This window comes from Lyngbya sp. PCC 8106, assembly GCF_000169095.1.
Taxonomy (GTDB): Bacteria; Cyanobacteriota; Cyanobacteriia; order Cyanobacteriales; family Microcoleaceae; genus Capilliphycus.
On sequence record NZ_AAVU01000044.1, the window covers coordinates 1 to 57671 of the forward strand.

At 42.3% G+C, this 57671-nt stretch carries 44 protein-coding genes and 1 tRNA gene (1 of these 45 running past the window's edge); 31 read left to right on the forward strand and 14 right to left on the reverse strand.

Features of this window, described 5'->3' with window-relative positions; genetic code table 11:
• Positions 1 to 145 precede the first annotated feature (145 nt).
• From L8106_RS23315 to L8106_RS23360, 10 genes are all read left to right on the forward strand, one after another.
• A complete protein-coding gene (locus L8106_RS23315; protein ID WP_009786943.1) occupies positions 146 to 415 on the forward strand; it encodes a hypothetical protein in 270 nt (89 codons plus the stop codon).
• Positions 412 to 1107 (forward strand): energy-coupling factor ABC transporter ATP-binding protein, encoded by a 696-nt coding sequence (locus tag L8106_RS23320; protein ID WP_009786944.1) that lies wholly within the window; start codon positions 412 to 414, stop codon positions 1105 to 1107. Before L8106_RS23315 ends, L8106_RS23320 begins: the two co-directional genes overlap by 4 nt.
• A gap of 317 nt (positions 1108 to 1424) precedes the next feature.
• On the forward strand, positions 1425 to 1976 hold the full coding sequence (locus L8106_RS23325) for an NYN domain-containing protein (protein WP_039897051.1): 552 nt from the start codon (positions 1425 to 1427) through the stop codon (positions 1974 to 1976).
• Between the two features lie 90 nt (positions 1977 to 2066).
• Positions 2067 to 2138 (forward strand) — tRNA-Asn (locus tag L8106_RS23330).
• A gap of 37 nt (positions 2139 to 2175) precedes the next feature.
• The gene (locus L8106_RS23335) at positions 2176 to 3363 is read left to right on the forward strand and encodes an aminotransferase class V-fold PLP-dependent enzyme (RefSeq protein WP_039897053.1); all 1188 of its coding nucleotides are present in this window, start codon (positions 2176 to 2178) and stop codon (positions 3361 to 3363) included.
• Positions 3364 to 3554: 191 nt separating this feature from the next.
• A complete protein-coding gene (cobA, locus tag L8106_RS23340) occupies positions 3555 to 4349 on the forward strand; it encodes a uroporphyrinogen-III C-methyltransferase (protein WP_009786947.1) in 795 nt (264 codons plus the stop codon).
• A 98-nt stretch (positions 4350 to 4447) separates the two neighbouring features.
• Complete coding sequence (locus tag L8106_RS23345) at positions 4448 to 6004, forward strand: efflux RND transporter periplasmic adaptor subunit (RefSeq protein ID WP_009786948.1); 1557 nt, start codon at positions 4448 to 4450, stop codon at positions 6002 to 6004.
• 23 nt (positions 6005 to 6027) lie between these two features.
• Complete coding sequence (locus L8106_RS23350) at positions 6028 to 7206, forward strand: ABC transporter permease (RefSeq protein WP_009786949.1); 1179 nt, start codon at positions 6028 to 6030, stop codon at positions 7204 to 7206.
• Between the two features lie 46 nt (positions 7207 to 7252).
• The gene (locus L8106_RS23355; protein WP_009786950.1) at positions 7253 to 9283 is read left to right on the forward strand and encodes a TolC family protein; all 2031 of its coding nucleotides are present in this window, start codon (positions 7253 to 7255) and stop codon (positions 9281 to 9283) included.
• The gene (locus tag L8106_RS23360) at positions 9276 to 10235 is read left to right on the forward strand and encodes an RluA family pseudouridine synthase (RefSeq protein WP_009786951.1); all 960 of its coding nucleotides are present in this window, start codon (positions 9276 to 9278) and stop codon (positions 10233 to 10235) included. The genes L8106_RS23355 and L8106_RS23360 overlap by 8 nt, the downstream gene beginning before the upstream one ends.
• An 11-nt stretch (positions 10236 to 10246) precedes the next feature.
• Here L8106_RS23360 and L8106_RS29910 read toward each other — a convergent pair whose 3' ends face one another.
• The 4 genes from L8106_RS29910 to L8106_RS23380 all read right to left on the reverse strand — a co-directional run bounded on the left by L8106_RS29910 (position 10247) and on the right by L8106_RS23380 (position 14708).
• Positions 10247 to 10783 (reverse strand): hypothetical protein, encoded by a 537-nt coding sequence (locus tag L8106_RS29910; protein WP_009786952.1) that lies wholly within the window; start codon positions 10781 to 10783, stop codon positions 10247 to 10249.
• 98 nt (positions 10784 to 10881) lie between these two features.
• Positions 10882 to 13125, reverse strand: coding sequence for a DUF3769 domain-containing protein (locus L8106_RS23370; RefSeq protein ID WP_009786953.1), 2244 nt, complete (start codon positions 13123 to 13125; stop codon positions 10882 to 10884).
• A gap of 234 nt (positions 13126 to 13359) precedes the next feature.
• Complete coding sequence (locus tag L8106_RS30965; RefSeq protein ID WP_023069444.1) at positions 13360 to 13476, reverse strand: photosystem II reaction center protein I; 117 nt, start codon at positions 13474 to 13476, stop codon at positions 13360 to 13362.
• 113 nt (positions 13477 to 13589) lie between these two features.
• Entirely contained in the window at positions 13590 to 14708 is a 1119-nt protein-coding gene (locus tag L8106_RS23380) for a hypothetical protein (RefSeq protein ID WP_009786954.1), read from the reverse strand.
• Positions 14709 to 14799: 91 nt separating this feature from the next.
• Here L8106_RS23380 and L8106_RS23385 point away from each other — a divergent pair, with 91 nt between their 5' ends.
• From L8106_RS23385 to chlP, 6 genes are all read left to right on the forward strand, one after another.
• Positions 14800 to 17994: an alpha-mannosidase gene (locus L8106_RS23385; protein ID WP_009786955.1), complete on the forward strand. Its 3195-nt coding sequence runs from the start codon at positions 14800 to 14802 to the stop codon at positions 17992 to 17994.
• 5 nt (positions 17995 to 17999) lie between these two features.
• The gene (locus L8106_RS23390) at positions 18000 to 18398 is read left to right on the forward strand and encodes a hypothetical protein (protein WP_009786956.1); all 399 of its coding nucleotides are present in this window, start codon (positions 18000 to 18002) and stop codon (positions 18396 to 18398) included.
• A gap of 41 nt (positions 18399 to 18439) precedes the next feature.
• The gene (locus L8106_RS23395) at positions 18440 to 18829 is read left to right on the forward strand and encodes a DUF6152 family protein (RefSeq protein ID WP_009786957.1); all 390 of its coding nucleotides are present in this window, start codon (positions 18440 to 18442) and stop codon (positions 18827 to 18829) included.
• The gene (locus L8106_RS23400) at positions 18829 to 19323 is read left to right on the forward strand and encodes a hypothetical protein (RefSeq protein ID WP_009786958.1); all 495 of its coding nucleotides are present in this window, start codon (positions 18829 to 18831) and stop codon (positions 19321 to 19323) included. The genes L8106_RS23395 and L8106_RS23400 overlap by 1 nt, the downstream gene beginning before the upstream one ends.
• 44 nt (positions 19324 to 19367) lie before the next feature.
• On the forward strand, positions 19368 to 20402 hold the full coding sequence (locus tag L8106_RS23405) for an NAD(P)/FAD-dependent oxidoreductase (protein ID WP_009786959.1): 1035 nt from the start codon (positions 19368 to 19370) through the stop codon (positions 20400 to 20402).
• 559 nt (positions 20403 to 20961) lie between these two features.
• On the forward strand, positions 20962 to 22182 hold the full coding sequence (chlP, locus tag L8106_RS23410) for a geranylgeranyl reductase (protein ID WP_009786960.1): 1221 nt from the start codon (positions 20962 to 20964) through the stop codon (positions 22180 to 22182).
• 137 nt (positions 22183 to 22319) lie between these two features.
• Here chlP and L8106_RS23415 read toward each other — a convergent pair whose 3' ends face one another.
• Positions 22320 to 22658, reverse strand: a complete 339-nt coding sequence (locus L8106_RS23415) for a hypothetical protein (protein WP_009786961.1) — start codon at positions 22656 to 22658, stop codon at positions 22320 to 22322.
• A 609-nt stretch (positions 22659 to 23267) separates the two neighbouring features.
• On the opposite strand from L8106_RS23415, the gene L8106_RS23420 reads away from it, so the two are divergent.
• Both L8106_RS23420 and L8106_RS32525 read left to right on the forward strand, forming a co-directional pair.
• A complete protein-coding gene (locus L8106_RS23420) occupies positions 23268 to 24392 on the forward strand; it encodes a hypothetical protein (protein ID WP_009786963.1) in 1125 nt (374 codons plus the stop codon).
• A 74-nt stretch (positions 24393 to 24466) separates the two neighbouring features.
• Positions 24467 to 24625, forward strand: a complete 159-nt coding sequence (locus L8106_RS32525) for a hypothetical protein (RefSeq protein WP_009786964.1) — start codon at positions 24467 to 24469, stop codon at positions 24623 to 24625.
• Positions 24626 to 25120: 495 nt separating this feature from the next.
• On the opposite strand, the gene msrP is transcribed toward L8106_RS32525, so the two are convergent.
• Positions 25121 to 26101, reverse strand: coding sequence for a protein-methionine-sulfoxide reductase catalytic subunit MsrP (msrP, locus tag L8106_RS23425; protein WP_009786965.1), 981 nt, complete (start codon positions 26099 to 26101; stop codon positions 25121 to 25123).
• On the opposite strand from msrP, the gene L8106_RS23430 reads away from it, so the two are divergent.
• The 5 genes from L8106_RS23430 (at position 26085) to L8106_RS23450 (ending at position 33289) form a co-directional block, all read left to right on the forward strand.
• A complete protein-coding gene (locus tag L8106_RS23430; RefSeq protein ID WP_009786966.1) occupies positions 26085 to 26336 on the forward strand; it encodes a hypothetical protein in 252 nt (83 codons plus the stop codon). The two genes, msrP and L8106_RS23430, sit on opposite strands and share 17 nt — an antisense overlap.
• 114 nt (positions 26337 to 26450) lie before the next feature.
• A complete protein-coding gene (locus L8106_RS23435; protein WP_039897056.1) occupies positions 26451 to 28490 on the forward strand; it encodes a serine/threonine-protein kinase in 2040 nt (679 codons plus the stop codon).
• A 419-nt stretch (positions 28491 to 28909) separates the two neighbouring features.
• Complete coding sequence (locus L8106_RS23440; RefSeq protein WP_009786968.1) at positions 28910 to 30370, forward strand: cell wall metabolism sensor histidine kinase WalK; 1461 nt, start codon at positions 28910 to 28912, stop codon at positions 30368 to 30370.
• 22 nt (positions 30371 to 30392) lie between these two features.
• Positions 30393 to 31061, forward strand: coding sequence for a response regulator transcription factor (locus L8106_RS23445; protein WP_009786969.1), 669 nt, complete (start codon positions 30393 to 30395; stop codon positions 31059 to 31061).
• A gap of 284 nt (positions 31062 to 31345) precedes the next feature.
• Positions 31346 to 33289, forward strand: coding sequence for a pentapeptide repeat-containing protein (locus tag L8106_RS23450; RefSeq protein ID WP_009786970.1), 1944 nt, complete (start codon positions 31346 to 31348; stop codon positions 33287 to 33289).
• A 693-nt stretch (positions 33290 to 33982) separates the two neighbouring features.
• Here the strand turns inward: L8106_RS23450 and gnd are convergent.
• On the reverse strand, positions 33983 to 35404 hold the full coding sequence (gene gnd, locus L8106_RS23460) for a decarboxylating NADP(+)-dependent phosphogluconate dehydrogenase (protein ID WP_009786972.1): 1422 nt from the start codon (positions 35402 to 35404) through the stop codon (positions 33983 to 33985).
• Between the two features lie 192 nt (positions 35405 to 35596).
• On the opposite strand from gnd, the gene L8106_RS23465 reads away from it, so the two are divergent.
• Both L8106_RS23465 and L8106_RS23470 read left to right on the forward strand, forming a co-directional pair.
• Complete coding sequence (locus L8106_RS23465; RefSeq protein ID WP_009786973.1) at positions 35597 to 36016, forward strand: hypothetical protein; 420 nt, start codon at positions 35597 to 35599, stop codon at positions 36014 to 36016.
• Between the two features lie 216 nt (positions 36017 to 36232).
• Positions 36233 to 37138, forward strand: coding sequence for a polysaccharide lyase (locus L8106_RS23470; protein WP_009786974.1), 906 nt, complete (start codon positions 36233 to 36235; stop codon positions 37136 to 37138).
• A 54-nt stretch (positions 37139 to 37192) separates the two neighbouring features.
• Here L8106_RS23470 and L8106_RS23475 read toward each other — a convergent pair whose 3' ends face one another.
• The 3 genes from L8106_RS23475 to L8106_RS23485 all read right to left on the reverse strand — a co-directional run bounded on the left by L8106_RS23475 (position 37193) and on the right by L8106_RS23485 (position 43848).
• Complete coding sequence (locus tag L8106_RS23475) at positions 37193 to 38599, reverse strand: GUN4 domain-containing protein (RefSeq protein WP_009786975.1); 1407 nt, start codon at positions 38597 to 38599, stop codon at positions 37193 to 37195.
• A gap of 147 nt (positions 38600 to 38746) precedes the next feature.
• Positions 38747 to 40897, reverse strand: coding sequence for a glycosyltransferase (locus L8106_RS23480; RefSeq protein WP_009786976.1), 2151 nt, complete (start codon positions 40895 to 40897; stop codon positions 38747 to 38749).
• Positions 40898 to 41025: 128 nt separating this feature from the next.
• Entirely contained in the window at positions 41026 to 43848 is a 2823-nt protein-coding gene (locus L8106_RS23485) for an EAL domain-containing protein (protein ID WP_009786977.1), read from the reverse strand.
• 622 nt (positions 43849 to 44470) lie between these two features.
• On the opposite strand from L8106_RS23485, the gene L8106_RS23490 reads away from it, so the two are divergent.
• From L8106_RS23490 to feoB, 3 genes are all read left to right on the forward strand, one after another.
• Entirely contained in the window at positions 44471 to 46192 is a 1722-nt protein-coding gene (locus L8106_RS23490; protein ID WP_009786979.1) for an NAD-binding protein, read from the forward strand.
• A 136-nt stretch (positions 46193 to 46328) separates the two neighbouring features.
• Positions 46329 to 46565, forward strand: a complete 237-nt coding sequence (locus L8106_RS23495) for a FeoA family protein (RefSeq protein ID WP_009786980.1) — start codon at positions 46329 to 46331, stop codon at positions 46563 to 46565.
• A gap of 87 nt (positions 46566 to 46652) precedes the next feature.
• Positions 46653 to 48491, forward strand: coding sequence for a ferrous iron transport protein B (feoB, locus tag L8106_RS23500; protein ID WP_009786981.1), 1839 nt, complete (start codon positions 46653 to 46655; stop codon positions 48489 to 48491).
• Positions 48492 to 48501: 10 nt separating this feature from the next.
• Here the strand turns inward: feoB and L8106_RS29915 are convergent, their stop codons facing one another.
• Positions 48502 to 51216 (reverse strand): ABC transporter substrate-binding protein, encoded by a 2715-nt coding sequence (locus tag L8106_RS29915; RefSeq protein ID WP_009786982.1) that lies wholly within the window; start codon positions 51214 to 51216, stop codon positions 48502 to 48504.
• Positions 51217 to 52127: 911 nt separating this feature from the next.
• Between L8106_RS29915 and L8106_RS23510 the strand changes: the two genes are divergently transcribed.
• The 3 genes from L8106_RS23510 to L8106_RS23520 are packed head-to-tail and all read left to right on the forward strand — an operon-like array spanning position 52128 to position 55305.
• On the forward strand, positions 52128 to 52733 hold the full coding sequence (locus tag L8106_RS23510) for an HMA2 domain-containing protein (RefSeq protein ID WP_009786984.1): 606 nt from the start codon (positions 52128 to 52130) through the stop codon (positions 52731 to 52733).
• Complete coding sequence (locus tag L8106_RS23515) at positions 52714 to 54969, forward strand: heavy metal translocating P-type ATPase (RefSeq protein ID WP_009786985.1); 2256 nt, start codon at positions 52714 to 52716, stop codon at positions 54967 to 54969. Before L8106_RS23510 ends, L8106_RS23515 begins: the two co-directional genes overlap by 20 nt.
• 51 nt (positions 54970 to 55020) lie before the next feature.
• Positions 55021 to 55305: a hypothetical protein gene (locus L8106_RS23520; RefSeq protein ID WP_009786986.1), complete on the forward strand. Its 285-nt coding sequence runs from the start codon at positions 55021 to 55023 to the stop codon at positions 55303 to 55305.
• On the opposite strand, the gene L8106_RS23525 is transcribed toward L8106_RS23520, so the two are convergent.
• The 3 genes from L8106_RS23525 to L8106_RS23535 all read right to left on the reverse strand — a co-directional run.
• Complete coding sequence (locus L8106_RS23525) at positions 55302 to 55613, reverse strand: DUF5132 domain-containing protein (protein ID WP_009786987.1); 312 nt, start codon at positions 55611 to 55613, stop codon at positions 55302 to 55304. The genes L8106_RS23520 and L8106_RS23525 overlap by 4 nt on opposite strands.
• 363 nt (positions 55614 to 55976) lie before the next feature.
• A complete protein-coding gene (locus tag L8106_RS29920) occupies positions 55977 to 57404 on the reverse strand; it encodes a phosphopantetheine-binding protein (RefSeq protein ID WP_009786988.1) in 1428 nt (475 codons plus the stop codon).
• A gap of 186 nt (positions 57405 to 57590) precedes the next feature.
• Positions 57591 to 57671 carry the 3' end of a hypothetical protein gene (locus tag L8106_RS23535; RefSeq protein WP_009786989.1) on the reverse strand. Its footprint extends 294 nt past the window's final position, so the window shows 81 of its 375 coding nt (coding positions 295-375); the start codon falls outside the window, past its right edge — the gene reads right to left on this strand; its stop codon occupies positions 57591 to 57593.

Here is a 57671-nt window from a genome sequence, read left to right on the forward strand (position 1 = left end):
AGGCGGTCTAGTCCTGGAAACCAACGCTGAGTAGCGAGATCTAGCAGAATCGTTCTCTGAGAGTCTACCGTGAAGATCACAGCTCAAAATCTGCCATACTATACTGATTGATGAAGTTCTAACTTTTAAGTTTTCTTAAAGATTTATGTTCTCGATTGATCTGATTGTTAAGTACACACCCATTCCGCTGTCGGTCGAACAAAAGTCACTCGAAGACGCTCAAGGGGTCTATCAAAAAGTGATCGATGCCATGCAAGCCAGTCAGCCTCAAGTGCTAGAACTAACTTGTGATAAGATTCCTGACAAAAAAATTTCAATTCTCAGTAGCGAAATTGCGGCGGTGCAAATTTCTCAGAAGTCCGGAGCATCAACTACAGGAAGAACACCTGGCTTTATGAATCTAGTTGGAGAATGAACCCCTCAGACTCCCTAAATGTTCCCACCTCAGCCATTACGGTTCGTAACCTTTGCTATAGTTGGCCGACAGGCGCACAGGTCTTGAAGTCTTGCTCTCTAGCGGTTCCTCAAGGGGAATTTTGGATGCTATTGGGGACAAATGGTAGCGGGAAGTCCACCTTGTTGCGTTTGTTGGCGGGGTTACTCGCCTCCCAGTCTGGGGATATTGCCCTTCAAGGTCGAGTGGGGTTTGTGTTTCAAAACCCTGACCATCAACTGGTTATGCCAAGTGTGGGGGCTGATGTGGCGTTTGGATTGGTTGAAGATCAACTGTCTTTAACAGAAGTTCGTCAACGGGTCGTTGATGCACTGTCGGCGGTGAAGTTACAGGAGTTGCAGCGACGCCCGATCTATGCCCTCAGTGGGGGTCAAAAACAACGGATTGCGATCGCTGGGGCTTTGGCGAGACAATGCCAGGTTTTGTTGTTTGATGAACCCACTGCTTTGCTTGACCCCGACAGCCAACTCGATCTCGTTAGTCAAGTTCGTTCTTTGGTTAAAAGTCGAGGGATTACGGCGTTGTGGGTAACCCATCGCCTCAACGAACTTGATTACAGTGATGGCGCTTTTCTGCTTTCGGGAGGGCGGGTCGTTGCTCAAGGTGATCCTGAACCCTTGAAACAGCGTTTGATGCAACAGATCGACACCTAAGCTGTATTTTGGTTTCTCGATGGCTATCGGTTCTCTGACTTGAGGTTTTGAACTTCAGGTCAAAGTACCGACCTGATCGGAAATACTTAAATATTTGCGATCGCTTGGGGTAGGGGAGACGGGAAAACAGAGCAAGCAAGGGCAGTTCAGAAAATGAGTAAATATCAGCAGGCCTAACTCCGAGGTTGAGCATCCTTTGATTTTTGTTGTGATTCTGATTCATCCGTATGTAATAATGTGTTAAGAAAAAAATGTCACCGCTAGGTGGTGTAACTGCACGCTATGTAAATTTATGAAGAGTATCAGAGTCCTAAGCCATGCCACGTCATTCATCAAAAGCCATCCTCCTAGTTGATGGTTATAACATGATCGGAGTCTGGCCCCTATTGCGAACGAAGCAAGAAGGGGAAGGAATGGAAGAAGCTCGTCGCACACTTGTAGAGACATTGGTCAACTACAGTGCTTTTGAAGGACTTGATGCTCGGGTCGTCTTTGATGCTCATTATCAAAATACCCCTAGCGTTGTGGAAACGGTCACTCGCAATGTATCTGTTCATTACACAGATTATGGTCAGACCGCAGATACTTATATTGAAAAGATCTGTGCAACTCTGGCTCATCAATTACGGTTGTCTCGGCGGAGGTTAATTGTTGCCACCTCAGACCGAGCGCATCAACTCACGGTGATCGGTTACGGGGCTGAATGGATGTCAGCTTTGCAATTGGCTCACGATGTCGAATCAACGGCTCGTCGTCGCCAACGCCGTCACAAATCCAATAAGCAGTCTTCTAGTCGTTTTCTGGCTAATTCTCTAGATGCAGAGTCTCAGAAACGCCTAGCCATGTTACGCATGGGACTCAAGCAATAAACCTAAAAAAAATATCTCTGGGGGGTTGACTTTTTTTAGGGCTTGCGGTTACTATAGATAACTGTGACTAAACTAAAATTTTGAGAGCAATCCTCGGTAGCTCAGTGGTAGAGCGGTCGGCTGTTAACCGATTGGTCGTAGGTTCGAATCCTACCCGGGGAGTTTAAATATATAAAAAGGATTGAGAATGGGGAATGGAATGCTGGATGTAGAATTTCAGACCTCAGACTACCGTTCGTATTGGTTACTTGACTCCGAAGTGACCTTTCTCAATCATGGTTCTTTTGGCGCTTGTCCAATTCCCGTTTTGCAGCGACAAACTCAACTGCGAGAACAACTAGAACGTCAACCTGTTCATTTTTTCGTGCGGGAGTGGGAGTCACTGTTGGATGAAGCACGTCGTCAGTTAGCTGAATTTTTGGGTGTAATAGCAGACGAACTCGTTTTTGTTCCCAACGCCACAACGGGTATTAATAGTGTACTGCGATCGCTGTGTTTTTCGCCCACAGATGAATTGCTGACGACTAACCATGAGTATAACGCTTGTCGCAACGCTTTAAACTTTGTCGCCGAACGTTGGGGTGCAAAAGTTACAATTGCGAACATTCCCTTTCCCCTCAACTCACCCGATGAGATTATTTCCAGTATTTTAGACCAAATTACACCCCGCACAAAATTAGTTTTAATTGATCACATTAGTAGCCAAACGGGTTTAATTTTTCCTCTCCAACCTTTAATTAAAGAACTTAATTCACGGGGGATAGAGAGCTTAGTCGATGGCGCTCATGCACCGGGAATGTTACCTTTAAACTTACCGGAAATCGGCGCAACTTATTATAGTGGAAACTGTCATAAATGGCTTTCAGCACCTAAAGGAGCCGCATTTTTGTATGTTCACCCGGATAAACAAAGCAAAATTCATCCGGTAACCATTAGTCATGGTGCAAACTCTCCTCGCACAGATCGCTCCCGCTTTAAACTCGAATTTGACTGGATGGGAACCCATGATCCGACCGCTTATTTTTGCATTCCTGAAGCCATCAAATTTATGGGATCATTGCAACCGGGTGGATGGTCAGAATTAATCCAGAATAATCATAACAAAGTAATAGATGCTCGGAAAATGTTAGGGGAAAAATTAGCCGTTGTTTTACCTTGTCCTGATGAAATGATTGGTGCAATGGCAACGATTATTCTTCCCGATAAATTGCAGTTTATCCCGAGCTTACAAACCCAACTCTGGGAACAATTTAAAATAGAAGTTCCGATCATTCCGTGGGAAAATAAACCGCAACAACTCATGCGAATATCCGCTCAAATTTATAATACTTCTTCAGATTATCAAAAATTAGCTGAAGCTTTAATTGAGTTAGTTTCTTCGGTATAAAACCTAAAAAAAGACTGGGGTGCATCAAATGATTTATATTTACTAGGTTGGGTTAATAAACATGACGGTTTGATGCACCCTACTGTTTGATGCACCGTACACAAAAGAATTGAGTATAATAAGCTAATCGAGAGTTAAAATCAACGACAGTCAACAAAATTGAGTCAGTTGGGAGTAAAAGCGAGAGAAGCATGAGTGAGAGTATTGTAGACAATAAAGCTAAAAATTACGGTAAAGTATATTTAGTTGGTGCAGGCCCCGGAGATCCTGGATTATTTACTCTTAAAGGAAAAGGACTTCTTCAATGTGCAGATGTTGTTGTGTATGATGCTTTAGTGAGTTCGCCAATTCTAAATATGATTAACCCCGAAGCCGAAAAGATTCACGCGGGAAAACGACGGGGACGCCACTCAAAAAAGCAAGATGAGATTACTCAAATTTTAATCGAAAAAGCAAAAACTCACGCAATAATTGTCCGACTCAAAGGCGGTGATCCGTTTGTTTTTGGACGAGGGGGCGAAGAAATGGAAGACTTAGTGAAAATGGGAATATCGGTCGAAGTTGTACCGGGTGTAACCTCTGGAATTGCAGCACCCGCTTATGCCGGAATTCCACTCACCCACCGCAATTATAGCTCATCGGTGACATTTGTGACGGGTCACGAAGCCGCCGGAAAATATCGACCCGAAGTGAATTGGAAAGCGATCGCTCAAGGTTCAGAAACGCTGGTAATTTATATGGGTGTTCATAATTTAGCTTATATTACTTCAGAATTGATCGCCGCAGGTCGATCGCCTGAAACTCCCATCGCCTTGATTCGTTGGGGAACCAGACCCGAACAAGAAGAATTAATCGGACAGTTAGATACAATTGTACAACAAGTAGAAGATACAGGCTTTGAAGCGCCAGCGATCGCCATTATTGGAGGTGTGGTTCATCTACAAGAAATTTTACCCCATTGTCTGCCCTCGGTTGAAGGAAGATAAATTCTCGTAAAGCAGGTTAAACTGAAAGGAGCCAATTGAGTCAGATGGTCAAGGATGTTTGGTATTTTTATCGTTAAATTTCAAGCTTAAAGTTTACTGTGTCTAGCCTAGATTATCAAGCTAAAAAAGCCTATCAAGTGGGAATGCGCTGGCTAACGGGAGCGTTTATTTTAGCCAGCCTCAGTTTAGGTGGAATCTGGGGTTATGATTGGATAAAAAATCGACCTTTGACTCCCACAAGTGCTGAATTTGTTGAAGTTAAATTGGGTAATGTTGACAATAAAATTAATTCAGGGGGAACCGTTGAACTCGGTGGACAACGAACGATTAAATCACCCGAAGAAGGTGCTGTTGAGCGCCTGTTAGTTCAATCAGGAGACAAAATTTCCCCAGGTCAAGAATTAATCATTTTGCGAAATCCCCAACGAGAAACAATTTTAAATAAAAGTCAATTAGAGATTCAAAAGCAAGAGTTAATCATTGAACGCAATCGAGAAAAAATAGAAGAAGCTCAAGAAAAGTTAAGAATTGCTCAAGCAAACTATGAAGATGATTTAGAAGATTATCAGCAAGAAGTGGTATCTAAACGAGCGATTAAAGATTTAGAAATTAAGAAAATAAAAGCACAAATTAATCGTGATCGCCAAAAAGTTGAAGAAGCAAAATATAGTTTGGAAGCCGCAGAAGCGGAACTTGAAAATTTAGAAAAACTGTTAGAACGGGGGTTTGTTGCTCAACAAGAAATTGATCGTCAAAGACAAACTGTTCGAGAACGTCAAACTGGATTACGAGATGCTGAACTTGATTTTAAAAATTCTCAAATAGAGTTAGAAACAGAACAAGTTAAAGAACTTGAAATTCAAAATAGTGTGAGTAGTAGTCCAGTTTTTGAAGCAGAAATAGAACTTCAGCAAGCTCAGTCTGAATGGAAACAAAGCCAAAGCGAACTTGAACGTCTTAAAGTCGAATATCAAGAAGCAGCTCTAACTTTAGAAAACAATATTGTTACTGCTCCTATTGATGGAGTTATACTTAATATTAATGTTAAACCGGGAGATGGAGTCAATCGTAGTGATGAATTAATGAGTTTGGGAGATCCCGATCAAGAACTCATTCAACTACAACTTTCTACCCTCGATGCTGCTAAAGTTCAACCGAACCAACTGGCTCGAATTAGTATTATTGGTCCGAATTCAGAAACCTTTACCGGACGAGTTCAAAGTATCGGTTTACAAGCAAGAAGTTCAGGAAATAATAATGATTCTGAATCAGGTCAAGCCACTGTTCCCGCAACTATTCAACTCGATCAACCCACCCGAACATTAATACCCGGAAGTGCCGTGAGTGTAGAAATTATCTTAGAAGAACGTAATAATGTAGTCGTATTAAATACTGAATTAATTCAACGGGAAGGACAATCTAACTATGTTTGGGCTTTAGATTCTGAAAATACCGCTCAAAAACAACCCGTTACACTTGGCTTAGAAGGGTTAATTCAGGTGGAAATAACATCGGGTTTAAAAGCAGGTGATACCATAATTTCCCCTCTACCCGAAACCAAATTAGAACCCGGAATACCGATCACAGAAGCTTCTTCTACTCCGAGTGAAAGCAATACTCAAAGTAGCCCTCGACGTAACCGCAGACGTAACTAATTATCCCACAAAATCTGTAAAAAATGAGTCTATCTCCTTTTAATTTAATTGGTTTAAGTTGTCAGTCTCTCCTCGGAAATCCTCTGCGTTCCAGCCTAACAATAGTTGGCGTATTTATGGGCGTTGCGGCGGTGAGTGCGACGCTACAAGTTCGGAGTATTAGTCAAGCCGTTATCGCCCAACAACTCGCAGAAAGAAACGCACCGCAAGTCGGTTTAGTTCCCCAGAGGAACCGAATAACTCGCCAAAGAATAGCCTTCACCTTAGAAGATATAGAATTCTTAAAAAGACGTTTAAAGCAAGCAAAAGCCATTAGTGGAATTAATTGGATGCGTTCATCTCTAGTAGTATTTCAAGACAAAGAAGCAACTCCAAATATGATCGCCGTCGCTCCGAACCATCTTGAAACCTCGGGTCAACAACTTGTAGCGGGACGAGCTTTTAATTCTACAGATTACCAAAGCTTTCGACCTGTTGTTATGATCGATGAATATCTAGCAAAGCAATTGTTTCAGCAGCAAAACCCTTTAGGTCAAAACCTTTATATTGACTTAAAACCTTACAGTGTTGTGGGGATATTACCGACAAGTGCGGAAAACGAAGAACCCGAAGGTGAAGTGTGGATGACGACTGCATTTCAAAGTACAATTAGTGGAAATTATACGATAAGATCTATCTTAATACGTCCTCAAAAACTTGAAGATTTACAATCTTTAGAGGAACAGGCTATACAACTTTTAGAACAGCGTTATAAAGGCTCTCAATTTTGGTCGTGGAACACGGTAGAAGAGATTTTAGAACAGAAAAACACCCTAGAATCTGTCTCAACTGCATTGTTAGTTGTCGGTGCTATTTCGCTTTTAGTTGGAGGCGTAGGAATTGCCAATGTAACGATCGCCTCAGTAATCGAACGAACCCCTGAAATCGGCTTGCGACGGGCGATAGGAGCCACCCAAAAAGATGTCATGTTGCAGTTTATCCTAGAAGCAGCTATCTTAAGCTTGGTTGGGGGAAGCCTCGCGATCGCCACCGTTCATGGGTTAACGGTGATTGTAGCCCAGCGCTTTGAGTTCCCCTATGCCTTTGAGAGTCGCAGTGCTGCGATCGCCTTATCATCTGCTGTGTTCGTCGGTGTCGGAGCCGGATTTTTTCCCTCGTTACGCGCGAGTCAACTCGATCCTGTTAAAGCTTTAAAGGGATAATCACTTAAGCTGATTAATTTTTTGATGAAATTAGCCGTAATTTTTTATGTCTTTATCTCCTGATTATTCATCCGAAAATTCTGCTTCTCAGTCTCCACCCTCTGGGAAAATTCGACTCGGTTTAATCCTGAGTGGAACGCTGAGTTTAATAGTCGCTTTAGCTGTCGGATGGCGATTTTCTAACGCCGATGCTATGCGTTCACCCTCAGAAGTTCAAAGCGAAACTCAACCCCAATTGTTAACCGAAACTCCCTCAATTATTAACCCTCAACCTTCCCCCAACCCAACGTTTAAAGTTCCTCAATCTATTGAAAGTCAGGCGATTATGGGGACTATTCATCGTCAGCCGAAAAGTTCGATACCAACCCCTGATCAATTAACAACAATTCCTGACTATCAAATTCCTACAAATTTGTCTCTTGTTCCTTCTAAAAAAGAGCCTGAAAATACGGTTAATAATCTCAATTCACAAATAAATAAATTACCGAATTCATCATCAGATCAGAACAATAAAAATCTAAATTATACTCGTTCAAATCAAAACCTTTATCCTGATAATCTACGGGCTAAAATAGAAACAGAAAAGTTTACAACCGCTCCAACTCAGCCTGAGAGTCAGGGAGAATCTAAACCTGAAGCCGAGAATAATTCATCGGAACTTTCAGGTGTGACACTGAGGTTAGAAGATACAATTTTCCTGGCTTTAGAAAACAATCGTAATATTAAAAATCAGTATTTAGAACGGATTGTACAACAACAAGATTTAATTGTTGCTGAAGATAAATTTGTTCCGAATTTTACCCCCAATATTGCTTTAGATTGGCGAAATATAGAACAAGGTGGAACAAGGAATACAACCAGTGGTGCGGTGTTATCAGCAGGACTTGAAATGACCATTCCAACCGGGGGAGAATTAAATGTGGGTTGGGAAGGTCGAAGAGAAAACCGCAGTGGAAACAATTTGAATGATCAAAATAATAATATCTTTAGACAAAACCTAGAACTCTCTTTTAGACAGCCTTTACTCAGAGGAGGAGGAATTGATCTCAATCAAGCTTCGATTAAAATTGCTCGAATTGAGGAGACAATTAACTTATTGGATTTAAAATCAATATTAATCGATCAAATTACAGAGGCAATTTTAGCTTATCGCCGCTTAGTTCAAGCTCAAGAACAACTCAAAATCGAACAAAACTCTTTAGAAATTGCTCAACAACAAGTCGAAACGACTCAGATTTTAATTGATGCAGGTCGTCGAGCTAGAGTAGATTTAGTTCAGGTGCAAACTCGGGTTGCAGATCAAGAAATTAATGTTTTAGATGCAGAAAATAATCTTCAGCAACAACGGTTAGCACTTCTCGACATTCTTGATATTGATCAGGACTTAAATATTGTTGCGCTTCAAGAAGAAACCCCGATAGACTCTATCTCTCTAAATATTGATATTATGCAACAACTTGCTTTAGAAAATAGACCGGATTATTTAAAAGCTAAACTGGATGTAGAACGCTCTAACTTTGAACTACAAGTTGCTGAAAATAACCGACGTTGGAATATTGATTTAACTACAGATGCAAGTCGCGAATTAGCTCCAGATATTGTTGAAGATAGAACCGAGGTGAGGGCTGGAATTGAACTCAGCAAAACATTAGGCGATCGGAATATAGAACGAGAGTTTAAACGTCGCCAAGTTGATTTAGTTCAAGCTAAAAATGAGTTAGATGAGGAATTTCAGCAAATTACTATCGAAGTTCAAAATCGGATTCGAGAGGTTGATAATAACTTGAGACAAGTTCAACTCGCTCAACGAGCAACCCAACTCGCTGAAGAACAGTTTAGCAATGAACAAGAAAAGATTCAACTGGGAGCAGGAGATGTTTCTATTGTCGATTTAGTTCGGTTTCAAGAAGATTTGGGACGGGCGAGAAATCGTGAATTAAATGCTAGAATAAGTTATATCAACTCAATTACTGAACTCCATCAAGTGGTAGGAACGACATTGGAAAACTGGAATATCACCATTCAGCAAAATATAGAGATTGATCCCGATTCTCTTTCTAATTATCCCAATGAATAGTGAACAAACAATTACATTAACTGTATCCGAGCAAAATCAAACCACTTTAGAACCACAAAATTACCGTTTAGATCGGTGGTTATCGGAAAGCCTAGAGACTCTATCTCGATCACGGATTCAAACCCTCATTTCTCAAGGTCATGTTACCGTTAATCAAAAAGTTTGTGTTTCTAAAAAGTTAACGCTAAAAAGGGGAGATCATATCGAAGTTAAAATTCCACCGAACGAACCTTTAGAACTGGAAGCCGTTGACATTCCTCTCGATATTTTATATGAAGATGAACACCTGATTATTATTAACAAACAGGCGGGTTTAGTGGTTCATCCCTCTGCGGGACACGTTAATGATACCCTCGTCAATGCGTTACTCGCCCATTGTGATACACTCGCCGGAATTGGAGGGGTTGAACGTCCGGGAATTGTGCATCGTTTAGATAAGGATACCACCGGGGCAATTGTCGTTGCAAAAACTGATTTTTCCCTGCAAAGTTTACAACAACAAATTAAAAATAAAACCGCCCAACGTCAATATTTAGGAGTCGTTTATGGTTCACATAAAGCAGATTTTGGGACAATAGAACAACCCATCGGGCGACATCTGGCTGATCGCAAAAAAATGGCCGTTGTGACCATTGAAAGAGGGGGAAGAAATGCAATTACTCATTGGCAAATTCAAGAACGTTTAGGAAACTATAGCTTGATTTTATTTACCCTAGAAACAGGAAGAACGCATCAAATTCGAGTTCATAGTAACTTTATCGGACATCCAATTGTCGGGGATTTAGACTATAGTAGTGGGCGATCTGTTGGGGTTAATTTATCAGGTCAAGCCCTTCATGCGTGGAAGTTAAAATTACAACATCCCGTTACAGAAGAGTGGATCGAAGCAATTGCACCATTACCCGAAGAAATGAACACTTTATTACAAGTCTTACGGCGTCGTTTAGGATAGATCGCTAAAATTCAAAGTTCACCTTCGGGAAAGGAACTCGCGGGTGGAAGTGTTTTTTGACTGTTTTCTAAAATCATCTTTAATTTAACCATAAAATCCGTATGAATTGAAGTAGAAGTTCGGGGAGGTTTTGTTAAGGACAAAGGAGGTCGAGTTGAGAATTCTCTGGGTTTTGAAGGTTCGACAGATGAGGAATTTTCTAGAGTTGTATCTGGAGCCATTTCTCCGATATTAGATGGTTCTCCAACTTCCTCTCCCTCCGTTAAAGCTTTGGGTAAATTTTTACAAATTAACTGCTCAAACTCCCAATTAAAATGATAAATAGGCTTACCTCGACGCAACCAAATCGATAAAATCTGTGCTACAGAAATTGATTTATACCGACCTTGATAAAGGGCTTCGATCACCGCAAAATAAATCCAATAATATTCATAGTTATCCCCCCATTCCTCGACCCTTTCTTCGCTAGAATAATCTCCCAAATCAAAACTATAGTGCGTCAGCAAAGCCGCTGCAATCGCCCCATGATCCGGTGAAACTTCAAACACAATAAAAATTCATTAAAAATTAACTTAATCTCGAAATTTTTAACAAATCAAAGCAATACTAGCACAAGCAAGACAAAAGATGAGAAAGTCAAACTCCCTTATTCTTTAATCCCTGAGAACGGTTCAGAACCTCCTGTCCAGTTAAAATCACTAATCCGCAGATTCAAACTACCAATCCGTCGAACGGGACTAATTCGCAAAATCACACCATAAGTCCGACGACTATATTCTAAAGTAAACTCATTATCGACTGCCAAACCATTTTCTAAATTAATTGAATATTCAAAACCTGCCCGTAAACCGCCATAAATTTGCTGAACCAGTCCAAAAGTGAGAATACTTTCATCCACCCGTCGATCAAACAAAAACGGAGATTCTCCATCGAGAGCAACTTGAGTATAAAGAAGATTAAATCCGGTATAGTCAAAAAAATCTCGGGAAAAGTGACCAAATTGTCCTTGAAATCCGACTGTACCACTCAGATAGGATTGGGAATCATCTTCAGTGTAGATATTCGTTACTCCCTGGGCTTGCAAAATCAACCGAATAAACGGAACAACAGGTCTAGAAGTGTATTTTAACCCTTCTGTGGGTGTTAGGGGTAAAGCTTTCCCTTGCCAAATAATCGGCGGATAAACTAAAGTTGCCAGTCCTTGAAAACGGGTGCGAGTCGTGCGATCATTATCCCGACCCGGTTGAGTCAGGATATCTAAGCGATCCGTTCTGGCTTCAATTTGTTGTAATCCCCCTTGGAATTTAAACACCGCCCCGGAGTTTCCCAGTAAAATTTCTGGAGAGGTTAACACCGCCCCCGCACTGCGTTGAATAGTTCGGAAGCCTAGTGTTCCATTGAAAATCCGATCGCGATAGCTGTACTCTCCGGTGAGGGTATAACCGTGAATTAACTGTCGTACCCGAATACTGGCGCGATATTCATCTTCATCGAGATCGGGAAAATCTTCAAAGTTGGTAATCGATAAGCGGCTATCGACAAAGGTTTGGGGAGAAAGTGGCCCCGAGAGTTGAGCTTGTAAGCCATAAAATCCACCATCACCGGGATCGAGATCTTCCTCAAATGCTCTTTGAAATAACAATTGGGGAGAAATATCTAAACCAATCGGCCCAAATCTGAGGGGATTAACATTCCACTCGACATAGTAACCGCCGAGATCATCGAGGTCATAGCCAATCGAAATGGGGGTCGGTTCCCGTTGACGGCGATCAATCACGGTGCGATCGCGAAATAAAGGTAAAGCAAAGTTTTGATCAAAGACGAGGCGAGAACCCGTTGTCAGGAGTTCATCTTGAAAGCGAGAAATGCGTCGTAGGCGAGCGGTATCAGCCCGGAGTTCCAATTCGGGGGGTGAAAAGGGATCGTTGGTAATTCGCACATCTTGGGCTTCCCATTCTCCATTCGGTAAGATGTCAATTCGGTCAGCTTCAAACCGCAGGCGGTTCACATTTCCTTGTAAGTCTGGAAAGGATAAGCCACTGACTTCCACATCCGCCCCCTCTGTCGGGACAACATTTTCGACGGGTTGGGATGAAGTAATGCGATCGCTAATTGGGGAACGAACCACTGGCCCTACTCCTTGTTCTTGTAAGGGTTCAGAAACCTGAGTCGCAGTCAGCTCATCGGTTGAAATCACCCCACTAGCATTGGTAATTACACCTGTGCTTTTTACCAAGTTGTAGTCCATGCGTTCCCCCCGGATGACTTGGTTTTCTCGGGTGAGGGCGACATTTCCGCTGGCGACAACCTGACGAGTGTTTAAATTGACTTGGGCTTTATCGGCATCAATTAAAACGTTTTGAAAGCGGATCATTACATTTCCTTCGGTGGTAACGATTTGACGTCGTTGGTCAAATTCCTGACGATCTGCTGTCACCTCTAAGAGATCTGTCGGTAAAATAACGGGTATCGGGATTTCTGCTTCTGGGTTGGGTTCTGAAGGGGTTTGAGAGAGTAATGGAGTCTCAGGGGTTGAAAAGGTTTTGGGAGCAAAGTTTAAGGAGGAGGCGAAGTCATAACTCACTTTTCCTCGCAGTTGAGAGTCGGGAGAATTTGCTAAATTTAAAGACAAAGGAGGCCCCAGTGAGTCCGCCGATACTGAGGATGAGGATGAAGATGATGCCAACTCTTGTTTTAGGGCTTTGAGTTTTGGGAGTTGATAGGCGATCGTTTTATTTCGGTGTATTTGTTGATCCGGTTGGTCGGATATCACACCGGAAGACAACTCCGTTGAGGTTGGAATCGTCTGAGGTTGAAGTGTCTTGGGGGTTGGATAGGGGAGGGTTTGAACAAGGGGAGGCGGTTCAGGTGGCGGTACCGGGTAGGGCATAGTTTGGTAACAAAAATCACACGAGCAGCCCGATTTTATCAGTTCAACCGCGTGAAGGACTGCACTCGAACAATGCCATTAGCCATTGAGCCGACTGACTGATGACTAATGACAATTCAAGCTCGTTATCTTAACACAGTTAATGAGCTACTTATGTCGAGTATTTGCAAAAGTTGTTTGAACTCAACTTGTATTGATAGGATCGAAGACAAAGACCCGGCTGATTTTTGGGAATTATTCCATGTCTTTACGCTTGGGGTTGCGAGCGGGGTCGTTGGACAAAAATCCAAAGATGAACAGTAAGACAAAGAAGGACACGACTATATAAACAGCGATTTTTAGAGTCTCCATGATGATCTCTCCTAAAGTGCGATTTTCAAATGAAAGCAGCTATACACAACGTACAGTTTTTTCATCTTATCTTAAAATTTGACGGATTTTGACGCGAGGTGGATTGGGCTGATCTATCTTTGTTTGATCCATTCCCAGGCTCTGATCACCCCTTCTTCAATCCAAAACAGCACTCGATCTAGCCATTCGAGTACCTGTTCTAAGGGATGCTTGACATAACCCACTGCTGTTGCTTCTGCTGACAAATACTCTCGGGAGGCGCTATCGTTGCGATCGCCTAGCTCAGAATATTTTATGGCATCACTCATTATTAAACCACAGTCTGGGGAGGTTGTCAAGCTCTTGGCGGAATATTTTTCAGATTTCGTCGTGGAAGTTGCAGCCAAGGGACGCCGGGAATTGGCAAGAATTGGGGCTTGACTTTTTTGGGGTTGGGGGGTTAATTGTTGATTTTGAGGGTTTCCACTCAGCACATTTTCCGGTTGAGACTCGGAGTGTAATTGAGAGTTATAATCTTTAAAAAAGAAGTAATCTATCGCCGCCCAAATTACCGCTTGAACTTGATGAAAATTGGCGGAGGAGGGTTGAATGGAGTGATTTTCTGGGGTATGAATCGTTAATTGTTTGGCACTCGAAAGCCATGCTTGACGCAGGGTGATTCCCAATTCTTCAGTTGTGCGAGTGATTGCCTGGGTATAGTTTTGGGCGAGGGTGATGGCAGAAAATACGGGAGATTCGGGAGAAGATTGAGGAGAGTATTTTGTTCGAGAAATATAGAGGCGAAGTTTTACCCGTTGTCTCCAAGAAAGCACATCTAAAATTTGATCATCTGCCCCCACTAAGACTAATTTTTTTGTTTGCCGTTGAGAGGCGATCGCTTGCACTGAATCGGGATGCACTTTTAACCGTCGAGAACGTTTGACTTCTTCACGGGCAATGATCAGAAGATCAAGAATGGGCTGGTCACAGCAGTCTCCTTGTTGCTTCGGACTGGTTTGCGCCGCGTTGAGTTGGGGTGACTCGGGAGGTTGAGTAGACTGAAGGCGTTTTTTTCCTTTGACCAGACTCTGAAACAGGGAGTAAACTGAGTACATCACGGCTTGTACCGTTGTACTGGTCGAAAACTGAACTTGTCGCCAAGTCAAACCACAGTGATCGAGAAACTGCTGATAATTCTCGACAATTAAGTTCAACAGACGGCTTTTAAAAGGGCCAGAAGCAGGAGAGGACATCTCTAAAAAGGGGTTTAATTTTGAAATTGGGGTTGATTCGGGATTGGAGTCAGTTTGTCTAACAAAAATCGTGCTTTTATTTTAACGAATAATGACCGCATCTGGAGTATCTTTATCTCAAATTTCACTCACCCTCGAGCGCCTGCGTCAGTTAACGCGGGTGGATGTACAACCCTGTTGGAATAATTTTCTATCTGAGGGGATAGTTTCTCGGGTGGAGTTAAATGCTCGCCGACACGTTGCTTGGCCGCGTCAACAGAATGTTGAGTTAATCCAAAATATTATTGTTCCGACAACTTTAAACAATTTTCCGTTAACGGATTTAAGTTTGCGGTTAGTTTTAAGATGGTGGGCTGAAGATGTACAGATTTATGTTAATGATCAATTCAGACAAGCGGGAGACTTATTTGATTGTTCAACCCGAGTTTTGTTATCGGAGTCTGTTCAACCCGGAGATCAATTTACGGTTCGTTTACGATTAGTTAGTCCGAAACATGATGACGGAGGATTAGTTCAGTCTATTTGTGTTTATGAAACCTTAGCAGCAGATCGAGTTGACCCCGGTTTTCTCGCGGATGAATTAGAAGTATTTTTAATTGCTATCACCCAAACCCCATCTTATAGAAATCAACGACAAGAACATCTCAACTTTTTAACCACCCTCCTCAACAAAATAGACTGGTTAGCCTTACCTGAATTTCCCCAAAAATTCGACAACTCTCTCATTGCCCTCCGACAAACCCTAATTGATTATATTTCTACAAACCTTCCCAACTTTGATTCAAAAATTGCCTTACTCGGACACGCACATTTAGATCTCGCTTGGTTGTGGCCTGTTGCTGAAACCTGGAAAGCCGCCGAAAATACCTTTAAATCTGTTTTATCCCTGCAACAAGATTTCCCTAACTTAATCTTCACCCATTCTTCTCCCGCCTTATACGCTTGGATAGAAACCCATCATCCCGATTTGTTTTCTCAAATTCAACACCAAGTTCAAACCCAACAGTGGGAAATTGCTGCGGGGTTATGGGTTGAACCTGAACTTAATATCATCAGTGGAGAATCTATTGTTCGCCAACTCCTCTACGGTCAACTCTATACCCAAGAAAAATTCGGTCAACTCTCTCCTATTGCTTGGCTTCCTGATAGTTTTGGGTTTTGTTGGCAACTTCCCCAATTGTTGAAACAAGCGGGAATTAACTATTTTGTGACGCAAAAACTGCGATGGAATGATACGACTCAATTTCCCTATAGTTTATTTAACTGGCAATCTCCCGATGGCACCGAAATCATTAGTTATATGTCTGCCCCCATTGGAGAAGGAATTGACCCGGTAAAAATGGCGACTTATACAGCCGAATGGGAAACTCAAACCGGATTGAAAACTGCTCTTTGGTTGCCTGGAGTGGGTGATCATGGGGGAGGGCCGACTCGGGATATGTTAGAAGTGGCTGGGCGATGCCAGAGTTCACCCTTTTTTCCTGAATTGGGGTTTTCTCGGGCAGTGGATTATTTATCGGAGATTTCTCAACAGTGTGGGGAACTTCCTGTTTGGTCTGATGAGTTGTATTTGGAGTTTCATCGGGGCTGTTACACGACTCACGCTGATCAAAAGCGCTGGAACCGTCGCTGTGAACATTTGCTCTATCAAGCGGAGTTGTGGTCTGCGATCGCTACTTTACTGACCACTGCGGTTTATCCAAAAGCTGAATTAGAAGCGGCTTGGAAGCAAGTCTTATTTAACCAATTTCACGATATCCTTCCCGGTTCGGCTATTCCTGAAGTTTACGAAGATGCCAATCAAGCTTGGCAAGACGCTGACAACACTGCCACACAGCTTCGGGAAATGGCATTGACGGCGATCGCTGCTTTTATCCCTCTCTCTCCTCCTCCGCAACCGGATTTTCAACCGGTTTTGGTTTGGAATAGTCTCAATTGGTCTTGTTCTCAGGGGGTAGAACTTCCTCTATCTTCTCCCGAGGCTTGGCGGCTGTATGATGCTTCTGGAAAGGCTTTACAGGTTCAAGTCTGTCGGGGAAAATTGCGGTTTTTAGCGACTGATGTGCCGTCGGTGGGTTTTCGGTTGTTTTGGTTGGGGCGAAAAATGGCTGAAACTATTGAAACTTCGTTCTCTGAAGCGGAAAATACCCCTATACAGACAGACGCTTTCGCTAACTTTAACACAAGTATACCACTGATACAAAATTCTGTCAATCTTAATGTTAATTCTCCTCAAACTTGGGTATTAGAAAACGAATTTCTAAAGGTGGAAATCGCCTCTGAGACGGGAAATATTAGCCAAATTTGGGATAAAAAAAACCAGCGAGAAGTTCTCTCAGAAATAGGCGGGAACCACTTACATTTTTTTGAAGATTCGGGTCAGTATTGGGACGGGTGGAATATTGATCCAAACTACAATCAACATCTGTTAGGACCCCCTCAATTACAATCAATATCTTGGCAAGAATGTGGGGATATTCAATGGCGCTTACAAGTCGTAAGAGTTTGGCGAACATCAGAATTTATTCAAGATTATGTTTTAGAAGCTAATTCTCCCGTCTTAAAAATTGAGACTCGGGTAAATTGGCAGGAACGTCATGTATTAGTAAAAGCGGCATTTCCGTTAACTGTTCCCGTTGATTTTGCTTATTGTGAAATCCCCTGTGGAGTGATCAAACGTCCGACCCAACCCCAGACTGAAAGCGAGAAAGCTAAATGGGAAATTCCGGCACTCCATTGGGTAGATTTAGGGGATGAGAATTATGGCGTGAGTCTATTAAATGACTGTAAGTATGGCTATGATATTCAACCCAATCAAATTCGATTAACTTTATTACGCGGTTCGACCTGGCCTGACCCGAAAGCAGATTTAGGAATCCATCACTTTACTTATGCGATTTATCCTCATGTGGGAGATTGGAAAGCGGCGAAAGTTACCCATCGGGGTTATGAGTTGAACCAACCGTTACAGGTCAGAGTTCCTTCTCGAGAAAGTTGTCAATTTTCAGAACAAGCTTTAGATTCAAATAGTTTTCTGAACGTCCCCAGCGACTCCTTAATCTTGATGGCATTCAAACAAGCCGAACATAATTCCCAAGCATGGATTTTAAGATTTTATGAGAGTATGGGTGAGAAAACTGAGTTAAAATTAGACAATCAATTCGGACTGGATATTGCTCATTCGGTTAACCTCTTGGAACAACCGATAGAATCTCCCAGCTTTCCTCAAATTTCTCCCTGGAAAATTGTCACGGTGCAATTATCGAACAATTCTGAGTTATCGTAAAGATTATGTCTTTATCCCGAACTGTTAATCTATTTATTCCCCGTTCTCGATTGTGGCAAATTTTGCTAACTGTTTTAGTTTGGAGTTGGGGATTACCTGGACTTGCTCAAAGTCGAGTGTTAATCACTCCGAACTTTAGAATTGAGATTGAAAAATTATGTCCCGAAGGTGTGGTTATTTGTGATCATATTCGCTATATTGGGACGGATAGAAAAACGGGAAGTTCTCTGGAGTTGATGGGGAGAACTTATCATACAACAGGTGCGGATGGGGTAACACCTTCTCGGTTTGTAGGGTATATTTTTGAGAATGGAGAATACAAGTATATTCTCTCTCCAGAAGGACACCTGAGAATTTTACAAGGGGAAACTGTTTTACTCGAAGAAAAGGGAAAATGGCAATAAACTTAGTTCAAAATTCTCGTTTTTGAGAGGAGATTAATTCAATGCAATATCGCAAACTCAGACCACTCATAATCACATTCTTGATGGGGGCAACATTGACGACAATGATCTCTTTTGTTGCTTCTCATAAAGCATTTGCTCATCATGGTTGGAGCGAATATAATCAACAGGAAACCTTAAATCTAACCGGAACAATTCGGAGTATAGGTTCTGAAAATCCCCATGTTGTGATTGAAGTGGAAACAGCTAATAATCAAGTTTGGCGGGCGGTACTCGCTCCACCGTCTCGAATGCAGAATCGGGGATTACCCCAAAGCGATCTCAAAGTGGGAGAAACGGTAGAATTAGTGGGGTATCCTCATCGTTCTGAGAGTCGTGAACTTAGAGCAGAACGAATTATTATCGGTGAAAAAACAGTCGAATTGCGTTGATGGAATTAGCAATAGAGACCGAGTGGTTAGTCCAGTTGAAAAATAGTGCATTGGTGGAGTTGATTAACCAATGGGTTTGGACTTATCCGATGATCGAAGCCGTGCATATTTTAGGGATAACCTTGTTAGTGGGGTCTGTGGCGCTGTTTGATTTGAGATTGTTGGGAATTGCTCGTCATTTATTGGTAACAGATCTAGCACAGTATCTTTTACCTCTGTCTTATGCGGGTTTTGGGGTTGGGGTTCTGTCGGGTTTTTTGCTATTTGCAACGGATGCGCCTGCGATCGCTTTGAATCCCTTTTTTCGGTTAAAATTGATCTTGATTTTAGGAACTGGCATCAATGCGATGATTTTTCATTGGAAGTGTTATCCTTCTGTTCTACAATGGAACCGTAATATCAAACCGCCTGGGAGGGTACAATTGATTGCGATGGTTTCACTTCTACTCTGGGTTGTTGTGATTATTTGTGGGAATTTGATTGCTTATGTCTAGGGTTGAGGTTGAAGATATTCTCATGATTCAGGGTGAAACTCAAAATGACAACTGTTTTTGATATCGCAATCATTGGCGCTGGGTTTGCAGGGTTAATAGCCGCCCAAGACTTAAAACAAGCGGGTTATTCTGTGATTGTGTTAGAAAAATCTCGCGGAGTGGGTGGGCGTTGTGCAACTCGTCGAGTTTCAGATATTTGTGTTGATCATGGTGTGCGGTATTTAGCAGCAACCGGAGAACACACTCAAAATTTAATCAAACAGTTAACAGCCACAAATGTTTTAGAACTGTGGACAGATAAAATCTATGGGTTTAAAGAGAATCAACTTCAATCTCTACAACCTCAATCTTGTTATATTGCACCCTCGGGAATGAATTCTGTCGGGAAAGAACTGGCTGTGGGTTTGGATATCTGGTTTAACCGTCGAGTACAAAGATTAACCCCAACTGAGAATAAAACTTGGTATCTGAGTTTGGAAACAACTCACCCCACCGCAACCGAAAAACCCCAAGAAGTCGAAGCCAAAGCCGTTATTTTGGCGATTCCTGCACCACAAGCGTTATTATTGTTAGAATCGCTAACTGCTGAACTTCCGGCTAACTTCGTAGAACAAGTCCGTTCTGTCGAATATGATCCTTGTATTACGGCGATGGCTGGATATCCTGAAAACGAGTTAACCCTTAAAAACTTCCCCGAAAAAGCGATAACGTTTCCCGAAGATGAAATTCTAGCTTGGGTGGGATTAGATAGCAGTAAACGACTCAACCCCCAACACCCTGTTTTGGTGATTCAAAGTTCGGCTAAATTTGCAGAATATTATCTTGATACAACCGACTTACAACCCGTTGGGGAATTGTTGTTAAAATCGGTATCTGATTCTTTGTCTTTGGGAAATGCTGAATGGATGCAAGTTCATCGCTGGCGTTACGCCTTTTGTCGGAAATCTTTATCGGTTTCTTGTTTAACCACAACTATTCCTTCACCCTTAGTTTGTTGCGGAGACTGGTGTGGGGGAAATGACAATATCGAAACGGCGTTAATGTCTGGGAACGCTGCGGTGAAGTTTTTTCAAGATTAATCTTCTCAGGGAAATTCCGTCGGAAATTGCGATCGCCAGAAGTAACATCCGTTTGATTTCTAATCACCCCTCAAAATTGGGGTTTATAGGCGCGCACATTTTCCCATGATAAAAATATAGCATTAATAAGAAATTTTGTCAAGGGATTTCCGATAGAAATTCCGGGCGATCGCATTTACAGTGACCAGTTTTACAGTTGTCAGTAATTAGTGGTATGGGACGCGATGGGCGCAAGCAAAACCCTTGTAAGGTGATCAATACTTTTGGTAGGGAGAAATCGAAGTGATCGCGAAATCAACACCTAAACTCAGACCTAATAGGCGGACATATTTTCCCATTATAGAACTTACCATGTCGGTTAAAACTTGTCAAATGCTGGTGTAATTAAACTACCGAAAGCGATCGCCGAATTTCCAATGTTTACCAAATGTAGCGAGAAATATTACGCAGTGTTAAGCACTATTGCAATGTATCACAACTCTAAAAATTCAGCGTCCGTGGTTCCTTTATCCGTGATACCATCTGACCTGATAACAATGAGAGAGATAGGAGAAAACCTGTGACGCTACGGGTTGCTGTTGTCGGTTCTGGCCCCGCTGGGTCTTCGGCCGCTGAAACATTAGTTAAAGCTGGAATAGAAACCTACTTATTTGAACGCAAACTCGATAACGCCAAACCCTGTGGCGGTGCCATTCCTCTGTGTATGGTGAGTGAGTTTGACTTACCTCCGGAAATTATTGATCGGCGGGTAAGAAAAATGAAAATGATTTCTCCATCTAACCGCGAAGTTGATATTAATCTGATAAACGAAAACGAATATATTGGGATGTGCCGTCGGGAAGTTCTCGATGGTTTTATGCGAGATCGGGCAGCAAAATTAGGAGCAAACCTAATTAATGGTACGGTTTATAAACTTGATATTCCGACCAAGAAAAATGAAGCTTATACCCTCCACTATACCGATCATTCGGAAGGAAATAGTCGGGGTACAGCCAAGACTTTAAAAGTTGATTTAGTCATCGGTGCAGATGGGGCGAATTCTCGGATTGCCAAAGCAATTGATGCAGGCGATTACAACTATGCGATCGCTTTCCAAGAACGAATTCGCATCTCTGATGAGAAAATGGCTTATTATCAAGACCGGGCTGAAATGTACGTTGGAAATGACGTTTCTCCCGACTTCTATGCTTGGGTATTCCCCAAATATGATCACGTCGCAGTTGGGACTGGAACCATGAAGGTGAACCAGGCGATGATCAAACAGTTACAAGCTGGAATTCGCGCCCGTGCTGCTCATCGCATCGAGGGTGGTAAGATTATTAAAGTAGAAGCCCATCCTATCCCCGAGCATCCCCGTCCTCGTCGAGTTGTCGGTCGGGTGGCGTTAGTGGGAGATGCAGCCGGAACCGTTACGAAGTCTTCCGGAGAAGGTATTTACTTCGCGGCTAAGTCGGCGAGGATGTGTGCGGAAACGATTGTCGAAATGTCGAACAATGGTGCTAAAATTCCCACCGAAGATGACCTGAAAATTTATCTCAAACGTTGGGATAAACAGTATGGTATGACTTACTTGGTGTTGGATATTTTGCAACGAGTCTTCTACCGGACTGATGCAACTCGTGAAGCGTTTGTCGAAATGTGTTCTGATCTTGATGTTCAGAAGATGACGTTTGACAGTTATCTGTACAAAACGGTTGTTCCGGCTAACCCTTTAGTTCAGATGAAGATTACCGCTAAAACTCTTGGAAGTCTGTTAAGAGGTCATGCGTTAGCGCCTTAAGTTTTCGATTGATATTATATCACAAAACTGCCTGGTTTCTTCACAAGAGAAATCAGGTTTTTTTGTAGGGTGCATCAGATTTTTAAAGTTAATAATAGGAAAAATAATCTTTGATCTGATGCACCCTACAGGTTTGACTAATCCTTAATACCAAATTTTTGGTACAACATTTTTCTCAAAATATTGCTACTACGCTCTACAAATTCATCCTCAGTTTCATTTTCTAATGGTTCACCAATAGAATCACTAAATTTTGAGATAAACGCTTTATCTGAAACTAAATTAGATACATCTTCTGAAAACTTCTCTGCTTTGTCCTGTGAACATGAAAACGGTGTTAGAAAAAATGGTGCTAATTGAACACGAACCGCTGACTGGAGAGAACTTTGAATAGCTGAGAGCGAGATATTAGAATTTGCTAAAGCTTGATCAGGTAACTTCTTAGCCTCGTCCATAAACTCTTTTAAACTGCTCATTACTTATCCTCTTTTTTACTTTTTTACTTTTTTACTTTGTATTTGTCCAAGATCTATAAAAAACACGAAGCAACTCTGCAAATGTTTGAACAGTTGTTTCGATAATTTGTCGCTTTGTTTTCTCGGGCAGCTTATCCCACAATTCCCAGAACCATTTGATTAGGTCAAAAATAAAGAACATGATCCAGTTATCTCCTCCAAAATGAGAGTGTAATTTTTTTCAGAGTTAATCATTAGAATCCAATATCCTAATTAGCACTTTTAACCCTCTATATTAAGCTGAAACTGAAAAAATTAGAAAAGCCAGGGTAAAATTACCGATCTTTAAAAAAGATTGGAGTATTAATTTTATTGCCAACATCCGTAATTTTACAGAGTTCATTTTATAAAAGAAATACAATCAATATTTTGTCAATATTTTAGTTGTAATTATCGTTATTTTAAAACAACATTAACATCCAACTCACCCAAAAGTAATTCACTCCACAAAACTATAGTTACTTATTGGTAGGGTGCATCAGACCCAAATTGATTGTATATATCATTAACTTCAAAATCTGATGCACCCTACAGACTATAATAGAGGTCGGTATCCAACCGAGTCAATTCATGTCTAGACCCACCTTTTATATCGCGATTACCAATCATGGATTTGGTCATGCAGTTCGCGCCGCTTCTGTCGCCGCCCAAATTCAACAACTGTGTCCTGATAGCCTGTTAATTCTCGTCACAACCGCCCCTCGTTGGTTGTTAGAATCCTATATCGAAGGTGACTTTATCTTGCGTCCTCGGGCATTTGATGTGGGTGTAATTCAGTCCGATAGTTTAACGATGGATAAAGCCGCCACCTTAGAAAAGTTACAGGAAATTCGCAAAAACCAAAACTCAATTATCGCCGGAGAAGTTAACTTTATCCGTCAAAATCGAGTTGATTTAGTCTTTGCTGATATTCCCCCGTTAGCGGCTTCTATTGCTAAAATAGCTGGAATTCCTTGTTATATGATGAGTAACTTTGGTTGGGATTTTATCTATCGAGATTGGGGTGGAGAATTTATTGAAATTGCCGATTGGGTTGGGGATTGTTTTAGTCAATGTGAGGGTTTGTTTAGACTTCCCCTTTACGAAGACATGAGTGCTTTTCCCCATATTACTGATGTCGGTTTAACCGGAGGAAATCCGCGTTATGATTTGGATCAACTCAAAGAAGATTTTCAAATTAACAGCACCCCTGAAAAAACAATCCTCCTCACCTTTGGCGGATTGAGTTTAGCTAAAATTCCCTATGAAAACCTAAATAACTTACCCGATTTCACCTTTATAACCTTTGATAAAAATGCTCCTAAACTTCCCAATTTAATCTCAGTTCAAACTCAAAAACAACAAGTCAAAAGAGCAGTAGATTATACCCATATTCGTCCCGTTGATTTTATGCCAATCTGTGGACGAGTCGTTTCTAAACCCGGGTTTAGTACCTATTCTGAAGCGATGCGGTTAAATATTCCAATTGTAACGTTGTCGAGAGATGGGTTTGCAGAAGCCGAACTTTTATTAACAGGATTACAAAATTATAGCTATCATCAAATTTTAACCTCTGCACAATTTTTTGAAAGTAATTGGGAATTCCTGCAACACCCGTTAAGCCCGCCTCGCTTGTCTGATACTTTGGATAAAACCGGAAGTGAAACGATTGCCAAAATGCTTGTAAATGCGGTAAAAAGCGGGTTGAAAAACTAATTTTGATCAATCATCCCGAAAAGCACAAATAAGCCGAGAAAATGAACCTAGCCCAATATTCAGGAGTTTAGAAGATGGATGTCGAAATTTATGTTTTAGTGGATACTTCAACTGCTTTAACAAAAGTAGATATTTTTCAGTCTGAGACTGATGCAGTTTCCGAGAAAAACAAACGAGAAAATCCTGATAAAGTGGAAGTATTCAAGAAAAAAATTACGGTTTCTACCCAATAAAAGTTATTCAATAAAGTCTCAAGACTAATACTTATTAAAGTCAGAAAATTAAGGCATAATTCCCAATACCAACGGCTCAAAATAACATTCTCTGATCAATCTTGTCTCCAACCTCTGGTGGAATCTCAGTATAGCGCTACTTGAATCGGGAATAGGGAACAGCGGTGCGACTAGGCGCGATTCTCAATCCGCTCTGCGTAACGCGCACCAAGAGAGGGAACACCGGATCAGCAGACTATGAAAGCGGTGTGACCCTGCGGCTTTGTAAGCCGCCAAGGAATGCACACGCCTGAGAGGGTTTCAGAATTTAGAAATGTCCTAACCAATTTGCGTAGTGCTATAGAATGGTAATTGCTAGGGTCAGTTGTCTAGATTGATATTTCCATTAAATAAAAAAAAGAAAGGGAATTATCGGATAATCTTATCCTAATCTTCCTTTCTTTTCTGAAAAACGAATGATTTTTCGAGTTTTAACGATTAGATTCTCTGATGTTTCTAAGTATAAAGCTCGCCCACATATTCTTCATAACCATTGTATAAAAGGGTCGGTTGTTCTTCCCAAGTAAAACTCGGAGCATTGCTAACAATTCGTTCCGTGGCTTGTGACCATCTCGGATGAGGAACATTGGGGTTTACATTGGCTACAAACCCATATTCATTCGGAGCTAATGTATTCCAAAAAGTAGCAGGTTGTTTGTCTAGAAATTCGATTTTGACAATCGATTTAGCCCCTTTAAATCCATACTTCCAGGGAATCACCATCCGCAAAGGTGCGCCATTTTGTTTGGGTAAAGTTTTCCCATAAATTCCGGTCGCAAAAAAAGCGAGGTCATTTGCCATTTCTTCAATTCTTAATCCTTCTGCATAAGGCCAAGGATAATTGACCGCCCAAAAACCGGGGCCTGTGGTAATTTTCGGGTCATAAAATGAACTAAACCGCACAAATTTCGCGTCAGATGTCGGTTCAACATCTTCTAAAAGTAACCGCATGGGAAACCCCACCCAAGGCACAACCATCGCCCAGGCTTCTACACACCGAAAACGATAAATTCGTTCCTCAAAGGGAAACTTTTTTTGGATGTCATCAAGGTCATAAGTTTGGGGATTTTTAACCAGTCCTGTCACTTCAACTTGCCAATTTTCGGTCGGTAAAGCTTGAGCCGCTTTCCAAATTGATTTAGACCCTCCAAACTCATAATAGTTATTATATTGAGTGGCAAATTCTGAGCTAGTTACCTGCCCGACATCAGAAAACTGGGGATTTTGAGATAAATTAGAATAGGGAGTCAGTTGATCTAATCCCGGTTGAGTGGAGATAGCAGGAGTGCGATTGCAACCCGCTAGGGGTAGAGTCGTTGCACCTAAGCTTGCCCCAATTAGACTTTTTAGAAAACGACGACGATTGAGAAAAGTTGATTCAGGAGTGATCAACCGCTCGGGAAGTTCCCAAGATTGAGGGATGCGAATTAAAGCCATTGGAGAAGTGGGTCAGTACAAATCATTAAGTGACCTTCTTATTTTAACGATTGAAATGGGTAGCCTCGGCTCTACCCTCCGATTTTCCCGTGATATAATCGCAGAAGAAGTTAAAATTCGGAAATTTCAACCGATTGTCAGGGAAAAACCCCTACCGTTAAAAGCTTGGAACTTTCCAAATTCCAAGGCTGAACCCGTGTTATCGACTCAATCTTCCCACTGGACAATTGATTAAAGGGGTAGCAAAACACTAAACGGATTCTGCCTGGGATCAATCTTCACATCTATACTGTTGAGGAGGGTGTGGGGATGTCAAGATAGTATAGACAGACTTAACGACTTGCCAGTTATGAGTTACTGCATTAATCCCAACTGCAAACATCCCCAAAATTCCGCTCACCATAGCTTATGCCAGAGTTGTGGGTTCAGTTTAAGGCTTAAAGATCGCTACCGCATCATTAAAGTCTTGGGTCAAAGTATTACCAGTAGAACGTTTTTGGCAGTCGATGAAGATCAACCGTCCAAATCTCGCTGTGTGATCAAACAATTCCGACATCGCGATCACTCCCCTTCTGCCTCGGGCGATGGTGATGCAGTTAACCTCAGACTGGTTCCTCTCAATCCGGTTTCAGCATCAGAGTTAGAACGATTAGGAAAACATATCGCTGTTCCCGAGTTGTGGGCATCTTTTCAACAAGATGATTATCAGTATTTTGTACATGAGTATATTTCGGGTGGCAACCTGGGATGTGAACTTGACCATCATGGCATCTTTCGAGAAACTCAAATTTGGCAGTTGCTCAATGATGTTTTACCGACGTTAGAATTTATTCACGAAAATAATGTCGTTCACGCCGATATTAAACCCGAAAATCTGATTCGTCGTTCTCCGTCTGACTTGGATAGCCACCAGACTGATGACGAACCGGAAATCGCATTGGTTGATCTCGCCAGCGCCATTTATCCAGAAGACACTCTGATCTTTGACGACAATCATCAAGGTTCAGCCGAATATTCTGCCCCCGAACAACTGCATCAACAAGCCAGTCCGAATAGCGATCTCTACAGCTTAGGGGTGACTTGCTTACACTTGATGACTCAGGTTTCTCCTTTTGATTTGTATGATGTCAAATCCGATACTTGGGTCTGGCGAGATTATCTCAAATATCCCGTCAGTGGACGCTTGGGCCGGATACTCGATAAGTTGGTTCAGCGTCATCCAGCTAAACGTTATCAGTCAGTAACAGAGGTGATGCAGGACTTGAAAACTGGCCAAGTTCTCGCACTTAATACCCTATCGGCTCAACAAAAATTGATGCTGACAGCCTGGGGAGGGGCAGTGGTGGCGATCGCTTCTTTAATCTTGAGTTCTATCCCCTCCAACGTCTCGCGGATGTCTTCCCAGTCTCCTGAACCCGTTTATCGTGTACCCGAGACTCGCGCTTTCCCTCCAGAGATCAAACGCATCCCCCCGCAACTGAAAAATACTCCGGCAGTCCGCACCTTGATGCGAAGTTTTAGTCCAGTCTGGGCGATCGCCGTCAGTCCCAACGGTCAACTCGTCGCCAGTGGCACAACGGATGGCAGTATTAAAGTCCTAGATATTCATACGGGTGATGTCTTGTATACCCTTTCTGGTCATTCTGGGCCGGTTGGTGCTTTAGCCATTAGCCCGAATGGTCGTTTGTTGGTGAGTGGGAGTGGTGACAATACCCTCAAAGTTTGGGATTTGTGGAGTGGTAAATTAATCAAAATGCTCTACGGTCACAAAGCCTGGGTGTATGGGGTTGCTTTTAGTCCCGATGGACAAACGGTTGCCAGTGTGAGTCGTGACCAAACCTTGCGGTTATGGGATGTTGAAACCAGTGAAGAAATCGGTCAACTCAAAGGTTATGCTGAAGATGTGCAGTCGATTGTCTTTAGTCCGGATCGTCAAACTTTAGTGAGTGGGGGCAGTGACGGGACAATTGAGATTTGGAACTGGCGGACAGGTCATTTACTTCGCAACATTAAAGGACATCCAGAAGCCATTTGGTCTGTCGCAATTACTCCGGATGGTCGTACCTTAGCCACGGGCAGTTGGGATCACAGTATCAAACTTTGGGACTTAAATCGCTTACAGTCTGAGTATTTTAGCAGTTTACCGGAACGTACCCTCATCGGTCATGGGGATAAAGTTCAGTCTTTGTCTTTTAGTCCGGATGGTCAAACCCTTGCTAGTGGGGATTTTGCCGGAACGGTTAAATTGTGGCAAATTGAAACAGGCGGACTGATGGGAACCCTCAAAGGTCATAAATCTTGGGTGGATGTGGAATTTTCACCCGTTGATAATACCTTAGTCAGTGGGAGTTTTGACGATACGGTTAAGGTTTGGAGACTCTCACCTTAAATGACTTTTGGGTGTTTGGAGTTGGGAAACCGTTAACAATAATCAGTGTATCAACAACCCCTTTTTCCCTTCCTGAAAAACTCTATATGGTTCACACCCCCATCCGCCACATATGGGGGTTTTTAGTGCCGTAACATCAGCCTGTAACCCCGAAAAACCCGCTTTCTCAAAACTCCCCAGACCCCATTCCCCAGGCTTCAATTTACAGATTCTTTACATAAACCCCCCTAATGTAAAGATAGATTGACAGATCGGGGTGAAAATTTAAAGCTTTTGTAAAGCTTTTGTAAAGCTTCAGTAAAAATACGATTGAGATATATCCAATCAATTTAACTTGATGTTAATATCTAAGTACACATCCGGTTTATAATGCCCTTTATCCCAAGTCCAAGTCAAATTGTAAGATCGGGCCTGAGACCATGAAAAGCTTAACAATTAAAAGCTTAACAACTAAACGAGTAAAAGCCAACCCTTTTTTTCAAGTTCGGAGAATATTCTGGGAAACCCGAACTTACATTTTTCTCTGGTATTTGGTTGTGATGGCTGTCTTTATCGGCCTATCAGTCCCTATTTTTTCTATACTGATTTGGCGGCAAGTCAATACTAGAGTAGAGGAAGAATTAGTAGAAGAATTGAAAGCCTTTGATACATTAATAGACGAACAAAAGATAACAGAAGAAGGTCTAACCCAGGAAAATCTTCCCAAATTTTTTAAACATTTCTTGTCCGTTAGAATTCCTGAAGACGATACATTTTTGATCACTATACTTGATGGTAAATTTTTCCGTTCCAGTCCCAGAGCATTGCCCGAAACGGTATGGCAGAATTCGGAACTGATGGGTTATTTCCTGCAACTGAACAAAAGTGAACGGAACAGATATAAAACTTCTGATCCCAATATTGGGGATATTATGTATCTAACTAGACCCGTTATTGCTGAAGGGCAAATACGAGGTTTATTTGTGGTGCTGCATACCACGGCTGGCGAACGGCAAGAAATAATAGAATCAGAAATTATTGTTATTAAAGTCTTGTTCATTGTTCTTTTTTGGGCTTTAATTTTGGCATGGATAGCATCGGGGAAAATATTGGCTCCATTGCGATCGCTCTCAACGACAGCCCTAGCGATTAGTGAGTCAGATCTGAGCCAAAGAATCCCAATAAAAGGCACTGGAGAAATGGCAGAAGTAGCCATGACCTTCAACAAAATGATGGATCGCCTTGAGGCGGCTTTTACGAGCCAGCAAGCCTTAATTAATGATGCTAGCCACGAACTGCGAACCCCAATTACAATCATTGATTGCCATTTAGAACAACTCACAACCGATTCTCAGGAGCAGAAGAAAATCGTAAAATTGCTCAAAGATGAGTTGAATCGGATGAATCGCTTAGTCAATGATCTTCTGCTGTTAGCAAAAGCCGAGCGACCCGATTTTTTAAATTGCGAAATTGTCGAAATTGGCTCTTTGACCGAGGAATTGTATACCAAGGCGACGACCCTAGCCAAGAGAAATTGGTGTCTGGAAGTTAAAGGTACAGGTCGCATTATTGCTGACCCACAGCGCCTCACTCAAGCCTTTCTCAATCTAGCTCACAATGCCACCAAGTACACAAGCGAGGATGATGTGATTACCGTGGGAGCGACTATAAGCAAAGGCAAATTCTCTTTGTGGGTGCGAGATACCGGAGAAGGAATTGATACTGCCCACCAGAAAAAGATATTCGAGCGTTTTGAGCGAGATGTCAATGGCCGTCGCTCTGAAGGTTTGGGTTTAGGATTGGCGATTGTTAAAGCAATTGCTTCTGCTCATCAAGGTTGGGTCGAATTAGAAAGTCAAGTGGGTATTGGAGCTACTTTCACGATTGTTATTCCCGTCTAATTTATTGGAGGAGACACTAAAAGTGAAACGAATTCTGATTGCCGAAGATGAACCCCACATCGCTGCCTTTCTGGATAAAAAACTGCGAGATAATGGCTTTATCACGACAATAGCAGAGGATGGCTACGAAGCGCTAAATCAAGTTCGCCACGAACAATATAACCTCCTAATTCTCGATCTGGGTCTGCCGGGTATAGAAGGAACAGAAGTTCTCGAAGAATTACGCGGTCAGGGAGAAGAAATACCCATTATTATTTTGACGGCCCGGGATGAAGTCGGGGATAAAGTCAGTGGGTTAGAAGGGGGAGCCAATGACTATGTAACTAAGCCTTTTAGCTTTGAAGAATTGCTGGCTCGGATACGCTTGCAATTGCGACAGCCGAGTACACCCGAACCGAAGGCCGAAAGGTTTTTGAAAGTGGGTAATATTACCCTTGATATCCGATCGCGTACTGTTATGGTGGGCGATCGCAGAGTTGAGTTATCAAACTATGAATTTATTCTTCTAGATACCTTGATGCGCCATCCCGATCAAGTTTTGAGTCGAGACCAAATTCTCAATTATGTTTGGGGCTACGATTATGATTCAAGCTCTAATATTGTCGATGTATACATAGGATATCTCCGCAAAAAGCTTAACAGAAATTTAATTGAGACGGTTAGAAGTGTGGGCTATCGACTGCGAAAATAATGAGAAAATTCTTAGAATCTTCTTAATTTTATATCATGCTGATTCAGCGGTCAGTAAATTATATTTAATTTGTACCGAATCCGGTAGATTAAAGCCTTGAAATTCAACAAGAATCAAAGCTCTAATCTAAAAATATACGGGCTTCTTAATCAAGAGAGTATATTAAATCGGATTTAGGGATATTATCTTCGGTCAAATTGCACATTTTACCCGCTCTAATTGGCTTAAATTGTTCAAAATTTAAGTTAATTATTGGGTGTATTACTCTAGGGGGAATTTCTATCATGGCAGTTTTTAATTTTAGCGAACAGGATCTCGTTGGAAATAATTTTAATGGTCAAAATCTAAATGGTTCGACCTTCTTTAAGGCGACTTTAACCAATGTTTCCTTTGTTAACACCTTACTCAGAGGAACTAATTTTGAGGAAACAGGCTGGTTGAATGTTAATGCTAGCGGAGCTAACTTCCGACCCAGCGCAAACTTTCCAACTACCAGCTTTTTCAAAGCCAATTTAGAGAACGTTAACCTCAGCGGTGCCAACCTGCGACAGGTAAACTTATCAGAAATTAGTACAAATGGCATTAACCTCTCCAATGCCCAATTACAAAATGCTAACCTCTTCAAAGCGGGTCTTGATGGTGAACAGACCAACCGACCCAACCTGAGCGGAGCCAACTTGACTGGAGCCGATTTAACAGAAGCTAATTTAAAAGCTGCCGATTTAACCAATACAATCTTCACCAATGCCAATCTGCAACTGGCTTCTTTAGAATCAACTCTCATGGTCGGCACCAACTTCACCGGCGCCGATTTCACGGGAACGAGCATCACCGATGTCACGATTAGTAATCCTATCTTTAATGGAGCCAACTTAGCAGGCGTCAGTATGACAGATGTCGATCCTGCGACTGCTGAAATTAATACCAATGCCAGCTTCATCGGGGCAAATTTAACGGACTTCAGCGCAGAGGATCTCAATTTAGGGGGAGCAATCTTCACAAATGCTCAACTCACTGGTGCATCCTTTGCCGACTCTTTCCTCGGGGAAGCGAATTTTGTGGGTGTATCAGCCGAGGGTCTTTTCCTCGAAGGTGCAGATCTGAGCAACGCCGACTTTACCGGAGCCGATCTGAGCAACGCCAACTTCAACGGAGCCAACCTCACCGGGGCTGACTTCACGGGAGCCGAACTCGATGGAGCCAACCTGAGCGGCGCAATTTTGACCGGAGCCGAACTCGATGGAGCCATCTTAGATAACGCTTTCGTCGAGAAAACAGACCTGTCTGGGGTTAACTTGACCGGGGCCAGTTTGGTGGCTGCTAACCTCAAAGAAGTGATTGCGATCGGCAGTAATTTCCAGGATGCTAACCTCAGTGGTGCCAACCTCGAAGTTGCCAACCTGACCAATGCCGACTTCGGCGACGGCCCCGATGCCGATACTCTCGGAGCCGATTTAAGCAACGCCAACCTCACCAAAGCTGACTTGACCGGGGCGAATTTAGAGGGGGCGAATTTGAGTGGTGCGATTTTAGTTGACACGATTGGTCTTAGCGGAGGTACAGGCGGCGGTGGGGCAGTTCCCACATCTGGCAACGACACCCTCAATGGCGGTACGGGCAACGATACTATCAACGGTGGCCTCGGAGATGACGTGATCAATGGTGCCGAAGGCGCTGACAGCCTGCTCGGTGCGGGTGGCAACGATACCCTCTATGGGGATTTGGGAATTGCTGAAACCCTATCTGGAAACGATGTTCTCCGGGGTGGTGCGGGAAATGACGTTCTCGATGGTGGCTTTGGTGCCGATCAGATTTTCGGTGGCGCGGGTTTTGATATTTTGTTTGGGGGAGCAACCGGAGGAAGCGAAACGGCTGCTGATATCCTGACAGGCGGCGCAGCCTCCGACCTGTTTGTGTTGGAAGCCACGGGCTTTTTAGTAGAACCTGTCGAACCGTCCTTCCCGCCCGAACCCGTTCCTCCCGAACCCTCTGGCGACATCATTACTGATTTCCAAGACGGTATTGACCTGATCGAGTATGAGTTTGCGGCGGGTGTCGTCGATCTCAGTGAATTGATCATTAGTGGTAACGGTACGTCTCAGGTAACTATAAGCGTTGAGAATGATGGTTCTCCAGAAGGATTACCGGACTACACTGAAACTGTCGCTGTTTTGAACGGTGCAGGTGGCTCTGTTGTTACCATTACAGAGAGTGATTTCTTCATCTAAAATCAATTAAAAATTAATGGGGATACGAGCAGAATCGTGTCCCCAAAATTATATTTCACCAGAATTAGCGTTCGCTCAGATCGCCAAGTTAGCAAACAAAAAACCCTGGAGATACTGGGGCTATCACTTTCTTTAAAAACTTAAACTTAAAAGTTATCATCCCAATGCATTGAATAATAGAATAATACCTTTCGTCATCAACAAATACAAAAATCCTATCGCCACAGCAGCAATAGCGACCGGGAATAATAAGGGTAACAAGAGAATGCAAGCAATTACACCAAGCACCAGTAACAAAATCTCCATGATAATTCTCCTTGAAAAGTGGGGTACATTTTTATGCGAATCACGAAACCTAAGCGAATTTTTTAAGTCGGCTTGAAAAACTCTAGTTTCAATATTAAGCGTTTTATTACAGAAAGTCATCGGTAAGCCTACGGATCTTTGAAATCTTGATGTATAACAATTTATTGCTTCAGTCTCCGTAATTTCACGGTTTATCCAATTTGGTTTACAGGCAACCTATACCTGGTCTAAACCTTCGGAGTAAGCATTTATTCATGTACGAGCGCGATATTGAATCTCTCGAAATTATTCACTTCCGAAATTAATAGGGACACAATCCGAATCGTGTCCCTACAATAGTATTTCACTAGAATTAGCGATCGCTTAATTCCTCAGAGAAGAAACTAATTATTTCTCAGGCCATTCAGTGTGGAAAAATTCACCACGAGGCTTATCAATACGCTCATAAGTATGAGCGCCAAAATAATCCCGTTGAGCCTGAGTCAAGTTTTGAGGCAAACTTGCACGACGATAACTATCAAAGTAATCTAGAGAAGCACTAAAAGCGGGTACTGGCAACCCAAGTTGACTCGCAGTAGATATTACTTCTCGCCAAGCATTCTGGCGATCAAGAATTGTTTGCTTAAATTCCGGTGCCATCAACAAATTAGGTAAGCCAGGATTTTCATCAAAAGCCTTCTTAATCTTATTCAAGAATCCAGCCCGAATAATACAACCCCCTTTCCAAATTCGAGCGCATTCACCCAAATTCAGGTTGTAATTAAACTCCTTAGATGCCGCACTCAGCAACGCCATACCCTGAGCATAAGAACAAATCTTCGAGCAATACAAAGCATCCCGAACTTTGTTAATCATGGCTTGGGTATCGCCTTCATACTTACCAGTGGGGCCTGTAAGTTCCTTAGAAGCGGCTACGCGCTCATCCTTAATACCGGATATAATCCGAGCATTAACAGCGGCTGTAATCGTCGGAACAGCAACACCCAACTCCAAAGCATTAACAACTGTCCATCTGCCTGTACCTTTTTGTCCCGCAGAGTCAATAATCATGTCAACGAGATGATTATCAGTTTCGGAGTCTTTCTTTCTGAAGATATCGGCAGTAATTTCAATCAAGAAAGATTCCAACTCAGGAGTTTTGTTCCACTCAGCAAAAATTTCATGGAGCTGCTCGTTGCTCACTCCCACAGCATTCTTGAGCAGGTCATAAGCTTCGGCGATTAACTGCATATCGCCGTACTCAATCCCGTTGTGAACCATCTTGACGTAATGACCGGCTCCTCCGGGGCCGATAAAGGTTACACAAGGGCCGTCGTCAACCTGAGCCGCAATTTTAGTTAAAATGGGTTCGAGTTCGCGATAGGAGGCTTCTGTTCCTCCTGGCATCATGCTTGGCCCCCAGAGAGCGCCTTCTTCACCCCCACTAACTCCCATCCCCATGAAACCTAATCCAGTGGATTCTAAATCTCTTGTGCGACGTTCTGTGTCTTCGTAGAGGGAGTTACCACCATCGATGATCATGTCATCTTGGTCTAGCAGGGGTTTAAGTTGTTCAATTACCGCATCGACTGGTTTTCCGGCTTGTACCATCACCAGGATTCTACGGGGTCGTTCTAGGGATTGGACAAAATCTTCTAAAGAGTAGGCAGCATGGACGTTTTTTCCTTGCGCCCGGTTTTTCATAAAATCGTCAGTTTTGGAGCTAGTACGATTGTAAACAGAGATGGGAAAACCATTCCGCTCAACGTTGAGTGCTAGGTTCTCACCCATCACTGCTAGACCGATTACACCAAATTTCTGCTGTCCCATATGTATCTGCTCGCTCTAAACGTTAGTTGTGGGTGAATGCACGAATTTCATTTTCACTGTATCGCTGATTCTTTTTTTGTATAATTTAGATCAGGTTTTTTTTAACATTCATTGTGTATTTGAATACGAAACGAACAAAACTGGCTCAATCGAGTAGAATTGAGTCGGTGAAAAATCAGGAGCAGAACTCAAATGGAAGAATTAAAGCATCTGGCAACTTGGGTCAAGGAACAACACGCCCCGGAGTATATTTTGACTTGGTTATTAAATCAGCCGGGAATTTGGTGGTCAAATGGAGAGGTTTACCAAGCCGCCTTACAAAAATCGGGCAAACGCCTCAAAGAATACGTCAAGAGCAGTAAACAAAGTGGCTTATTCCAAGGGATGGCTGATAAAATTGTCAATGATGAAAGCTGGGATCAGATTGCCATCAGTCTCGCCAGAATTATTGCTGGCTATCAAGAGGAGTTAGGTAAACTTCAAGATCAAAATCGATTGCGGATCGTCAGAAAGCCTGTCTCAAATGACCAGAATGCTAACTCTGATGATGCTTGGTCTGCCATAGGACTCCAACAACCCCTTCCCGATCCCGATTCTTTGACCGGACAGTAAGATCTATTTCTATTGAGACTATGATTTAAATGTCGAGCTTTTGTCTTCAGGGTTCATCTTTAGAGATGATTTCATGATTGGGAAGCTTTTATAGTAAGAGTCTTCTGCGAATCAATTTGTAACGATTGAGACAGAAATCAAATTATATAAAAGATTCCTTAATTGTGTTCTCAGTTTGAGCGGTGTAGATAAATAACAGAGGATAAGATTTTTGAGATGAAATTTCCCAGGAAAAGCATCAAGCGAGTCAAAACTAAGACCCTGATTACAACCGCTAGTTTGTGGTTAATTTTAAGCAATTGTACACCTTCTACGCCGCCCCAATCTTCCGACCTTGGAAATAGTCCTTCCCCAATTGCTGATGCTCGTCAACGTCCCTCCGACTCCCCTACACTTTGGTCAGATGGGTTTACAGAGGCTAATTGGCAACAGGCTTGGAATATTCGTTCCTATGGTTCCTGGGGGTTAGACGAAGTGGAAGTTACCCCTGACCCGAGTGGCAAATTTTCCCACTTTCTCCGAGTTCGTTATCCCGCAGGTTCGGCGAGTCCCAGTGTTTCTCGTTCTCAAGGTGTTCCCCTCGGTGGAACCCAATTTTATGCGGACTTAGGCCTTCCCTCTCGTGATGCTTTACATTTAAGCTATTATCTTCGTTTTTCTGATGATTTTGACTTTGTAAAAGGGGGAAAACTCCCTGGACTGTTTGGCGGAAAATCAGTGAGTGGGGGTAATATTCCCGATGGAACTGACGGTTTTTCGACTCGGTTTATGTGGAGAAGACAAGGTGATGGAGAAGTTTATGCCTATCTTCCCACCAGCGAGAATTATGGAACTTCTATTGGTCGGGGTGCTTGGCAATTTCAAGCCGGAACTTGGTATCATGTCGAACAGGAAGTGATTTTAAATCAACCCGATCAAAAAGATGGTCAAATCCGAGTTTGGATTGATGGTAAAAAAGTATTAGACCGGGATGGTTTGCAGTTTAGAACAACCGATAAACTGAAAATAGAAGGAATTTTCTTCTCAACTTTTTTTGGTGGAGGCGATCCCTCTTGGTCTACTCCCAAAGATGTGTATGCAGACTTTGCTGAGTTTTCGGTTTCTCCCGTTCAGACGGAGTAATTATTACTCTTAATTCTTGTCATTCTGCACTATTTTTCTTGTCATTGTACGGGTTTAAATTTTACAAACATCTAATCTTTGTACAAGAGTAGAGAAAAAAGTTCCGATTCTTTCTCCTTGAAAAAAACGCTTAATTAGAGGTTGCATTGCAACAGCCGGAAGATGTCCACGGGGGGCGGATTGAGAAAAATTCAGGTTGTCGTAGTTAAGTTCCCAAGCAAACCATCCTTTTTTGATAACATTTTCTTTTCGCCAACCGATAACATCACCGAAGCGATCAAACGCTTTTTTGTCGTATTGACTCAACTTATTTCCCGTTTCAATATAAATTTCTTTTTGTACAGTAAAGCCAAATTTTCCGGCGGAATATTGTAGCCAAAGTTGATCGATGGTTCGCAGATGAGCGCAGGGAAAATCTTCTATACTTTGATTATTTAACCAGCCTTGTTGTTCGCGGTTGGCAACTTTTAGCATAATTTTCGCCGTTTCCTCATCGGCTTCTTTCCACTTTTTCGCCTTGAGAAGTTCAATGAGTTTGCTATAATAATTTCTCCCCGGTTCATTCGGAATACTTTCAAAATCTTGTAAAACTTCTTGAACCGATTGATAGCGAATTTTAGCGTCTTTGCATAACATTTTATCCAACAATTCAATCAGTTCTTCGCTCACGGGATCGGCCAAATTTAGATAATTTTGCCAAATCCATGTTCCGGTTTCATCTTCTAATTCTAAAGGTGAAAGTCCGGTTAATAAATGAATACAAGTAATTCCCAAACTATAGATATCACTGGCAAAAGTTGCCCGACTATTTTCTTGAATTTGTTCCGGTGAAGCGTATTCAGGTGTACCAATAACTGTCATTTTCTCCGTTTTAGAAAGATTGGGAGAAATATACTTCGACGCGCCAAAATCCACCAATACCAGTTTATTATCAATACTCCGACGAATAATATTTTCCGGCTTAATATCCCGATGAATGACTTGATTTGTATGAACAAACTGCAACACGGGAAGCAAATCTGCTAACAGTTGTCGAATTTGAGTTTCGGTAAAAGCGCCGGAGATTTCTAACTCTTGCTGTAAATTATTACCATCAATAAACTCTTGAACTAAATATTGACGTTTGTCATCTTGAGCGGTAAAATAAGCATAAAGTTGGGGAATTTGGGGATGTTGTCCTAAAAGCTTGAGTTGTCGTGCTTCTCGTTGAAACAGTTCGGTTGCTTTGTGTCGTGTTTCCGTTTCTTTAGCAACGGGAAGAAACTGTTTAATCACACAAAAATCATCGAACTGATGCCGATCGATTGCCTTAAAAGTACGACCAAATCCCCCCTGTCCAATAATTTCAATCGCGATGTAACGCTCTGTCAAACGTAACTTTGAACCGCAATATTGACAGAATTTCGGGTCAGAATCGGATGGGTTCTCGTAGAGACAATCAGGATTGAGGCACTGGTACATCTGAGATTAACGGATCAATGTCTATCTTCTAGGGTACACTAATCTAGCCTCTAAAAAACAGAAATAGGATGAGCAGTCCCCATCCTACATCTAGCAATTGTTTATACTGGCTCGAGGCTTGTGCTAACCTAGCCCACAGAGATTGAGTTAATCATTGACCACAGAAACGCGCTCACCAGACACTTCGTTCAAGCTAATTGGAGACATTATCGTTCCGCGAACGGTAACATATTCAACGGTAACATTTTGAGTTTGATTGAGAATCACGGGATGTCCGTTTGTGGTTAAATTAATATCTCGAATTGTCGAATTAATCGTCCGTTCTAAAGTCACACCATTAAGCTGAGATGCTGTTGCCAAATTGTTTTCAGAAACATTTCGTAAGGTAAATCCTCGCAATTGTACCCCAGAAATTTGATCGCTGATCTTACTCATTGGAGGCAATATTCGGAAAAAACTATCCTGTTGGGGCGTCTGAAAATGGGCTTGAATAATCGTCCGTTCCGCATCTTGTCCACGAATTATAGTCTGAGAACGAGTAATATTAATCGGTTGAAATAAATCAATTTCTCCTATCGGAAGATTGACTTGAACTTGACCTTCTGGGGGTAAATTATCAATTAAAGCTTGTAATTTTTGAGCATCATCTTGATGATCATTCGGATAAATACCGTGTTCGGTTGCATCAATAATTTGAGTGGTAACAATTGCAGGTGGAGTTTGATAATTATTCCACCAACTCGCCACATCTTCAAAGGGTGTTAAAACACCAAACCACCACCAAAGTAACGCCACAACAAACGCCAGAATTTGAGAGACCAATAAAAACCGAGAGACAAAAACTTGGATCAATTTTGCTAACCCCTTAGATCCGGCTGTTACGGTTTGATTTCCTCGGTTTTGCCAACTTTGTTGTGCCATATTCATCTGATTCCAAACTTTAATCACAGCCGAACTCCACTGAGTCGCAACAAGAATCGGAAAATGAATCGGTTTAAGATGAGAAGGGCGCCCAATAAAAATAATTAACAACATTAACGGACGACTAAAACAAACCCAAGATAAAATAATTCCAGCGAGTAACCAAGTCCCCGTCAACAGTGAAATTAACAGCAAACCCGGAGTAATCAACGAAGTCCACATACTAATGCGTTGATCGAGTAAACACCACCAGGGAAAGAAACCCACTGTACGAGGGCCAAGTCCAATCGCCCGTCCGTTACTGCGAAGCATATTTCCAAACCAACGCCGCATATTACTATAAGCACGTTTCAAGACATCACCGGAATGGGTTTCCAGGGAATTAACCATCACATCCGGTATATAAATCATCTCATAACGCCAACGTAACAGCGAAAACCAGGTGCTTTTGTCATCTCCTGAAAGAAACTTAAACCGTCCCCATAACCAATCATCAAGGGAGTCACTTTGTAGCTGATCGATAAACTGAAGATCGAAAGCGGCGCGAGAATGAAACAATGAAAATCGCCCCGTCAAACATAACACTTTACGCGATAAAGAAAGAGAACACATTTGATAATGACGTTGGGCAAAGCGGAGATGAAACCATTCCGAGAAAATATAAGACCCCTTAACAATCGGCATTTCATCAGTTGTTAAAGCGCCCAGTTTCGGAAATAGTTTAAAGAACGGTAAACATCCTCGCAATGTTCCCGGACAGAGTTCACTATCCCCATCCATTAAAGCGACAATAGTATCTTCCGGTAAACCATAGGTTCGCAACTCTCGCAAACCATCCGCCATGGCTTTACGTTTTCCTTCTTTTTGAGTGAGTAAATAGAGATTAATATGTTTTAAACCAGGGTCATGTTCTTCTAACACTTGACGAACGCCGGCATTTTCTTCATGACCACTACTATTAACCATTAAAGTAATAGGTTGAGAAAGAGTTTTTGCTTCTTCAGCAATCGCTTTAAAGACTCGTTCTGTGACCCACATTTTCTCTTTATAGGTGGGAACCATAAAGCACATATGAGGCAAATCTTCAACAGGAATTTGTGCAGCTTTCTGACGCCAACGGGGAAAAATAACGTGCATAAATAGGCGACTGCGAACCACCTGTACCACAAACCAAGACCAACGCCACAGTCCGAGCATTCCCATTCCGACAATACCTGAAAGTCCAGCTTTAGATAATTGAGCCGGATCTCGTAATAGAATTAAAGTCAGTAAACCAAAAGCCGAAATAATTAACATTCCGATCCAGGTCTGACTTTCAGGTTGATATTCAGGCTGATTGTCAGTATCTTCTTTGTCAGTGACCAATAGGTTTGTCATAATGACTAATGATTAAAAGGTTGTAGTAATCTGTGAAAAGGTTTAGAGGGCGTTAAATGAAGCAAATTTGATTATTTGTCGTTAATTTAATGCGTAAATAATCACGCCCTTTTGTCGATTATTTTGAATTAGTTTTGCTCTTGGTCTTGAGGATGAACAACAATTTCCTCTGGAGCTTTTGGAGGGGAATTAAACCGGGAAAATTGATTCATAATCATTGCCGGAAACTGACTAACCCCTGCAAATACCGTTGTAAGTTGAGGGTTAAATTGACGAGCAAAAGTAATTTGTGCAACTTGTCCAAGTCCGCACAATTGTTGAGGTTGATTTCCATTCTGATGCGGCGGAATTTTCACCGTCACCCGCTTTAAAAAGGACTCATCCATCAGTTCAGCCGGAATGGTGGGAGAGAGGGCTTGAACTTGCATCCGTCGCCCTTGTTTATCGATATCAGCAAAACTTCCGGTTTGCGATGCAGTGCTAATGACGCTAACGGGTTGAATCAGATCAATTTCACCTTTTAAAATCTCAGAATTGTTAGCCAGTCGTACCTGAACAGATTTTTGGGTATCTAGACGACTCGCATCTTCAGCCGGAATTACGGCTTCCACCCACAAACTATTACAATCGAGTAAACTCAGAACAGCTTCAGATTTATTAACGAGTTCTCCTTTTTCTCGTTCAGTGCGGTAGACAACGCTGGTAAAGGGGGCTTTGAGTTGAGTTTTTAAAGGGGTAATCGTTTGTTGTTGGAGTTGTTGCTGGGCGATTTGTTCAGCTTGAATTTGCTGTTCTTGCTGTTGAACTTGCTGTTGGTGAAAAGCCAGTTGTTCTTCGTATCGTTGTTGTCGCTCTTGACGAATACGTTGAATATTGACTTGTTCTTGCTGCATCTGTGCCTGACGTTGATTGTACAGGTTTTCAGCTAATGTTAATTGTTGCTCTAAGTTCGCCACTTCAGCCTGTAAAGTTCTGGCTTTCATCGACTCTTGTTCGAGTTCTTGTTCGAGTTGATCCGCTTCTTCGGCCAGAGCATTAGAATATTTATTATCGCTGGCTAAACCCATTTGAGAAGCGTTGTAAGTCACTTGCGCGGCTTTTAACTGTTCTCTGGCTTGTTGAACTTCGGCTTGAGCAGTTTCCCAGGCGACTTGTAACTGATCAACTCGTTGAGAAGAAACAGCCCCTTCGAGTCGTAAGTCCCGGAAGCGTTCGTATTCGGTGCGAGCGAGTTTGGCGCTCGCGAGGGCTTTATCCAAGTCAGCTTGACTTTGAGGAACTTCTGTTGCACTAATACTGATTTCTACGGTGCGTAGTTGCTGGTATTTTTGTCTAATTTCTGCTAAACGAGTGCTTAAAGAAGCAACGGTTTGTTCACTGGCGCTGAGTTGGTTCTGGTTGGTTTGCAGTTCACCTTGCAATCGAACTATTTTTTGTTGAATATCGTAGGCTTGATCTTCGAGTTTTTCGTATTTTTTGGTATCGTCTAACAGGGTTTCATAGGTGGGAGGTTCGCTGTCAAAATCTAGTACAGAAATGGATTGATGTTCTGCTCGTTCCGGTTTTTGATAAAAGTTTTCTTCGTCGGGAATATGTTCAATATGGGCTAAAATTTGATCGGCTTTGACTTGAACACCTGGACGTGCGTAAAATTCTCGGACATGACCGTAAAATGGCGATCGCAGTCTGACTAACCGACCGTTAACAACTCCGTGTTTAACGACGATATGAGACATCCGATGCCAAACTGAAGTGACTGCAATTCCCAAAGCCGCAATACTCACCCCGACAAAAGCTGTCCCCCAGAGTAACCGATTGACTGAGTTGGATTTTTGTTCAGGCGTTGCGTATTTTTTCGCCGGAGTATGGGGATGGGCTGGGGTTAACTCGGATTTAGAATCATCGACTTTGCTGAGGGCTGATGAGGAGTTGGATGTCGATAATGCTGATGAAGCAGTTGGCGCAATGGCGGCTATGGGCGGAACTTCTGGCCTCGTTGCTGCGTCCGGTTTTTCTTCACAAACGGGTGCAGTTGCCCAGATATCGGTTTGACTTGGTTCAATTGAAGATTGTTTGCCGAGATGACTAACAGCTTCAGTGGGTTCTGAACCTTTAATGGCATCAGTTTCACCCTGATCAGCAAAGGGATTAACCCATGCTTGAAATTGTGGAGTATCATGGGGCAATTGCAACAGATTTCCTTGCAGGGCATCAAAGTTCATCCGTTCAACTAATTCTAGGGTTTGTTCGTCTTCAACGTATTTGACAACGACTTGACCCATTGTGTAGCTAATTTCTCGCAGTCGTTTGATCAGGGCGACACTTTCGGGGTTGGCTTTGATACTTCCTAGAAATTGATTATCGAGTTTAACGAGATCGACTGGGAGTTGTTTACACTGGGAGAGAGTGAGTTCCCGTCCAGTGAAGTTATCAATAACGACTAAACACCCCAACGCAGTAAGATTTTGGATGAAGGTGAGGGCAGTAATAAAGTGTTGAGCAATTGTTGATTCGGTGAGTTCAAAGCATAAGCGTTTGGGATTGATTTGGGTTTCACTCAGCCAAGAATCGAGATCTTGAATTAGAGTAGAGTCTTCAAAAACTAAACGGGATAAGTTAATAGAAAGATGCAGTTGCGGTTGGGAAACTAATTCATCGATTCCTTTATCGATGACATAGCGATCTAGTTGTGAGAGTAAACCCATTTCTGCTAAAACAGGCATGAATTCATCCGGTAAATACACTTTTCCGGGGCAATCTCGCCATCGCAACAGAACTTCATTGTGTAAAACTTGATAACCACTGACTTGATAAGTCGGTTGATACCAAAATTCAAATTGTCCGACTTCTATAGATTGTTCAAGACTATGACTTTTTTTGCGTCTGCTACTGTTAATTTTTTGATCTTGAGATTGACTCGTAGACCAGGATAAATTAGAGGTCTGGTTCATTGGTTTTCAGTGGTTTGGTAGACGTACAATCTCAACTGTAGAGATTAATCAGGAGTGCTATTGTTAAAGCTGATCTCTAGCTGACAAAAGCTGAAATAATTTTGGAGTTAACAGTTTCAGCACTCAATTTTTGGTTTCCCGTAAACTGAGAAAACTGTTATCTGTTTTCCAGGAAAAACTTTTAGTCAATTTTACACCCTGATTGATTGTTTGTTCACCCATACACCTGTTGGCAGTTGATCAGATCAACTCCCATCGATGAAAGACTATTGAGGTTCTGTTATTATCAACGCTGATTGATTGTTTGTTTACCCATCAACCCATTGGCAGTTGATAATATCAACATATCAAAGTTGATCCGGATAACTCAACTCCTTTATGTAAAGATCTGGAACATTTTATATAAAGATTGAGTAAAATATAATTTGATTGACTGAAGTTAAGCCAACAGGTTTTCGCAGAATATTAACAAAATGTAACTTTCAAGGTCTTGATCTAAATCTCACCCAAATTCTATTCTGGTGCGCTTCGATACAGTTTTTTTTCTCTATTTCATAAAAAATGAGAGACTGTAGAATCTATATAAACTGTCGGCCCAAGGTTTGAGGCGAGTGAACGAAAAATGAAACCTCGCATAATTGTCTGTTGCTTAGGTAGCACTGGATACAAGATATTCCGTCTGCTCAGACAACAAGGGGCTTTTGTCGTCGGAGTTCACGAAACCCCGCTCAAAGGTGAAGGTTCTGATATTGTCGTTGGTCATTTACGGTCAGCTTCGACTTTACTCGCGGCGGGCATTCAAAGCGCCCATACCTTAATCTTGGCGGGGAGTGATGACTCTACAAATCTAGCAGTTTTAATGCAGGCGCAAATCCTCAATCCCAAAATTCGCATCATTAACCGCCTGTTTAACACCAACTTAGGCGATCGCCTTGACCAGACCCTACCCAATCACACCAGTATGAGCGTTTCGGCTCTATCTGCGCCTGTATTTACCTTTGCAGCTTTAGGAAATCGGGCGATTGGTCAGATCAAACTCCATAATACCTATTGGCCGATTCAAGAAGAATGGATTCATGATCAACATCCCTGGAAAGGTCAAACCCTCACCGAACTTTGGGCAGATCGTTCTCGAATGCTGATCTATTATCTCCCCACAAATACTCAGGTTGATTTAATCTCAGCCGTCATCGAAGGAAAACAACTCCAAACAGGTGATCGCCTGATTATCGCCAGTAAACCCGATTTCCGCAAGTCCAAATTTTCCTTACTACAAACCCTAAATAAATTTAGAAATAGTTTACATAAATTTCAGCAATATAGCCGTTCAGCAATTGTTGTCATTCTAACATTACTGATTACCATTTTTATTGCGACTCTGACTTACGTTAGTATCAACCTCAACAACTCTATTATCGATTCCCTTTACTTCTCAGTCGGGATGATTACAGGAGCAGGGGGAAATGAAAAAGTTGCTGAAAATGCACCCGAAAGTATTAAAATATTCACCGCCATTATGATGTTAGTTGGGGCGGGTGTTGTGGGAATTTGCTATGCGTTACTCAATGATTTTGTCTTGGGAACTCGCTTAACAGAATATGTTAACGCCACTCGGATTCCAGAACACAATCATTATATTATTTGTGGTTTAGGGGGACTGGGTTTACAAATTACCCAACAATTGCGAGCCAGCGGTTATGACGTTGTGGTGATTGAACAAGATGCAGACTGTAGATTTTTGGGGATTATCGATGCTTTAAAGATTCCAATCATCAAAGGAGATGCCAGTCTCTCAACCACCTTAGAAAGTGCCAATATCCAAACAGCAGAAGCCGTATTAGCGGTTACAAGTGACGATATGGCGAACTTAGAAATCGCGTTAAGTGCAAAAGGATTAGCCCCCAAAATTCGCGTCGTGGTTCGCAGTCAAGACCCTCAATTTGCCTTAATGGAACAACAAGTTTTTAACTTTGAAACTGTTCTTAATCCGATAGAAATAGCAGCCCCTGCTTTTGCCGCCGCAGCGATTGGCGGGCGAATTCTGGGGAACGGAATCACAGCCGATAGCCTCTGGGTGGCTTTATCTGTGCTGATTACGCCCAATCATCCTTTTTGTGAAAAACGAGTGCAGGATATCGCTAGAACTGTTGATTTTGTGCCGCTTTACATTGAAACAAACCATCAAACGATTCACAGTTGGGAATTACTCAGTTTTATGCTGAATCCCGGCGATATTCTTTATTTAACTATACCTGCTAATTGCCTCGAACAATTGTGGAATCCAGTCACCAGCCTTTTCAGTCACCCTTCTGGTTTACCCGTCACCAGTGATCTGTCATCCTGAGTGAAACGAAAAATCTCCCCACTTGATCATGATTAAAAATGTGTCGAATGTTCAGACTTAATTATTATAATTGAGAATTATATGCAATAATGAAAATAGAGTTTACAGCTATAGTCACATTAACTTGGAAAAATTCATGGGTTTATCGGAACTGAAAGCAGGTCAAGTGGGTTTTGTCGATTGTATTCAACCCCATCATACTAACGACGGCTTAGTGCATCGATTAGAAGCAATGGGAATTCTTCCTGATAGACCGATACAAGTGTTAAGAGTCGCATGGTTTGGGGGGCCGTTACACGTCCGCATCGGTACCACCACAGAAGTTGCGATTCGCCGACAGGAAGCCCAACAGATTCGCGTGAAAGCCTGTTAAAACTTCGTTACAGTATTAATTAAAAGTTCATAAAGTCTTCGGCGAGTCTGAGACTTTGTAGTTGACCATATTCGAGGGGAAAATACGATGACTTGTCATTCTCCAACCGTCACTCAACCGAGAGACGAAAAAGCCGTTAAACGGGTGGCATTAATTGGGATGCCCAACACGGGAAAATCCACCTTTTTTAGCCGCATTACCGGGGTTGCTGCTTACGTGGGAAATTGGCCGGGTGTAACGGTTGATTTGCTGCAAGCGAACGTTAAAATTAATGGCGAAACCGTTGAATTTGTAGATTTACCGGGAATTTATGACCTCAACGGGTATTCAGAAGATGAGAAAGTGGTGCGAACTTTCTTAGAAAGATATGCCATTGATTTGGTGATTGTTGTTTTAAACGCCGCCCAAATTGACCGCCAAATTCGCTTGGCACTGCAAGTAAAAGCGTTAGGTTTGCCTGCGGTGGTGATGTTAAATATGTCGGATGAAGCCAAACATTATGGCGTTGAAATTAACTCCAAAGAATTATCCCGACATTTAGAAATGCCCGTTTTTCTAATCAGTGCAAAATACGGTAAAGGCTACATGAAAGCCTATGAAACCCTTTGCCATCAGTTAGAAAAAACCGAACTTCCAGTTATCGTTAATGATATTCCTCAAGTCTTAGCCCAACGGGGAAAAATCTCGGTTGATGAAATCGAAATCATCCTCAAAGATGCGGTAGAAATGCCGTCTCAGTTGGCACAAACCTTAACCGCAAAACTCGATAGCGTTTTACTCCATCCCGTCTTCGGTTTACCCCTATTTTTCCTGGGGATGTTTGCCGTTTTTTGGATTGTTTGGAATGTGGGTTTGCCGTCTCAAGACATCATGGATAGCCTCACTGGATGGTTAGAAGAAACGGTAATTTCTCCGGTTTTAAGCGTGTTTCCGGGAGTCGTTCAAGACTTTTTCATTAATGGCATTTGGGCGGGTGTCGCAACGGTTGCTTCCTTTGTACCATTAATTGTTATCTTCTTTATCGTGATGGCAATTTTAGAAGATAGCGGCTACCTTTCTCGGGCGGCTTATTTGATGGATGCACTGATGGCGCGTCTGGGCTTAGATGGGCGCAGTTTTGTCTTACACATGATGGGTTTTGGTTGCAATGTTCCGGCGTTGATGGGAACACGGGTGATGCGTTCCCGGGCGTTGCGACTGTTAACGATGTTGATTATTCCCTTTGGGTTGTGTTCGGCAAGATTGCAGGTTTTTGTATTTATTATTGCGGCAGTTTTTCCCAACGGAAACGGGGCGCTTGTTCTATTTTCTTTGTACATTCTTAGCTTCTTAGCCGCATTTTTAACGGCGTTTCTGTTTCAAGGAACTTTTAAAAATGAAGACCCGTTTGTGTTAGAATTACCGCCCTACCGTTTGCCGACATTGAAACAGGTTGCTTTGCGAGGTTGGGGAGAAGTTCGAGAATTTTTAGTTCGTGCTTCTGGCTTTATTACTGTGGGTTGTATTGCGGTTTGGGTAATTACCAGTTTACCTCCGGGCGCTACGGGTTTAGATACCATTGGCGGGCAAATTGGTCAGTTTCTTAGTCCGGTTATGCGACCGATTGGAATTGATCCTTATTTGACTTTGGCGTTAATTTTTGGTTTCATTGCTAAAGAGGTAGTTTTGGGTTCGTTGGCGGTGATTTACGGCTTACAATCGGCAAGTGTTGGCGCCCATATTGCCGAAACGATGACCTTTGCACAGGGCTATAGTTTTTGTATTTTCTGTTTGTTGTATACGCCTTGTCTGACAACCATTGCAACTGTTCTCAACGAAGCTAAATCCTGGAAATTTACGCTGTTTTCTCTCGGATTTTCTTTGGTTTTAGCTTGGGTTTGTAGCTTTATTTTCTATCAAAGCGCGTTGCTTTTAGGGTTTCAATAATTTCAATCAATCATTCACGATTTGAACAATCTAAACCCGCAGCTTCAGGTGTTGAAAACTTATCCGGGAGAAAGATAACCCCATGTTCTTGATTCGCACAATAAGCAACTCCAACAATATCAATGGGTTGCTCTTTGCGATCGCCTGTTCCCGGTTTAAACTCAATTTTCCCGGTCACGCCATCAACCCTGAAGCTTTCACTCGAAAGTACCTTTTGAATTCCTTTGCGGGTGGGATTTTGCCTCATTCCTTCAATTAAAACATGAGCCGCATCGTAGGCTAAAGCGGTACGAAGACTCACGAATTCACCCCAAAGCTGCGAAGTGATTTGCGAAAAATCGGGCTGAGAACTGTTTAAATGATGCCAGTAAATGACTAAATATAGTTTTTCTAGATATTCTTGACCAAGCGCTAAAGTTCTGGGCGTGTCAACCGAGGAGTTACCCAACATCCAATATTCACCTTTATTTTCTTTAATCACTTCCAGAGCTTGATTGACGGAATTTGTCACCTGACCATCGGGTATTAAAATAATCACGGATTCTTCTTCAGCGTTTCTAATTCTTTCCATCGCATCTTTAGCATTAAAGTTAGGACTAGAAAGGTCAAAAGAGGTAAGAACTTCTCCTCCTTGTTCTAACAATTTTTCTTCAAAGTGTTGTTTGTAATCGCTGGAAAAGGGACTGGCAGGATTATAAAAAATAGTGACTTTTTTTTGCTTGATTTCCTCGGTCAAGATATCAACCATTTCATAAGCCTGCTTATAATTCACTGCGGGAATTCGGAAGAAAAACTGTTCGGGGTTTTCGGTGAGTTCAGATGTGCTTGTTCCGGGGGTGACTAAAACCAATTTATTTTTGTTATAAATATCTAGAGTTGCTAGGGTCATCTCGCTGGCATAATGACCAATTACTCCTAGAATTTCCGAGTTTTTAACCAGGTTATGTGCATTTTTGATGGCTTGAGGTTTGAAGTTAGAATCATCAGCAATAATCACTTTTAAACCTTTGCCATTTAAGTCTATACGCTGAAGAAAATCTAAACCGGGTAAGGTATACTGAGCAGATTCATCCCCGTTGAATAAACTCAAGTTAACTTCGGTTTGGGCTTGAGCAATTCCCCGCAGAAGATCTTCGGCAAGTTCGACATCGATGACTTCTCCGGCTTGATTTTTTATCGTCGGAACAACAATAGCAATGGTATAGTATTCGGCTCCTGTCGCTTCCAACATTGCGTTATTGAGATAGATTAAAGTTTCGGGATCGGGTTTTTCTTCTTCCCAACTTCTTTGAAGCTGTTGAATGGCTTGCTGATAGTTGATTTTAGTCTCAAAACAATCATTCCACTGTTGTCTAATATAAGTCTTCCAAATCGGTAGAAAATACTTCAAGGGTTTTTGACAATCGGCAACAGGTTCTACACCCCTTTGTTTACGCCGTTGTTGAAACATCTTCACGACAATTTCCTCGCCCCCACTGATCGCATCTCCGATCACATTAGGTTTCTTAAAAAAGTTGCTATAACTTCCCCAGAAAACACCTATAAAAACACCCATTAATACTAACCCAAATATCATCATTACTTTGGGGTGGATTAAGGGTTTTTCGGGTATCGATTCCGGTTCCGGTTGAGGCCAATACAGTTGGGGAGCCGTCGGATTTTGTAAGAGTATCGGTAGCCAAGACGCTCCCGGATAAAACGGTTCATTGTATACGGTTGTAATTTTAATGTTGTGTAATTGTTTTCTGGCTTGATGAACCGCAGCATGAAGGGGTTTTCCTTGAGTAAATTCGGCTAAAAAATACTTCAAAAAACTCCGGGCTACTAGATCAGGAACGGGTTCTCGCATCACGATTAAATGGGGAATATTAAACTCTGCTAAATATTCTGCAATACCTAATCCATCACAGGAATTAAAGATCGCAAGCTTAATATTAGGAGCCGCTATTCTTAGGGCTTCTTTTAAAAGCGAGACCTTGAAATTTTCAGTATTAGTAACTTGAAGGGTTTGACCCGAACTGTGTCCGGCATAGAAAATTATATCCCAATTTCCCAGAGAAAGGGTATTATATAGTGTTTGGAAAGTGAGGGGATCTCCTTTTTCGGGAATGCAAGTAATTTCTCCTCCATGTTCGGCTAAGTTTTGAATTAGTTCTTGATCGTGCGTCAGTTCCAAACCGCCTTCATCGCTGCCAAACATAGCCAGAATTTTAACAGGTATTCGGAGCGTTTCTGGAGGTCGATTGTATCGAGATAAAAGAACTAATTCAGCATTGGGTAAGAAATAATCTCTTTCAAATAAATCCCAGCCATCCCAAGATAATCTCCGTAGATAATGATTAGGCGTATCCAAAACAACTCTTACAGATTCGTTGGGTGCTACATCCCTTAAACGCCCCACAATTCGCCCTCGAATATCCCCAAAAATAGGATTTTTAAACCAATTTACTAGAGTATTTTCAAGGTTTTTAGTTACATTAAAACAATCTTGAAAAGTCGATTGGTTGGTAATTTGTGAGTCTGGAATTTGAATCGTTCGATCTCCCAAATTCCTATAAATTTCTTGCCATTCTTTATAATTTTCCTCAATTTCGGGTTGGGCGGGGAGTGCAGGACAATCGCGGTCTATGGCAATGATTCTACCGTCTTCCCAAAACTCTAGCACAACAGGAAAACCTGCTTCAAAACTGCCCCCTGATATTCTGATAACAACTTGTTTTTTCATTGTTAGTGGGTTGATTGAGTTTTAATGTAGAAAGGTTGAATGAGTTTTAAGCTTGAAATAGGCCAAATGCCTAAACTACAGCTTCTCGAAGATTGTGAATCTTTAGAAAGGATTTATAACTTGTAGATATAATATCATATATAACATTGTCTATGTTATTTTATTTAAAATAAAATTAAGTTGATTTTTTAATCTAAATTTAGGTAGAAATTTGATAAAATAAAACCAATATTAAAGCCAAAAAGTTGATTAACTTATGCCGCTAATCAACCCCTAAACTATTCTATAATCGCTTCATGTGTAATGTTTTTAGAATTCTGTCTATTGTTTTTTGTGAGGATAAGTTCTGGGTTGTGCTATTTGTTCTCCAACACATCGGAAAAATAGGTTTTCGGTTCCCCAAAAGTTGTTCAACAGGTTGCCAGTCGGCTGCATAAATATTTTCCAGCCATTGAGTTAACCGTTCAAAAGAGGGTTTGATTTCCTAGATTCTCACAGGCGAGCAAGCAGAGTTTAAATTGAGCAACGTTGAGAGAGGACTAACGGCTTGTAAATTTAAAACTTGAGTTCTTAGGATTGACATTCAAAGTTGATTGTCCTCAACGTTCCATTTTCATCTAGTCCGGGACAATTTGAACCTATGCAGGTTAAGATTCGCGATCGCCAAAATTTTTATAATTTCCATAGATTCATCGCGATCGCTCTTGGAGTCGGGAATAACAATTCCAATCGGATTTAAACAACCCAGTAGAGTAGAGGTTTGGTCTGTATCCTGATTCTGTGAACCTGCTGTATAATGCGCGTTAATCCTTCTCGGATCTCAAAATCATCTTTTGAGAACAAAACTTAAAAAAAGAGAAAAAACTTCCTTTTTGATGGTATAATCAGAGAGCGAGAAGGGTTAACGTAATATGACCACAACATCCTCAAATTCTGTCAGTTCCATTCCCATTAACAATACAGAAACTCGCATCGGAGATTTTCTACAAGAACATGGGGAAATTGAGGCGATTTTACCTGTTGTTGTCGGGATAGTTGTCACTTCCCGCTTTCAACTGAAAGGCGCCCAAGCCCTGTTAGCCAATTTAATCATTGCCAGCCTATTTCGTCAAATTCTGACGCACCTGAAAAACCAGTCTCATTTGGTAACACCTGAAACGGAAAATATCAGCGATTCGGCAGAAAATTATACAGAAAATAATTTCGATTCAGAGTATACCATTGTTCACTCAATCCCCGGAAGAATTCGCTTAAGAATTTCCCGTTTAGCCACCGATGCAGATTTGACCCAACGCCTCGAACAAATCCTCTCAGAAGAAGAACAAATTATTAACATTCGGATTAATCGGGCGGCGGCGTCAATTACAATTAATTATACCACTCAAGGCATGAGTGACTGGGAATTGGGAATGCGGTTAATGAACTTAATTGACAGCGCCCTCAACCCAGAAACACCCGCCAACTCGCGCCTTACTACACCATCAGGGGTAACTAGCGATGACAGCAACGAATCATAAATTCATTTCCCTTTCTGACACCAATGGGGCGATCATCAAATCAGAAGGCTTCATCGAACCTGCGCCCTATTTAGTTCATGCGGTGCCGGGACGGGTGAGATTTCGGGTTTATCGCCTCAATTCCGATAACTATTATGCGGAAATATTAGAGAAAGTTTTGCAATCGGAACCGGACGTTATTCAAGTTAGAATTAACCGTGCGGCCGCTTCTGTTGCGATTTATTATCAACATGACGGTTTGAAAGATATTGAGATTTATTCTCGATTATCAAACCTCATCCAACAAGCCGGAACCACAATTACCGTTGAAGATCTCTCAAATTCTTCTTTGGCGGAAACTTCCGAACCCAACGAGGCCGACAACGAGGGAGAATGGTCCAGCCTCATCGCCCCAACCGGAGCCACCGTTTTGGCCCTCCTCAGCAGTGCAACCCGGTTGGCGTGGCTGCGTCCTTTTGCTTGGGGTTCTCTGGCGATCGTTACTTTTCCCGTCGCCCAACGTGCATTTTACAGCCTATTTGTCAAGCAAAAACTCAACATTGACTGCTTAGACTTACTCGCCCTAAGCTTGGGAGGAGCGCAAGGAAAACTCGTTACACCAGCCCTCGTCCTCACCCTGCACGAACTCGGCGACGTCATCCGCGAACAAACCGCCCGTTCCACCGAACACCAAACCGCAGACCTACTTGATACGATTGGACGCTTCGCTTGGGTCGAACGCAACGACGAAAAACAATCAATTCCGAGCGACCAAGTAGAACCCGGAGAAATCGTTTTCGTCTATCCCGGCGAACAAATACCCGTTGATGGGGTTGTTATAGAAGGAAAAGCCGTCGTCGATCAGCAGCAACTCACAGGCGAATCCATGCCTATTGTTGCAGAAAACGGCACCTTTGTCTACGCCTCTACCCTGCTTCGTTCGGGTTCTCTGCACATCAAAGCCGAACGTATCGGTCAAAAAACCCGGGCTGCGGCGAGTTTAGAACTGTTGGAAAAAGCGCCCGTTCACGATACCCGCATGGCAAACTATGCCGCTCAACTTGCCGATCGCCTGATCGTACCTTCGCTTATTTTAGCAGGAATTGTCTTCGCCGCCACCCGTGACCCCGCCCGAGCCGCATCAATATTAACCCTCGATTTTGTCACCGGAATTCGAGTGTCTATTCCCACCGCTTTTTTAGGCGCTTTAAACCACACCACCCGACACGGTATTTTAGTTAGAAGCGGACGCACCTTAGAACAATTAGCCGAACTCGATACCATTGTTTTTGATAAAACCGGAACCCTAACTCAAGGTAATATTTCAGTCGTTGGGGTGAAAACAATTTCCGGGCGAATGTCGGCAAAAGACGTGATAAAATATGCGGCAGCAAGCGAACAAAGAATTACTCATCCGGTTGCAGAATCAATTGTACGTTACGCCCAAGAACAAAACATAGAAATACCGCCCCGGGTGGATTGGAATTATGAAGTTGGTTTGGGAATTCGGGCGGAAATCGAAGGTCAAAAAGTCTTGGTGGGAAGCGGGAGATTTATGACCCAAGAGGGGATTAGTTTGGAAGGATTAGATCAACCCGATACCGAAAATTCGCCCGAAAATTCCGCTTGGATGTCGTTAATATATGTCGCCTGTAACGGTCAATTGCAGGGGGCGATACAATATGCTGACCCCTTGCGTCCTGAAAGTTTAGAGTTAATTGAAGAATTACAAAACCGCTACGGAATGGAGATTCATTTGTTAACCGGAGATAGCCGTCAACGGGCGGATTTAGTTGCAGAAGAATTGAACATTCCACCCAAGCGAGTTCACGCGGAAGCTTTCCCCGAACAAAAAGCAAAAATTGTTCGAGATTTGCATCGTTCCGGGCGAACTGTAGCGTTTGTTGGCGATGGGTTAAATGATTCGGTGGCGTTAGCTTATGCGGATGTTTCGGTCTCTTTTGAAGACGGTTCCGATGTGGCGAGGGAAACGGCTGATATTGTGTTGATGAATAATGATATTAGTAGTTTACTACAGGCGATCACCATTGCCAAGGAAACTCGCAATTTAATTGACCAAAATACCCTACTTGTTGTCGCCCCGAATTTAATTGCTTTGGGGTTGGCTTCTGCTATCGGTTTAAACCCATTAATTGCCACCGCAATTCACAACGGTTCGGCTATTGCTGCGGGTTTAAATAGTTTGCGTCCGTTAGTTCAACATCAGTTTGAAGGTGGAGGTTCAACTTCTCGTTAAAATCATCAAATTTTTGGGTTGAATTGTTGATAAAATATTAGGAGAGCAATTATGTCTCTAATTCATTGGGATCGGTCTGTTTTGTCACTTCATTTGCGAGAAATTCTCGAAGACGAAAACCCCAACAATCAACTCGCCTTAGCCGGAATTGGGGTGATTGTTTTGGGAACCATTGTGGTTCCGGCGGCAACTAAATTGGGACGACCCTTGCTAAAAGCTGCCATTAAACAAGGGTTATCCGTTTATCACGAAACCAAACAAACCCGAATAGACATCGAACAAAATGGGTTTAATCCTAACAACAATTCGACGACATCTGCCGATAAAATTCCTTAGTTTTTCGGGCTGCTGTGGTTAGATAATAAAGCCGCTTTTTGTTCAGCTTCGGCGGCGACTTCGGCTTGGGCTTCGGCAACGATATCTCCGAACACTTCGCCCGTTTCGGCCATCGCAGCTTTGGTTTTTTCGTACATCGAAACCCCGCCTTTTATCGCTGCTTTCGCAACGGGTTTGAGTAACGGAATAACCGCAGGAGTTAAGACTAAAACTCCGACACCAATTGCTATCGTGCGAGTGGGGTTATTTTGGTAAGCGGTTCTGATGCGCTCAACAATTGCCAACCGACCCTGATTTTGAGTTAACATTTATTATCCTCCGCCAAGTACCTGCGTCAAATCTGGAGAAACTTCTCGCCTTGACAATTTTGTTTTTATCGAATTGCGATCGCCAGCTAACTTTTCCCCAGATTATCATTTAAGCACAGGCGGCGAGCAAAACTCAAGGGTGTTGCAAATCTCAGGATTATCTTAAGATTTTATCCCCCCTTCCCCCCATTCCGTCTCGACCTCTGGCTAACCCTCTCCTACCTCTGGCTAACCCTCTCACCTCTCCCCCTCCCCTCTCGACCCCCACCCACTGCGATAAGAGCCATCGCACGGGTTGACAAGTTGCTCGTTTGTGGGACACCATTGCTGTAGTTGGAGGATTACCAGAACGCAGAACAGATTCTATTCTGTTTTTGTAGTGTCGTTAATCTTCTGATAAAGATAATTGAACAATTCTCTAACTGTGCAAGCTGAACGGCTGTAGCCTTTAAGGCCAATTTTATCTGCTACATCGTCTGGTATCTCAATTTCAAATTCCTCTTCTATAGCCATAGCAAGTTCTATATGATCTAATCCATAATCCAATCCATATGTACTACGTGAACCTAAACCTAAATCGTATTCAATATCGCTATCTAATTTTACCTCTTCTTCATCGACTAATAATTCTTCGGCTAATACCCTTCGTAGTTTGAGAAAAATTTCGTCTTGTTTCTGCAACTCGTCTAAACGTTTAGCTTCTTCTGCCGCTTTTTGTTCAGCTTGTTTCTGCAACTCGGATAGACGTTTAGCTTCTTCTGCCACTTTTTGTTCAGCTTGTTTCTGCAACTCATCTAAATGTTTAGTTTCTTCTGCCGCTTTTTGTTCGGCTTGTTCTCGTAACTCGGCTTCACATTTAGCCTGTTCTGCGGCTTTTCGTTCGGCTTGTTCTCGCAACTCGGCTAAACGCTTGGCTTCTGCCAGTTTTCCTTCGGCTTGTTCGCGCAACTTGGCTAAACGTTGGGCTTCTGCCAGTTTTCCTTCGGTTTGTTTTCGCAACTCATCTAAACCATTGGCTTCTGCCACTTTTCGTTCGACTTGTTCTCGCAACTTGGCTAAACGCTTGGCTTCTAACTTCCCTATTTCTGTAGTGTCGTTAATCTTCAGATAAAGATAATCGAATAATTCTCGAACTGTGCAAGCTGGAAAGTGAATTTTTTCTATTTCTTCGTCTGATATCTCAATTTCAAATTCCTCTTCTATAGCCATAGGAATTTCGGTACGATCCGCCCAATCTGCACCTAAATCATATTCAATCTGGCTGTCTAAATTTACATCTTCTTCATCGAATCCTAATTGTTCAGCCAATACCCTTCGTAGTTGGAGAAAAATTTCGGGTTTCAACTCAGCTTCACGTTTAGCTTCTTCTGCCGCTTTTTGTTCGGCTTGTTGGCGCAACTCGGGTTCACGTTTAACTTCTTCTGTCGCTTTTTGTTCGGCTTGTTCTCGCAACTCGGATAAACGTTTGGCTTCTTCTACCGCTTTTTGTTCGGCTTGTTCTTGCAACTCGGATAAACGTTTGGCTTCTTCTACCGCTTTTCGTTCGGCTTCAAGCTGAATTTGATACCTCATCTTTTCAAGGCGAGAAATAACGATATCCCTCACCCTAGCCAAATCTGCTTTAAAACCGCTCTGTTGATAGATTTCGGTCGCCATATCCCAAACAATTTTATCAACATTAGATTCCATAAATATTAAATTTTCATCCGTAGGAGTGGCGATTTTATCCAAACAAAGATTAGCCGCCATATCTAGTATCTTTAATTGATATTCGTTTTCGGATTCATTCATAATCGGATAGCAACTCCAAAAATGAGGACGGCAAACAGAATTTTAATTTTAAGAGCGACTAAAAACTAACCCCTTCCCTGTCCTAACCCCCCTGAAAATCCCCCCGGCTACGCCACCCCCCCACCCCCCTTTTTAAGGGGGGATCAAGGGGGGATTGGGGGGAAGGGGGGATCAACAAACTGCGGATTAAATAATCGGTGTTTCAACAACTTCGTGATTGTGTCCGTGACAGTGACCTTGACCTCTGTGACCCTTGCGGTTTCCGCA

Excerpts from the sequence above, each read along its gene's own strand:
- L8106_RS23315 (WP_009786943.1), top strand. The coding sequence starts at position 146 with ATGTTCTCGATTGATCTGATTGTTAAGTACACACCCATTCCGCTGTCG.
- L8106_RS23320 (WP_009786944.1), top strand. The coding sequence starts at position 412 with ATGAACCCCTCAGACTCCCTAAATGTTCCCACCTCAGCCATTACGGTT.
- L8106_RS23325 (WP_039897051.1), top strand. The coding sequence starts at position 1,425 with ATGCCACGTCATTCATCAAAAGCCATCCTCCTAGTTGATGGTTATAAC.
- L8106_RS23335 (WP_039897053.1), top strand. The coding sequence starts at position 2,176 with ATGCTGGATGTAGAATTTCAGACCTCAGACTACCGTTCGTATTGGTTA.
- cobA (WP_009786947.1), top strand. The coding sequence starts at position 3,555 with ATGAGTGAGAGTATTGTAGACAATAAAGCTAAAAATTACGGTAAAGTA.
- L8106_RS23350 (WP_009786949.1), top strand. The coding sequence starts at position 6,028 with ATGAGTCTATCTCCTTTTAATTTAATTGGTTTAAGTTGTCAGTCTCTC.
- L8106_RS23355 (WP_009786950.1), top strand. The coding sequence starts at position 7,253 with ATGTCTTTATCTCCTGATTATTCATCCGAAAATTCTGCTTCTCAGTCT.
- L8106_RS23360 (WP_009786951.1), top strand. The coding sequence starts at position 9,276 with ATGAATAGTGAACAAACAATTACATTAACTGTATCCGAGCAAAATCAA.
- L8106_RS23370 (WP_009786953.1), bottom strand. The coding sequence starts at position 13,125 with ATGCCCTACCCGGTACCGCCACCTGAACCGCCTCCCCTTGTTCAAACC.
- L8106_RS30965 (WP_023069444.1), bottom strand. The coding sequence starts at position 13,476 with ATGGAGACTCTAAAAATCGCTGTTTATATAGTCGTGTCCTTCTTTGTC.
- L8106_RS23380 (WP_009786954.1), bottom strand. The coding sequence starts at position 14,708 with ATGTCCTCTCCTGCTTCTGGCCCTTTTAAAAGCCGTCTGTTGAACTTA.
- L8106_RS23385 (WP_009786955.1), top strand. The coding sequence starts at position 14,800 with ATGACCGCATCTGGAGTATCTTTATCTCAAATTTCACTCACCCTCGAG.
- L8106_RS23390 (WP_009786956.1), top strand. The coding sequence starts at position 18,000 with ATGTCTTTATCCCGAACTGTTAATCTATTTATTCCCCGTTCTCGATTG.
- L8106_RS23395 (WP_009786957.1), top strand. The coding sequence starts at position 18,440 with ATGCAATATCGCAAACTCAGACCACTCATAATCACATTCTTGATGGGG.
- L8106_RS23400 (WP_009786958.1), top strand. The coding sequence starts at position 18,829 with ATGGAATTAGCAATAGAGACCGAGTGGTTAGTCCAGTTGAAAAATAGT.
- L8106_RS23405 (WP_009786959.1), top strand. The coding sequence starts at position 19,368 with ATGACAACTGTTTTTGATATCGCAATCATTGGCGCTGGGTTTGCAGGG.
- L8106_RS23415 (WP_009786961.1), bottom strand. The coding sequence starts at position 22,658 with ATGAGCAGTTTAAAAGAGTTTATGGACGAGGCTAAGAAGTTACCTGAT.
- L8106_RS23420 (WP_009786963.1), top strand. The coding sequence starts at position 23,268 with ATGTCTAGACCCACCTTTTATATCGCGATTACCAATCATGGATTTGGT.
- L8106_RS32525 (WP_009786964.1), top strand. The coding sequence starts at position 24,467 with ATGGATGTCGAAATTTATGTTTTAGTGGATACTTCAACTGCTTTAACA.
- L8106_RS23430 (WP_009786966.1), top strand. The coding sequence starts at position 26,085 with ATGCGAATTAAAGCCATTGGAGAAGTGGGTCAGTACAAATCATTAAGT.
- msrP (WP_009786965.1), bottom strand. The coding sequence starts at position 26,101 with ATGGCTTTAATTCGCATCCCTCAATCTTGGGAACTTCCCGAGCGGTTG.
- L8106_RS23435 (WP_039897056.1), top strand. The coding sequence starts at position 26,451 with ATGAGTTACTGCATTAATCCCAACTGCAAACATCCCCAAAATTCCGCT.
- L8106_RS23440 (WP_009786968.1), top strand. The coding sequence starts at position 28,910 with ATGAAAAGCTTAACAATTAAAAGCTTAACAACTAAACGAGTAAAAGCC.
- L8106_RS23450 (WP_009786970.1), top strand. The coding sequence starts at position 31,346 with ATGGCAGTTTTTAATTTTAGCGAACAGGATCTCGTTGGAAATAATTTT.
- gnd (WP_009786972.1), bottom strand. The coding sequence starts at position 35,404 with ATGGGACAGCAGAAATTTGGTGTAATCGGTCTAGCAGTGATGGGTGAG.
- L8106_RS23465 (WP_009786973.1), top strand. The coding sequence starts at position 35,597 with ATGGAAGAATTAAAGCATCTGGCAACTTGGGTCAAGGAACAACACGCC.
- L8106_RS23470 (WP_009786974.1), top strand. The coding sequence starts at position 36,233 with ATGAAATTTCCCAGGAAAAGCATCAAGCGAGTCAAAACTAAGACCCTG.
- L8106_RS23475 (WP_009786975.1), bottom strand. The coding sequence starts at position 38,599 with ATGTACCAGTGCCTCAATCCTGATTGTCTCTACGAGAACCCATCCGAT.
- L8106_RS23480 (WP_009786976.1), bottom strand. The coding sequence starts at position 40,897 with ATGACAAACCTATTGGTCACTGACAAAGAAGATACTGACAATCAGCCT.
- L8106_RS23485 (WP_009786977.1), bottom strand. The coding sequence starts at position 43,848 with ATGAACCAGACCTCTAATTTATCCTGGTCTACGAGTCAATCTCAAGAT.
- L8106_RS23490 (WP_009786979.1), top strand. The coding sequence starts at position 44,471 with ATGAAACCTCGCATAATTGTCTGTTGCTTAGGTAGCACTGGATACAAG.
- L8106_RS23495 (WP_009786980.1), top strand. The coding sequence starts at position 46,329 with ATGGGTTTATCGGAACTGAAAGCAGGTCAAGTGGGTTTTGTCGATTGT.
- feoB (WP_009786981.1), top strand. The coding sequence starts at position 46,653 with ATGACTTGTCATTCTCCAACCGTCACTCAACCGAGAGACGAAAAAGCC.
- L8106_RS29915 (WP_009786982.1), bottom strand. The coding sequence starts at position 51,216 with ATGAAAAAACAAGTTGTTATCAGAATATCAGGGGGCAGTTTTGAAGCA.
- L8106_RS23510 (WP_009786984.1), top strand. The coding sequence starts at position 52,128 with ATGACCACAACATCCTCAAATTCTGTCAGTTCCATTCCCATTAACAAT.
- L8106_RS23515 (WP_009786985.1), top strand. The coding sequence starts at position 52,714 with ATGACAGCAACGAATCATAAATTCATTTCCCTTTCTGACACCAATGGG.
- L8106_RS23520 (WP_009786986.1), top strand. The coding sequence starts at position 55,021 with ATGTCTCTAATTCATTGGGATCGGTCTGTTTTGTCACTTCATTTGCGA.
- L8106_RS23525 (WP_009786987.1), bottom strand. The coding sequence starts at position 55,613 with ATGTTAACTCAAAATCAGGGTCGGTTGGCAATTGTTGAGCGCATCAGA.
- L8106_RS29920 (WP_009786988.1), bottom strand. The coding sequence starts at position 57,404 with ATGAATGAATCCGAAAACGAATATCAATTAAAGATACTAGATATGGCG.